General features: G+C 39.4%; 55 protein-coding genes (1 of these 55 running past the window's edge). 14 read left to right on the forward strand and 41 right to left on the reverse strand.

Annotation, left to right across the window (positions count from 1 at the left end; all coding sequences use genetic code 11):
- The 4 genes from ED622_RS10735 to fabB form a co-directional block, all read right to left on the reverse strand.
- The coding region (locus ED622_RS10735) for a FimV/HubP family polar landmark protein (protein ID WP_122033857.1) at positions 1-3,337 on the reverse strand (3,337 nt) is incomplete at its 3' end.
- A 191-nt stretch (positions 3,338-3,528) separates the two neighbouring features.
- Positions 3,529-4,542 (reverse strand): aspartate-semialdehyde dehydrogenase, encoded by a 1,014-nt coding sequence (locus tag ED622_RS10740; protein ID WP_122033858.1) that lies wholly within the window; start codon positions 4,540-4,542, stop codon positions 3,529-3,531.
- Positions 4,542-5,672 carry a 4-phosphoerythronate dehydrogenase gene (locus tag ED622_RS10745; RefSeq protein ID WP_122033859.1) on the reverse strand — a complete coding sequence of 377 codons (1,131 nt, stop codon included), beginning with the start codon at positions 5,670-5,672 and terminating at the stop codon, positions 4,542-4,544. Before ED622_RS10745 ends, ED622_RS10740 begins: the two co-directional genes overlap by 1 nt.
- A gap of 131 nt (positions 5,673-5,803) precedes the next feature.
- Complete coding sequence (fabB, locus tag ED622_RS10750) at positions 5,804-7,015, reverse strand: beta-ketoacyl-ACP synthase I (protein ID WP_105055090.1); 1,212 nt, start codon at positions 7,013-7,015, stop codon at positions 5,804-5,806.
- Positions 7,016-7,135: 120 nt separating this feature from the next.
- On the opposite strand from fabB, the gene mnmC reads away from it, so the two are divergent.
- On the forward strand, positions 7,136-9,178 hold the full coding sequence (gene mnmC, locus ED622_RS10755; protein WP_122033860.1) for a bifunctional tRNA (5-methylaminomethyl-2-thiouridine)(34)-methyltransferase MnmD/FAD-dependent 5-carboxymethylaminomethyl-2-thiouridine(34) oxidoreductase MnmC: 2,043 nt from the start codon (positions 7,136-7,138) through the stop codon (positions 9,176-9,178).
- 125 nt (positions 9,179-9,303) lie between these two features.
- Here mnmC and ED622_RS10760 read toward each other — a convergent pair whose 3' ends face one another.
- Both ED622_RS10760 and ED622_RS10765 read right to left on the reverse strand, forming a co-directional pair.
- Entirely contained in the window at positions 9,304-10,278 is a 975-nt protein-coding gene (locus ED622_RS10760; RefSeq protein WP_122033861.1) for a lytic transglycosylase domain-containing protein, read from the reverse strand.
- The gene (locus ED622_RS10765; protein ID WP_122033862.1) at positions 10,278-10,562 is read right to left on the reverse strand and encodes a YcgL domain-containing protein; all 285 of its coding nucleotides are present in this window, start codon (positions 10,560-10,562) and stop codon (positions 10,278-10,280) included. Before ED622_RS10765 ends, ED622_RS10760 begins: the two co-directional genes overlap by 1 nt.
- A gap of 183 nt (positions 10,563-10,745) precedes the next feature.
- Here ED622_RS10765 and minC point away from each other — a divergent pair, with 183 nt between their 5' ends.
- Genes minC through minE form a run of 3 tightly spaced genes read left to right on the forward strand, consistent with a single transcriptional unit; the run spans position 10,746 to position 12,511 of the window.
- Positions 10,746-11,411, forward strand: a complete 666-nt coding sequence (minC, locus tag ED622_RS10770; protein WP_122033863.1) for a septum site-determining protein MinC — start codon at positions 10,746-10,748, stop codon at positions 11,409-11,411.
- Positions 11,412-11,435: 24 nt separating this feature from the next.
- Positions 11,436-12,248, forward strand: a complete 813-nt coding sequence (minD, locus tag ED622_RS10775; RefSeq protein WP_122033864.1) for a septum site-determining protein MinD — start codon at positions 11,436-11,438, stop codon at positions 12,246-12,248.
- Between the two features lie 2 nt (positions 12,249-12,250).
- Entirely contained in the window at positions 12,251-12,511 is a 261-nt protein-coding gene (gene minE / locus ED622_RS10780; RefSeq protein WP_122033865.1) for a cell division topological specificity factor MinE, read from the forward strand.
- Positions 12,512-12,627: 116 nt separating this feature from the next.
- Here the strand turns inward: minE and rnd are convergent, their stop codons facing one another.
- The 8 genes from rnd to ED622_RS10820 form a co-directional block, all read right to left on the reverse strand.
- Positions 12,628-13,749, reverse strand: coding sequence for a ribonuclease D (gene rnd / locus ED622_RS10785; RefSeq protein ID WP_122033866.1), 1,122 nt, complete (start codon positions 13,747-13,749; stop codon positions 12,628-12,630).
- A 142-nt stretch (positions 13,750-13,891) separates the two neighbouring features.
- Entirely contained in the window at positions 13,892-15,574 is a 1,683-nt protein-coding gene (gene fadD / locus ED622_RS10790) for a long-chain-fatty-acid--CoA ligase FadD (protein ID WP_122033867.1), read from the reverse strand.
- 184 nt (positions 15,575-15,758) lie between these two features.
- Positions 15,759-16,628, reverse strand: a complete 870-nt coding sequence (locus ED622_RS10795) for an alpha/beta fold hydrolase (protein WP_122033868.1) — start codon at positions 16,626-16,628, stop codon at positions 15,759-15,761.
- Between the two features lie 5 nt (positions 16,629-16,633).
- Positions 16,634-17,182: a Slp family lipoprotein gene (locus ED622_RS10800; protein ID WP_122033869.1), complete on the reverse strand. Its 549-nt coding sequence runs from the start codon at positions 17,180-17,182 to the stop codon at positions 16,634-16,636.
- A gap of 23 nt (positions 17,183-17,205) precedes the next feature.
- Positions 17,206-17,520 (reverse strand): hypothetical protein, encoded by a 315-nt coding sequence (locus ED622_RS10805; protein WP_045102495.1) that lies wholly within the window; start codon positions 17,518-17,520, stop codon positions 17,206-17,208.
- 56 nt (positions 17,521-17,576) lie between these two features.
- The gene (tsaB, locus tag ED622_RS10810; protein WP_122033870.1) at positions 17,577-18,278 is read right to left on the reverse strand and encodes a tRNA (adenosine(37)-N6)-threonylcarbamoyltransferase complex dimerization subunit type 1 TsaB; all 702 of its coding nucleotides are present in this window, start codon (positions 18,276-18,278) and stop codon (positions 17,577-17,579) included.
- Positions 18,279-18,285: 7 nt separating this feature from the next.
- Entirely contained in the window at positions 18,286-20,247 is a 1,962-nt protein-coding gene (locus tag ED622_RS10815) for an ATP-dependent DNA helicase (protein ID WP_122033871.1), read from the reverse strand.
- An 85-nt stretch (positions 20,248-20,332) separates the two neighbouring features.
- Positions 20,333-20,521 (reverse strand): hypothetical protein, encoded by a 189-nt coding sequence (locus ED622_RS10820; protein ID WP_122033872.1) that lies wholly within the window; start codon positions 20,519-20,521, stop codon positions 20,333-20,335.
- A 165-nt stretch (positions 20,522-20,686) separates the two neighbouring features.
- Between ED622_RS10820 and purU the strand changes: the two genes are divergently transcribed.
- Positions 20,687-21,520, forward strand: coding sequence for a formyltetrahydrofolate deformylase (gene purU / locus ED622_RS10825; protein WP_122033873.1), 834 nt, complete (start codon positions 20,687-20,689; stop codon positions 21,518-21,520).
- Positions 21,521-21,597: 77 nt separating this feature from the next.
- Here purU and ED622_RS10830 read toward each other — a convergent pair whose 3' ends face one another.
- The 10 genes from ED622_RS10830 to ED622_RS10875 all read right to left on the reverse strand — a co-directional run bounded on the left by ED622_RS10830 (position 21,598) and on the right by ED622_RS10875 (position 30,396).
- Positions 21,598-22,395: an alpha/beta fold hydrolase gene (locus tag ED622_RS10830; RefSeq protein WP_045103337.1), complete on the reverse strand. Its 798-nt coding sequence runs from the start codon at positions 22,393-22,395 to the stop codon at positions 21,598-21,600.
- Between the two features lie 128 nt (positions 22,396-22,523).
- Positions 22,524-23,396, reverse strand: a complete 873-nt coding sequence (locus tag ED622_RS10835; protein ID WP_122033874.1) for a hypothetical protein — start codon at positions 23,394-23,396, stop codon at positions 22,524-22,526.
- On the reverse strand, positions 23,393-24,535 hold the full coding sequence (locus tag ED622_RS10840) for a beta-ketoacyl synthase N-terminal-like domain-containing protein (protein WP_122033875.1): 1,143 nt from the start codon (positions 24,533-24,535) through the stop codon (positions 23,393-23,395). The genes ED622_RS10835 and ED622_RS10840 overlap by 4 nt, the downstream gene beginning before the upstream one ends.
- A 5-nt stretch (positions 24,536-24,540) precedes the next feature.
- The gene (locus tag ED622_RS10845; RefSeq protein ID WP_122033876.1) at positions 24,541-24,810 is read right to left on the reverse strand and encodes an acyl carrier protein; all 270 of its coding nucleotides are present in this window, start codon (positions 24,808-24,810) and stop codon (positions 24,541-24,543) included.
- The gene (locus tag ED622_RS10850) at positions 24,807-25,973 is read right to left on the reverse strand and encodes an ABC transporter permease (protein ID WP_122033877.1); all 1,167 of its coding nucleotides are present in this window, start codon (positions 25,971-25,973) and stop codon (positions 24,807-24,809) included. The genes ED622_RS10845 and ED622_RS10850 overlap by 4 nt, the downstream gene beginning before the upstream one ends.
- Positions 25,966-26,889 carry an ABC transporter ATP-binding protein gene (locus tag ED622_RS10855; protein ID WP_122033878.1) on the reverse strand — a complete coding sequence of 308 codons (924 nt, stop codon included), beginning with the start codon at positions 26,887-26,889 and terminating at the stop codon, positions 25,966-25,968. The genes ED622_RS10850 and ED622_RS10855 overlap by 8 nt, the downstream gene beginning before the upstream one ends.
- Positions 26,889-27,905, reverse strand: coding sequence for a BtrH N-terminal domain-containing protein (locus ED622_RS10860; RefSeq protein WP_122033879.1), 1,017 nt, complete (start codon positions 27,903-27,905; stop codon positions 26,889-26,891). The genes ED622_RS10855 and ED622_RS10860 overlap by 1 nt, the downstream gene beginning before the upstream one ends.
- 13 nt (positions 27,906-27,918) lie before the next feature.
- Positions 27,919-28,332 (reverse strand): hypothetical protein, encoded by a 414-nt coding sequence (locus ED622_RS10865; protein ID WP_122033880.1) that lies wholly within the window; start codon positions 28,330-28,332, stop codon positions 27,919-27,921.
- Entirely contained in the window at positions 28,332-29,480 is a 1,149-nt protein-coding gene (locus ED622_RS10870; RefSeq protein WP_122033881.1) for a beta-ketoacyl-ACP synthase III, read from the reverse strand. Before ED622_RS10870 ends, ED622_RS10865 begins: the two co-directional genes overlap by 1 nt.
- Before the next feature lies 1 nt (position 29,481).
- The gene (locus ED622_RS10875) at positions 29,482-30,396 is read right to left on the reverse strand and encodes a hypothetical protein (protein WP_045102507.1); all 915 of its coding nucleotides are present in this window, start codon (positions 30,394-30,396) and stop codon (positions 29,482-29,484) included.
- Between the two features lie 199 nt (positions 30,397-30,595).
- On the opposite strand from ED622_RS10875, the gene ED622_RS10880 reads away from it, so the two are divergent.
- Complete coding sequence (locus tag ED622_RS10880) at positions 30,596-30,754, forward strand: YqaE/Pmp3 family membrane protein (protein WP_122033882.1); 159 nt, start codon at positions 30,596-30,598, stop codon at positions 30,752-30,754.
- Between the two features lie 119 nt (positions 30,755-30,873).
- Here ED622_RS10880 and metE read toward each other — a convergent pair whose 3' ends face one another.
- Entirely contained in the window at positions 30,874-33,207 is a 2,334-nt protein-coding gene (gene metE / locus ED622_RS10885) for a 5-methyltetrahydropteroyltriglutamate--homocysteine S-methyltransferase (protein ID WP_122033883.1), read from the reverse strand.
- A gap of 220 nt (positions 33,208-33,427) precedes the next feature.
- Here metE and ED622_RS10890 point away from each other — a divergent pair, with 220 nt between their 5' ends.
- Positions 33,428-34,339: a LysR substrate-binding domain-containing protein gene (locus ED622_RS10890; protein WP_122033884.1), complete on the forward strand. Its 912-nt coding sequence runs from the start codon at positions 33,428-33,430 to the stop codon at positions 34,337-34,339.
- Between the two features lie 47 nt (positions 34,340-34,386).
- On the opposite strand, the gene ED622_RS10895 is transcribed toward ED622_RS10890, so the two are convergent.
- Positions 34,387-34,581, reverse strand: a complete 195-nt coding sequence (locus ED622_RS10895; protein ID WP_122033885.1) for a DUF4250 domain-containing protein — start codon at positions 34,579-34,581, stop codon at positions 34,387-34,389.
- A 67-nt stretch (positions 34,582-34,648) separates the two neighbouring features.
- Positions 34,649-35,356 carry a hypothetical protein gene (locus ED622_RS10900; RefSeq protein WP_122033886.1) on the reverse strand — a complete coding sequence of 236 codons (708 nt, stop codon included), beginning with the start codon at positions 35,354-35,356 and terminating at the stop codon, positions 34,649-34,651.
- Positions 35,357-35,680: 324 nt separating this feature from the next.
- Between ED622_RS10900 and dcuC the strand changes: the two genes are divergently transcribed.
- Both dcuC and ED622_RS10910 read left to right on the forward strand, forming a co-directional pair.
- The gene (gene dcuC / locus ED622_RS10905; protein WP_122033887.1) at positions 35,681-37,048 is read left to right on the forward strand and encodes an anaerobic C4-dicarboxylate transporter DcuC; all 1,368 of its coding nucleotides are present in this window, start codon (positions 35,681-35,683) and stop codon (positions 37,046-37,048) included.
- Between the two features lie 394 nt (positions 37,049-37,442).
- Positions 37,443-39,839, forward strand: a complete 2,397-nt coding sequence (locus ED622_RS10910) for a YgiQ family radical SAM protein (RefSeq protein WP_122033888.1) — start codon at positions 37,443-37,445, stop codon at positions 39,837-39,839.
- 117 nt (positions 39,840-39,956) lie between these two features.
- On the opposite strand, the gene tyrS is transcribed toward ED622_RS10910, so the two are convergent.
- Positions 39,957-41,237 carry a tyrosine--tRNA ligase gene (tyrS, locus tag ED622_RS10915; protein WP_122033889.1) on the reverse strand — a complete coding sequence of 427 codons (1,281 nt, stop codon included), beginning with the start codon at positions 41,235-41,237 and terminating at the stop codon, positions 39,957-39,959.
- A gap of 358 nt (positions 41,238-41,595) precedes the next feature.
- On the opposite strand from tyrS, the gene ED622_RS10920 reads away from it, so the two are divergent.
- Positions 41,596-42,366, forward strand: a complete 771-nt coding sequence (locus ED622_RS10920; RefSeq protein ID WP_122033890.1) for a phosphoribosylglycinamide formyltransferase — start codon at positions 41,596-41,598, stop codon at positions 42,364-42,366.
- Positions 42,367-42,482: 116 nt separating this feature from the next.
- Here the strand turns inward: ED622_RS10920 and ED622_RS10925 are convergent, their stop codons facing one another.
- Positions 42,483-42,572, reverse strand: a complete 90-nt coding sequence (locus tag ED622_RS10925; RefSeq protein ID WP_099047735.1) for a YnhF family membrane protein — start codon at positions 42,570-42,572, stop codon at positions 42,483-42,485.
- 197 nt (positions 42,573-42,769) lie between these two features.
- On the opposite strand from ED622_RS10925, the gene ED622_RS10930 reads away from it, so the two are divergent.
- The 4 genes from ED622_RS10930 (at position 42,770) to ED622_RS10945 (ending at position 45,996) form a co-directional block, all read left to right on the forward strand.
- A complete protein-coding gene (locus ED622_RS10930) occupies positions 42,770-43,351 on the forward strand; it encodes a porin family protein (protein WP_122033892.1) in 582 nt (193 codons plus the stop codon).
- 362 nt (positions 43,352-43,713) lie between these two features.
- Positions 43,714-45,180: a sodium-dependent transporter gene (locus ED622_RS10935; protein ID WP_122033894.1), complete on the forward strand. Its 1,467-nt coding sequence runs from the start codon at positions 43,714-43,716 to the stop codon at positions 45,178-45,180.
- Position 45,181: 1 nt separating this feature from the next.
- Positions 45,182-45,277: a MetS family NSS transporter small subunit gene (locus tag ED622_RS10940; protein WP_099047736.1), complete on the forward strand. Its 96-nt coding sequence runs from the start codon at positions 45,182-45,184 to the stop codon at positions 45,275-45,277.
- 92 nt (positions 45,278-45,369) lie between these two features.
- Positions 45,370-45,996 carry a glutathione S-transferase gene (locus ED622_RS10945; RefSeq protein WP_122033896.1) on the forward strand — a complete coding sequence of 209 codons (627 nt, stop codon included), beginning with the start codon at positions 45,370-45,372 and terminating at the stop codon, positions 45,994-45,996.
- Between the two features lie 85 nt (positions 45,997-46,081).
- On the opposite strand, the gene ptsG is transcribed toward ED622_RS10945, so the two are convergent.
- The 12 genes from ptsG to plsX all read right to left on the reverse strand — a co-directional run.
- Positions 46,082-47,512 (reverse strand): PTS glucose transporter subunit IIBC, encoded by a 1,431-nt coding sequence (gene ptsG, locus ED622_RS10950; protein WP_122033898.1) that lies wholly within the window; start codon positions 47,510-47,512, stop codon positions 46,082-46,084.
- A gap of 450 nt (positions 47,513-47,962) precedes the next feature.
- Positions 47,963-48,733, reverse strand: a complete 771-nt coding sequence (locus ED622_RS10955) for a TatD family hydrolase (protein ID WP_122033900.1) — start codon at positions 48,731-48,733, stop codon at positions 47,963-47,965.
- A gap of 1 nt (position 48,734) precedes the next feature.
- Positions 48,735-49,706 carry a DNA polymerase III subunit delta' gene (gene holB, locus ED622_RS10960; protein ID WP_122033903.1) on the reverse strand — a complete coding sequence of 324 codons (972 nt, stop codon included), beginning with the start codon at positions 49,704-49,706 and terminating at the stop codon, positions 48,735-48,737.
- Positions 49,696-50,328, reverse strand: coding sequence for a dTMP kinase (gene tmk / locus ED622_RS10965; RefSeq protein ID WP_122033906.1), 633 nt, complete (start codon positions 50,326-50,328; stop codon positions 49,696-49,698). The genes holB and tmk overlap by 11 nt, the downstream gene beginning before the upstream one ends.
- A gap of 2 nt (positions 50,329-50,330) precedes the next feature.
- Complete coding sequence (mltG, locus tag ED622_RS10970; RefSeq protein WP_122033910.1) at positions 50,331-51,341, reverse strand: endolytic transglycosylase MltG; 1,011 nt, start codon at positions 51,339-51,341, stop codon at positions 50,331-50,333.
- Positions 51,335-52,144, reverse strand: a complete 810-nt coding sequence (gene pabC / locus ED622_RS10975) for an aminodeoxychorismate lyase (RefSeq protein ID WP_122033912.1) — start codon at positions 52,142-52,144, stop codon at positions 51,335-51,337. Before pabC ends, mltG begins: the two co-directional genes overlap by 7 nt.
- A 101-nt stretch (positions 52,145-52,245) precedes the next feature.
- Positions 52,246-53,490 (reverse strand): beta-ketoacyl-ACP synthase II, encoded by a 1,245-nt coding sequence (gene fabF / locus ED622_RS10980; RefSeq protein WP_122033915.1) that lies wholly within the window; start codon positions 53,488-53,490, stop codon positions 52,246-52,248.
- Positions 53,491-53,586: 96 nt separating this feature from the next.
- The gene (gene acpP, locus ED622_RS10985) at positions 53,587-53,820 is read right to left on the reverse strand and encodes an acyl carrier protein (RefSeq protein WP_122033917.1); all 234 of its coding nucleotides are present in this window, start codon (positions 53,818-53,820) and stop codon (positions 53,587-53,589) included.
- 169 nt (positions 53,821-53,989) lie between these two features.
- Entirely contained in the window at positions 53,990-54,724 is a 735-nt protein-coding gene (gene fabG / locus ED622_RS10990) for a 3-oxoacyl-ACP reductase FabG (protein ID WP_162922545.1), read from the reverse strand.
- A 19-nt stretch (positions 54,725-54,743) separates the two neighbouring features.
- Positions 54,744-55,667 (reverse strand): ACP S-malonyltransferase, encoded by a 924-nt coding sequence (gene fabD, locus ED622_RS10995; protein ID WP_122033923.1) that lies wholly within the window; start codon positions 55,665-55,667, stop codon positions 54,744-54,746.
- Between the two features lie 64 nt (positions 55,668-55,731).
- Positions 55,732-56,685, reverse strand: a complete 954-nt coding sequence (locus ED622_RS11000) for a beta-ketoacyl-ACP synthase III (RefSeq protein ID WP_122033926.1) — start codon at positions 56,683-56,685, stop codon at positions 55,732-55,734.
- Positions 56,686-56,690: 5 nt separating this feature from the next.
- Positions 56,691-57,671, reverse strand: partial view of a phosphate acyltransferase PlsX gene (plsX, locus tag ED622_RS11005; RefSeq protein WP_122033929.1) — the 3' portion only. Its footprint extends 45 nt past the window's final position; only the last 981 of its 1,026 coding nucleotides appear in the window; the start codon falls outside the window, past its right edge; it ends in the stop codon at positions 56,691-56,693.

Consider the following 57,671-nt stretch of genomic DNA (forward strand, 5'->3'; position numbering starts at 1 on the left):
CTATTGTTAGTCCTGCAAAGTCACTGTCATTATCATTATCATTATCATCTAGTAGATTTTCATTGCTTGGTTGTGAAAAATCAACAGCACTGTTTTCTAAGAAGTCATCTAAAGAAAAAGCATTTTCGTCGTCTTCATCTTCTACTTTATCTAAAGGCTCATCATTTTCAACGTCTAGCTCTTCAGTTTCAGCAAACAGATCATCTAACTCATCGTCAGTTTCTGACTCTAACTCTGACTCTTGAGCTTGTTCTGTCGTATCTGTACTTGGTATATCCAGTTCTACTGGCTCTTCAAGGTCAGACGACGCATCATCTTGCTCAGTTTCTAATTCAACTTCAGATTCAAGAAAATCATCAAGCTCATCGTCAACTTCTGACTCTTGAGCTTGTTCTGTCGCATCAATACTTTGTGTACCCAGTTCTACTGGCTCTTCAAGTTCAGACAATGCATCATCTTGCTCAGTTTCTAATTCAACTTCAGGTTCAAGAAGATCATCAAGCTCAAACGAAATTTCATCTTCTGCTTCCTCTTCTACCTCAGCTAAAGGCTCATCATTTTCAACGTCTAGCTCTTCAGTTTCAGCAAACAGATCATCTAACTCATCGTTAGTTTCTGGCTCTAACTCTGACTCTTGAGCTTGTTCTGTCGCATCAGCACTTGGTGTACCCAGTTCTACTGGCTCTTCAAGTTCAGACAATGCATCATCTTGCTCAGTTTCTAATTTAACTTCTGGCTCAAGAAGATCATCAAGCTCAAATGAGATGTCGTCTTCTGCTTCCTCTTCTACTTCAGCTAAAGGCTCATCATTTTCAACATCTAGCTCTTCAGTTTCAGCAAACAGATCATCTAACTCATCGTTAGTTTCTGACTCTGGTTCTTGAGCTTGTTCTATCGCATCTGTATTTGGTGTATCCAGTACTACTGGCTCTTCAAGTTCAGACAACGCATCATCTTGTTCAGTTTCTAATTCAACTTCTGGTTCAAGAAGATCATCAAGCTCAAATGAAGCATCTTCTTTTTCTGTATCAGATTCAAATAATGAAATATCATCATCTTCGTCTTCATCAGCTTCAACTAACCAATCTTCATCACGAGGTGTGTCTTCTGAAAGTGCCTCTGATACTGCTACACCTTCTACTTCAGTATCATCGCCACGCTTTCCCGGAGTAGTTTCTTCCTCTTCAACATCATCACCAAGTAACTCATCTAAAAGTACGGTGCTGTCTTCATCTAGCTCAATTGTATCGTCTTCGTCTTCATCATCTAAAAACTCATCCAGAAGGGCTGTGCTATCTTCATCGATTTCTACACTGTCGTCTTCTTCACTCAGCTCTTCGTCATCACCAAGTAATTCATCAAGTAATGCCGTACTGTCATCTTCGATATCTAAGTCAATGCTCTCTTCTTCATCATCAGACTCGCCCAATAACTCATCAAGTAGCGCCGTATTGTCATCTTCGATATCTAAATCAATACTCTCTTCATCATCAGATTCATTAAGCAACTCATCTAGTAACGCTGTACTCTCTTTATCAGATTCTAAATCAATACCCTCTTCATCAAGCTCTCCAAATAAAGCATCATCATTATCTAGTTCGATACTCTCTTCTTTATTAGAACCTTCAGTCGTTTCATTTGTATTTTCCATCTCTGATAATAAAGCATCAAAGTCCAATTCATCTTCTACTGAATTTGAAACCGACTCTGGAGCAAGTTTGGTTTCTTCTTTTTCGTCCAGATCCCAACCTTGGTCTAGCTCAGACTCTTCTGAGTCATCTTCCATATCCATTGATGAGAACAGATCATCTAGCATTGATTGATCAAGTTCTCCACCTTCAAGATCTTCGTTATCATCAAGTTCTGGCGCTGATTTATCTAACGCTGATAGATCTGAATCATCAATAAGTGATAGATCAAAGTCGTCATCTTCTTCTTCTAAATCGCTTGCTGAGAATAAATCACTGTCGAAATCATTCAGTGCTTTTTCCATCTCCTCAAGACCTAGTGCTTTTTCTTCCGCATCAACGGTTAGTGCACTTGAGGACATATCAATGTCATCATCTAAACCATCAAGGTCTAAATCAAGATCTCCATCAGACAACATTAAATCTAAATCATCGTTTTCTTCACCGTCTAATGAAGCAAATGGGTCATCATTATCTGAACTGTTATTTTCGGTTTCAAACTCAGCGAATAAATCATCATTTGAATCTGAATTATCGTCACCAAATAAGAATTCGTCATCATTTAGATCACCTAAAAGGTCATCATCGTCATCTAAACTAATTTCTGGAATGTCATCATCCATATTGAAATTATTTTCTGGCATAACTAGCGGTGAAGGCTGAGTTTCTGACGTATTTTCTGCGTCTTCCTCTTCCTCTTTCTTACGACGGAATAAGAAGAATGCAATTAAGCCTGCAATTAAGGCGCCTGGAATTAAAGCAAGTAATGCGATTAGACCTGGGCTTGATGCTAAATTATCCATTGCACTTGGTTCTGCTTTTTTCTCAGCAGCCGCAAGTTGTTTCTGTTCATTAATGAATTTTTCGACTTCATTACGAATTCGGTCTTCATCACCTAATGAATTTTTTAGATTGTCGACTTCATTTTGAACTTCTGCTAATCGAACACGCAGTTGGTGGTTATTTTCTTGTAATGCTGAAAATTCTTGTTCTGTGGTATCTAATTCAGATTTCAGCTCAATAACTGAAGCAGGAGCAACAGCTTTACTCACCTCTTTAGCTGGTGATTTATTAACAACCGATGCTTTTTCTTTACTTGGAGATAACGCTGTTTCTTTTGACGCTGGCGTTGATTTACGCTCTGATACAACTGTACTTGTCGTTTTGGTACTCACTGATTTTTGCGCGTTCTGTTTATTTTTATGGGCAATAAGCAGTTGTTTAGCATCATCAGTATTTTCACGACGAACTTGTTCTAACGTCGGTAATCGCAAACGGCTATTTGGCTCTAATCCATGAATATTATTATTTTCAAAGGCGTGTGGATTTAAGCGATAAATAGCAATTAAGGTTTGCTGTACCGAGGTCGTATTTGATGGGTTCACACGACTTGCAATTGACCACAGAGTTTCATCTTCTTTTGTTGGGCCATACATTTTTGTCGGTGTTTTTGCTTTTTGCACAACAGCAGTAGTCGAGGCTCTCTCTGGTTGTGATTGAACAACAGCTTGCGAACTGACAGTTTGATCCTTTCCCTCAGGCCCCACAATTTGAATTGTTCCTGCTGCGTTTGCAACGGAACATTGTGATGCAATGAATAGCGCCAAAGGAGTTAGCGTTTTTAACAATTTGTTGGATGCGTCAGACACTAGAGATGCCTCTTAAATAAATGAAAAAATGATATCTATGTAACTATATCGGATAATAATAAAAAAACTGTAGCGATTTAGCAAAAACTGTGGGGTTAATGGAAGAAAAAAGCCTTAGCTTTCACTAAGGCTTTCTTTTTTATGGCTAATATGCGTATTTGTTATAAACAATTCTGCATATATATTATCTATTAATAATAATCGCGAATTAATACTTCTGCGATTTGTACTGCGTTGGTTGCAGCACCCTTACGTACATTATCTGCAACAACCCACATATTTAGCCCCATTGAGTGACTAATATCCTCACGAATACGAGCAACCATTACATGGTCTTTACCTGTAGCATCACTCACTTGTGTTGGGTAATCATTACCGTGGAATACTTCAATTCCATCTGTCTCTTCAAGTAAACGAGTTGCTTCTGCTGCATCAATTGGAGCACGAGTTTCAATATGAACCGATTCAGCATGGCCATAAAAAACAGGGACACGCACACACGTTGCATTCACTGTGATGCTTTCATCTGCAAAGATTTTTTGCGTTTCCCACACCATTTTCATTTCTTCTTTGGTGTAGCCATTGTCCATGAACTCATCAATGTGAGGTAGGCAGTTAAATGCAATTTGCTTATCGTATGCTTTGTTCTCTGCTGGTAAGCCATTTAATAGCTTAGCCGTTTGACCTGCTAATTCATCAATACCCGCTTTACCAGAACCTGACACTGACTGGTACGTTGATACGTTAATACGATCAATACCTACAGCATCATGAATTGGTTTTAACGCAACTAACATTTGAATCGTTGAACAGTTAGGGTTCGCAATGATATTGCGGTTACGAAAATCAGCAAGGGCCTCAGGATTTACTTCTGGGATCACTAATGGAATATCCTGATCGTAACGGAAGTGCGAGGTATTATCGATAACAACAACACCAGACTCTGCTGCAATTGGAGCCCATTTAGCTGAAAGTTCACCACCCGCAGAAAATAGACCTATTTGCACTTGGCTCCAATCAAACTCTTCTACATTTTCAACAGTTAATGTCTTATTATTAAAACGAACTGTTTTACCTTCACTACGCTCGGAAGCTAAAAGGTATAAATTGCGAACAGGAAACTTACGCTCTTGCAATACTTCTATGATTGTTTCGCCAACGGCACCAGTTGCGCCAAGAATGGCAACATCAAATTCTTGAGTCATTAGACTTCCTCGATTGTAAATCCAAGTTGTTGTAACGGGGTAAGACCACAGTTTTTATCACCTGTGATTGTGATTGCACTGTATTCTCTTCTATCCCAATAATCTTTGCGCATTTTGTCAAATGCACCAACTGTTGAGATTTCGGTTCTGAATATGGCATCATCTTTTCGCACATCATAGACTAACTGAATCAAATTGTGCAGTGTTGAATGATCCCATTGCTGATTTAGTGTCACATTAGGGATTGGCGCGATAGGTAATAGAGCCTGAGGATCAGCTCGTTCTTCACGATTTAATAACTCACAATAAGAGTTAAAGATCATGGTTGTTCCACGTGCTTTGCCTTCTAGTCCATACCCTGCAATATGAGGAGTGGCGAAAGAGAGTAAAGGCAATAATTCCATATCAACTTCTGGCTCAAACTCAAACACATCTAATACCGCTTTAAAGCCATCTTGTTTTAATAAGCGTTGTTTTAATGCTTGATTATCAACCACAGGACCACGCGCAGCATTGATCACTATTTGGTCATTACGCAGCGCTGTTAATCTTTTTTCATTCATCAGATGATGAGTTGGAAATTCACCATTGCGGGTGATCGGCGTATGGAAACTAATAACATCTGATTTTTCTAACAATTCTTCTAGCGGCACGAATGCGCGTTGATCGCCTTCTTGCTCTTTGATTGGGTCATTAAGTAAGTATGGAATAGCTAACGCATCAAGACATTTAGCTAAATAAGAACCAACTTGACCTGCACCCACAATACCAAACGTTTTATCAAAGATAGAAAAACCGTGTTGTTGAGCCAATACCATGACACAACTTAATACGTATTCAGCAACACCCACTTTATTACAACCAGGAGCTGCCGTGAAAAATATCCCTTTTTCTTTCAATAAAGTTTGATCAACATGGTCCATACCTGCTGTTGCTGTGCCTACAAACTTAAGTTTATTGGCTTTTGAGATCAGCTCAGCATTCACTTTGGTTACAGATCGAATCATTAATGCATCAACATCAATTAAATCATCTGCTGTTAGTGTTCTTCCTGATTTAGCAACAACTTCGCCTAGCTCACTAAATAGTTCAGCAGCATAAGGCATATTTTCATCAATCAATATTTTCATTTTTTAATCAGTTATCCTTTTCGATTTATGAATTCAGTTTATCACTCACTTCCGTGATAGAAAACAGGCATAAAAAAACCCAGCCAATTTAAGTGACTGGGTTTTACTATCTTTTTTTAGTGGTTACGCGATTACGCTTCGTATTTCTTAATTACTAGCGTTGCGTTTGTACCACCAAAACCAAAGCTGTTAGACATAACTGTTGTTAGTTTTTGATCGCGTTTTTCAGTAACGATATCAAGACCTTCAGCTGCTGGATCTAGTGTTTCAACGTTGATACTTGGCGCGATAAAACCGTGCTCTAGCATTAGCGTTGAGTAGATAGCCTCATGAACACCGGCTGCACCTAGTGCGTGACCAGTCATTGCTTTAGTTGCAGAGATTGCAGGGCTGTTCGCACCAAATACTTCTTGGATAGCGCCTAACTCTTTTGCATCACCAACAGGTGTAGATGTACCGTGAGTGTTCACGTAATCTACGCTGTCTACGTTTTGCATTGCCATTTTCATACAACGAACTGCGCCTTCGCCTGATGGTGCTACCATGTCGTAGCCATCAGATGTTGCACCGTAACCTACGATTTCACCGTAAATTTTAGCGCCACGAGCAAGTGCATGTTCAAGTTCTTCGATAACAACCATACCGCCGCCACCAGAGATAACGAAACCGTCACGATCTGCATCGTAAGTACGAGATGCTTTTTCTGGTGTGTCATTGTATTTTGATGATAGTGCGCCCATCGCATCAAACATCATCGTTAGAGACCAATCTAGCTCTTCACCACCACCAGCAAACATTACGTCTTGTTTGCCAAGTTGAATAAGCTCTACCGCGTGACCAATACAGTGCGCAGAAGTTGCACATGCAGAACTCATTGAGTAGTTAACACCACGAATTTTAAACGGTGTTGCAAGACATGCAGAAACCGTTGACGCCATTGTACGTGGAACCATGTATGGACCAACACGCTTAACGCCTTTCTCACGCAAGATATCCACTGCATTTACTTGGTTTAGTGATGATGCACCACCAGAACCTGCAACAATACCTGTGCGGTCATTTGAAACTTGATCTTCTGTTAAGCCAGAATCTGCTACTGCTTGCTCCATTGAGATGTAAGCAAATGCAGCCGCATCACCCATGAAACGCATTTTTTTGCGATCGATGTGGTCAGCAGGGTTCATTTTCAAATCGCCCCAAACATTACTGCGCAGACCCTTTTCAGCGAACTGCTCAGAGAAGTTAATGCCTGATTTACCAGCTTTCAGAGACTCTAATACTTCTTCTGCATTGTTACCGATACTTGATACAATGCCCATGCCTGTAATTACGGCTCTTTTCATGATTCTTTCCTAATAAGTCATAAATCTTGGTAGATAATAGCGAAGATAGCACAACAAAGTGGTCAGCTTTCCTATAAGTCGTTAAAATCCGACGTAGATTATCTTTAATGGTTCTAATTTATGTCACGAAATCACATTTTACCACAAAACAGCATCACTAATGCAATCCTTGATTGGAATGAGTCTGGAACTCCTGTCTCAAATGACTTTGATGATGTCTATTTTTCTAATGATAATGGATTAGAAGAGACACGATACGTCTTCTTACAGCAAAATCATCTGCCTCAAAGATGGCAAGATTATGACCAACGTCGTTTTGTAATCGGTGAAACAGGATTTGGTACTGGGTTAAACTTCCTTGCTGTGTGGCAATGGTTTAAAACATTTAGAGAACAAAACCCAGATGCTGCACTTAAAGAGCTTCATTTTGTTAGTTTTGAAAAATTCCCTGTCACTAAGGCCGATCTCATTAAGGCCCACCAAGCATGGCCTGAATTAGCAGAGCTAGCTGAGCAACTGCAAGAACATTATCCTGCTGCCGTTCCAGATTGTCACCGACTGGTATTAGAAGATGGCATGATAACACTCGACCTTTGGTTCGGTGATATCAAAGACTGTATGCCACAAATTTGGATGGATGATTCAGGAGTTATCGACGCTTGGTTTTTAGATGGTTTTGCACCAAGTAAAAACCCTGAAATGTGGAATCAAAATCTATTTAATAATATGGCCAGCCTTGCTAAAAAAGGCTGTACTTGCGCTACTTTCACAGCAGCAGGTTTTGTTCGTCGAGGCTTGATTGAAGCAGGCTTTGATATGAAAAAAGTCAAAGGTTTCGCTCATAAAAGAGACATGATCGCTGGTACATTAACGGAACGTAAAACCAAGGCGAATCATGCGGTTTGGTATGCACGCTCGACACCAGAAAATATCACAGATGTGGCTATTATTGGTGGAGGTGTTGCCAGTGCATCATTGGCGACAACACTGCTTCGTCGCGGTGTAAATGTCACTGTTTACTGTAAAGATGATAAAGCCGCACAAGGCGCTTCTGGTAATCAGCAAGGCGCTGTATATCCTCTACTGAATGAGAAGTTTAACTCACTGTCACGATTCTTTGCTCCCGGCTTTATTTTTGCTCGTCAGTTCATCGACCAAGCAGCCAAAGACGTGGAATTTGATCACGATTGGTGCGGCGTAACCCAACTCAAATGGGATGATAAATCAGAAAATAAATTAAATAAAATGCTAACCGCTCAGTTTCCCAATGAACTCGTCACCGCATTTAGCAAAGAAGAAACAAACCACCATGTTGGCCTACCAATCAATATGGAGAGCGTTCATTACCCTCTTGGGGGCTGGTTATGTCCAAAACAGTTAACTCGTGGGATCTTTACTCATTTATCAGAAAACCCACTATTTACGTTGCATAATAACGCTGAAGTGACGCAATTAACTCAAACTGACGATAAGCAATGGAACGTTATTCTTGGTGAAAAAATAAATCGACATCAAGCCGTTGTGGTTGCTAATGGCCATAAATTTACTGATTTCGAACAGACCAAAGATATTCCAGCAACACCGGTTCGAGGCCAAGTGAGTCATATTCCTACCACGGAATCACTAAAAAAACTGAAAACAGTGTTGTGTTATGACGGTTATTTAACCCCTGAAAATACCAAGAATCAAAGCCATTGTATTGGCGCAAGTTACGATCGCCGTGATTTAGATTTAGCGTTTAAAGAATCAGATCAAATAGAAAATGGTGAACGATTACAGAAATGTATTCCTAATGAAGCTTGGGTGAAAGAGGCAGATACGTCTGACAATCACGCTCGTGTCGGCATTCGCTGCGCCAGTCGTGATCATCTGCCATTTCTTGGCAATGTGGTTCGTTTTGAGGATATGCAAGAAGAGTACAAGTATATCTATAAAAAACGCCACTGGTTACGTGAAGCAAAAGAGATTCCTGTCTATGAAGGTTTATTCTGTATGCTGACATTAGGTTCAAGAGGATTAAGCTCTGCACCACTATTGGCAGAAACCTTAGCATCACAGATCATGGGAGATCCAATTCCGCTACCAAATTCAGTACTTGAAGGATTGCACCCAGGAAGATTATGGGTGAGAAGGTTGTTGAAAGGAAAGCCGTTGGATATTTAAGAGCTAGAGCAGAGTTCAGATCGCTTCGCTTAAAGAATTCAGAGGTGTTCGTTGTAAGTATACAACTAACAACACTAACCTCTGAATTCTGCTAGGGAGCTTGCGACCGATCTGAACTCTATAATTTACTTAATCGAATCAGCCAAATGGCTCACCGCTAGCGCAAAGTAATGCGAACGGTTCCAATCCATTAAGACTTGGTAATTATTGTAAACAAGGTACGCACGACCATCGTTATCATCAGGTTGCACTAACCACGCTTCAATATCGACGTCAGGTAATGCTTTACCCGTTAAACGACGAACACCAAGGTCTTGCCATTGAGCTAGCGACTTATCTTTTTCTTCCGATAGCCCTTTTAGGCTTTCAGCATCTAATGATTCAGGTAATTGTACTTGACGTCCCCACGTATAAGTATCGTCCCAACCCACTTGCTTTAAGTAGTTTGCTGCTGATGCGAATACATCCGCGTGAGTGGTCCAAATATCTTTACGACCATCACCATTGCCATCAACGGCATAAGCTAAGAATGACGTTGGCATGAACTGACATTGTCCCATCGCCCCTGCCCATGAACCTTTCATGTTTTCTGGAGTAATGTGACCTTGCTGTAAAATGGTTAATGCAGCCATGGTTTGTTTTTTGAAGAATTCTTCACGACGGCCGTCATAAGCTAACGTCGTCAATGCTTCAATCACATTATAACCACCGGTCAGCTTACCAAAGTTACTTTCAACGCCCCATAACGCAACAATAAAACGAGGCTGAACCCCATATTCATTACCAATTCGGGTCAATTCTTTATAGTGTTTTTGGTATAAATCGTTTGCTTGTTTGATTTTCCATTTCGGCACTGCGCGTGGAATATACTCATCTAGCGTTAATTTTTTTTCTGGCTGGTTACGATCTGATTTGACCGCTTTTTCTTTAAAGGCAATATCTTTAAATGCACGCTCAAGAATAGGTTCTGAAATACCTATCTCTCTCGCTTCATTTTTTAATTCTACAATATAGTCCTGAAATTCCCCTTCAGGAGTATTTGCTGTAACAGATGTTGCCATGAGCAGACTGACTATCCCTAGCAGTAATTTTTTCTTCATTATTCACTCTCTTTTCTTGCTGCTTTATCTTTTTTATATTTTTCAAGCAAATTTTCTGGTGGTGGCGGAAGTTGTAAAAAGAAACCTTCATTTTTAATTGATGTCTTTACTGTTTCTACATCAACTGAAGCTAGCGTTCTTCCTGCTAAGTTTACTACCATTACCATGGTTGGCGTTCCAAACATCGCCATCAGTTCTTTAGGAACTGGTGTAAAGTCATCTTTTTTCTCTATATAAAGATAAGCACCTTGTTTTTTGGTACTTTTATAAACTGAACAGAACATTTTATAACCTATTTTGAAAAGGGTTGATCTTGCTCTCAACTTCTAACATGTAAACAATGTCTATTTGATGAGAGCCTTACTAAAAAGTACACTTAAGACAAGAAGATAACTTGCTGTGCAGTCAAACTGACTATAACATGGTATCAGATTTGTGGTATTAAATTTATCAAGATACAGAATAGTATGACAAAAACAGCCGATTTAAAGGGCAGTAATTTCACCCTTTCAGTATTACATTTACCTAATGATGACGTACATCAGGCATTAGCTATGCTTGAAGAAAAAGTGGCAAAAGCGCCTTCTTTTTTTGCTTCTGCGCCTGTTGTTGTAAACATTGAAAATGTATCAAATGAAATTAACTTTGTTGAGCTAAAATCTGGTGTCGAACGCACTGGTATGATCCCTGTCGGGATCACTGGCTGCAAAGATAAAGAAAAACAAGCTCAGGCCACTGCAGCAGGGTTTGCTGTTATGACCTCATTTACACCTCAACAAGTAACACAAAAAGCCAATATGCAACCAACGAAAGTGGTTAGAACCCCTATTCGTTCTGGTCAGCAAGTGTATGCAAAAGATGCCGACCTTGTGATATTAAATCACGTAAGCCCAGGCGCTGAGGTCATTGCTGATGGCAGTATACATATACATGGAACCTTGCGAGGCAGAGCAATTGCTGGTGCGAGTGGCCAAACAGAAGCAAAAGTTTTCTGTAAGAATTTACAAGCTGAACTGATTTCCATTGCGGGTAATTATTGGTTAAGCGACCAAATTGACAAAGAGTATTGGCATCAAAATGTCATGATCACTATGGTTGAAGACCGTATTCAGATCGATACCCTAACGTTATAGCACAACATAAAAGGAATAATAAAAATGGCACGTATTGTCGTTGTGACTTCAGGCAAGGGCGGTGTAGGTAAAACTACGTCGAGTTCTGCTATTGCATCAGGTCTTGCGCTGGCTGGCAAGAAAACAGCAGTTATCGATTTTGATATAGGCTTACGTAACCTTGATTTAATCATGGGTTGTGAACGTCGTGTAGTTTACGATTTTGTAAACGTGATTAATGGCGAAGCCACTCTAAATCAAGCACTAATCAAAGATAAGCGCGTAGGTAACTTGTTTATCCTACCGGCTTCTCAAACTCGCGATAAAGACGCACTAACCAAAGAAGGTGTACGCCGAGTTCTTGATGACCTTATTGAAATGAATTTTGACTTCATTATTTGTGACTCTCCTGCGGGTATCGAAGCTGGTGCATTAATGGCACTATACTTTGCTGATGAGGCAATTATTACGACGAACCCTGAAGTTTCTTCAGTTCGAGATTCAGACCGAATTCTAGGGATTTTAGATTCTAAATCACGTCGTTCAGAAGAGTCATTAGAACCAGTTAAGCAACATTTACTACTTACTCGTTATTGCCCTGCTCGTGTAAATCAAGGCGAAATGTTAAGCGTAGAAGATGTTGAAGAAATCTTGAATATTCCACTATTGGGAGTTATTCCAGAGAGTCAATCAGTACTAAATGCATCTAACAAAGGTGTTCCAGTAATTTTTGACGAAGAATCAAACGCAGGCTCTGCATACCAAGATGCAGTAGACCGTCTGTTAGGCAAGGAAGTTTCATTCCGCTTCTTAGAAGAAGAGAAGAAAGGTATCTTTAAACGACTATTTGGAGGTTAAGCATGGCATTGCTTGAGTTTTTTAGACCACAGAAAAAAGCCACTGCTAACATAGCTAAGGAAAGGCTACAGATCATCGTTGCAGAACGTCGCAATGGCGGTCCTGCTCCTTCATATTTACCACAGCTAAAAGAAGATATTCTTAAAGTGATCAGTAAATATGTAAACGTAAGTCCTGAAATGGTAACCGTGTCTCTTGAACAAAAAGAAGAAGACCTATCAGTTTTAGAACTAAACGTGACGCTTCCAGAAGACGACCATTAATCTTTAGGTTAAACACTGCGCTTATAATATTAAAAAAGGTGACTATTAATAGTCACCTTTTTAGTAAGCAAGCAATAATACCAATTCAAGTAATTACCTAATTAATTACATTGATATTACTTTTCAAGCACAGACATAAATCGAGCTTCTAATAAGTCACCACGCCAACCGTTTAATGTTTCCGGTTTGAATTCTGGCGCAGAATTTTTCTTCCACTTCCAAGAAAGTAACTGATTTAACTGCTTTTTAGACGACAGAAATTCAGGCATTAATCCAGACTGATCTGAAGCTAATTTCACTTCATCTTTCAACAGCTTAAAAATCTGCTTATAGCCTGGGTAATCCATTAATCGAGAGATCTCTTTTGGGTATTCTGCTGGATCTAAATCATCCGCTAAATAAGTAAAGCGTAACAGCTTACCACCATGACGTTGAACTTCTCTTGGGTCAAAACCCTCTTTTAGCATTTGCTCTTTGCTGCGCAAACCAAAACGCGCTAACTTCCATAAACTTAATTCATGAACAACAAAGTTAACCGCTAAATCACGCTTTCTAGCTTCTTCTAAACGCCATTTCGCGGCCATTTTCAATATTGCTAATTGCTTAGGGTTTAATTGCCATGCATTTTTAATATCTAAATACGCTTTCTCAGCATCTGGCTGCTTTTCACGTTTTTTTACCGCTAATTCAGATTCTTCATAGGCTGCTGCTTCCCACTGTGTTTCTGCTAATTCTGCTTTTAGCTTTTCAAACATAGGCAGTAAGTAATGCACATCTGCTGCGGCATAGTTAAGCTGTTTTTCAGACAATGGACGCGCCATCCAATCTGTTCGAGCCTCACCTTTATCTAGATCTACACCTAAATAATCCGACACCAATTTCGCAAAGCCCGTGGATAAACCATAACCCAAGAATGCAGCCATAATTTGAGTGTCTATCATCGGCGTAGGCATACAACCTGCGTAGTGTTGGAACACTTCTAAATCTTCACCACAAGCATGAAGTACCTTAGTGACTGATTCATTTTTTAATAAATCCCAAAGCGGAGTTAAATCATCTATTTCAACCGGATCAACCAATGCTAACGTTTCACCATCAAACATTTGAATCAAACCTAAACGTGCATATAACGTTCTTGTGCGTACAAATTCAGTATCTAACATTAGAAATGGTTTATGACTTGCTTGCTGACAGATCTCAGCTAAACGTTGACTCTGTTTAACGATTTCAAATTCCACAGTTCTTCCTTAAAAAATCGGTAAGGCAAGATAGCTTAACCTCAATAAAAACTAAGCTATCTTGTCTCTATTATTTATATTTATTATAAAAATAATGCCAGCGATTAAGCTGGCATTATCGTGTTTTTACATTGTAACCAAATTACGCGTTTTCTTCTGCTTTATATTCATCTCGCAGTTCACGACGCAAAATTTTACCTACGTTTGTTTTTGGAAGATCGTCTCTAAACTCAACAATACGTGGGATTTTATAACCAGTTAAATGCTTGCGGCAGTGAGCAATAAGTTCATCTTTAGTAAGGCTAGGATCGCGCTTAACAACACAAATACGAACCACTTCACCCGATGTTGGATGAGGTTTACCAACAGCTGCAACTTCTAACACTTTCCCATGAAGCGCAACTACATCTTCAATCTCATTTGGATACACGTTAAAACCTGAAACTAAGATCATGTCTTTTTTACGGTCAACAATGTGTAGGAAGCCTTCATCATCAAATTTAACGATATCACCAGTGCTTACCCAACCATCATCAGTGATCATATCTTTCGTTGCTTCAGCACGGTTCCAATAGCCTTTCATCACTTGAGGACCACGGACTTGAAGCTCACCAATTTGATCATTAGCAACGACATTGCCCTCTTCATCAACCATACGAACTTCAGTTGATGGGACAGGTAAACCAATAGACCCATTGTATGAGGTTAGGTTATGTGGATAAGCTGCAACCAATGGAGAACACTCTGTTAAGCCATAGCCTTCCAGTAAGTAACAACCTGTATGTTGCTGCCATTTTTCAGCAACTGCACGTTGCACAGCCATACCACCACCTACAGATAAGCGAAGATTGCTAAAATCTAACTCATGGAAATCTTCATTGTTTACTAACGCATTAAAGAGTGTATTAACCCCTGTAATTGCCGTAAATGGATATTTTTGCAGTTCTTTTATAAAACCAGGAATATCACGGGGGTTAGTAATAAGTAAGTTGCGACCACCCATTTCAACAAATAGTAAGCAGTTTACGGTTAATGCAAAGACATGATACAGAGGCAATGCGGTAACAATAAGCTCGCGACCTTCTGTCAACACAGGACCGTAAGCCCCTTTTGCCTGCATTACGTTAGCAATCATATTACGATGAGTCAGCATTGCGCCTTTTGCTACGCCTGTAGTACCACCAGTGTATTGTAGGAAGGCTAAGTCCTGACTATCAATAAATGGCTTGATATATTGCATTCTACGGCCTTTACGCAATGCATTACGCATAGAAGTCGCATGAGGAAGATCGTACTTTGGTACCATTTTCTTCACGTACTTAACAACGAAGTTTACAATAGTGCCTTTCGCACGAGGTAATTGCTCACCTAGATTCGTTAAGATCACGTGTTTAACTGGCGTATTATCTACCACTTCTTCTAGCGTACTAGCAAAGTTTGAAACAATCACGATTGCCGCCGCACCAGAATCATTCAACTGATGCTCTAATTCACGTGGTGTATAAAGTGGATTAACGTTTACCGCTACCATACCTGCACGTAATACACCAAACAACGCAATAGGATATTGCAATAAGTTCGGCATCATTAAAGCAACTCGGTCGCCTTTTTTCAGTTTAAGTTCATTTTGTAAGTAAGCAGCGAAAGCACGACTGCGCTCTTCTAACTTACGAAATGTCATTACTGAACCCATATTGATAAATGCAGGCTGATCGGCATATTTATGAACCGATTGCTCAAACATATCAACCAATGAACTGTATTGGTCTGGGTTTATTTCTGCTGGTACGTCTTCTGGGTAACGTGAAAGCCAAACTTTATCCACGCTTTTCTCCTATTCTATATACGATTCATTGCTCTTTTAGCAATAACTCAATAACAGTGATCAGTATCACTTTTGATGAGTAGACTATTTACTCTACAATTATAGTCAACTATTTTTATTATCAATTATTTATTCGTTGCTTATTTGACCATAAACATGGCTTTTTTTTAAATATGTGAAGCAGTTATGTGGTTATTTTGTTAACCAGAACACCAATATAATAGCTCACTTGATCTGGGTGCTCTAAATGGCAGTGGTGACCACCCTCTATTTTAAAACATTCAAAATTGGAAATATGACGATATCGATGGGTTTTCTGCTTTAAATGCCCATAACCTTCACTGCCAATAACAGCAACAACTGGGCATTCAATCTTCGAAAGTAACGATAAAGCATGAGCTTCACTCATTCGATAGAGAGAATCACATTTCACTTTCGCATCAGTTGTCCATTGCACATGTTCAGATGATGTTGTTAATGAACGAGTGACCATTGGTTCTATTAGTAACTCAGGTAATTGATTCACTTTTGATCGCAACTCAATCGCCGCTTGCTTATCTTTTAATGTTCGTTGAGGCTTATTCCGATAGCGTTGGCGACTTAGGATCCCTTGGCGTAACCGTTCAGTGATCTTATCTTCTTCTTCACTCAATGGGCCTAATGCTTCAATCATCATAAGTGCGGACACTTTTTCAGGAAAAACAGCACAATAAGCACTCGCAATTAAAGCGCCTAGTGAATGCCCAACTAATACTACATTTTCTAATTTTGTTTGAAGTATTATCTGATGAAGATCGTCAATATAGTCAAAGAAGTGATAAAAATTATCATCCCCTTTATGGCTTGATAACCCGTGACCAAACCAATCTATCGCAATTAAATGATGAAATGGGTGATGCTTTTTGTAAGCTTCCATCGTTGTTTTAAACGTGGCCGCATTATCTTGCCAACCATGTAAAAATAATATCGTTTGATGGATCTCTTTTGGTTTAATTTCCATCACGGCTACTGTGCCATGGTGAAGGTCAATACTTAATTGTTGAAATAAACTCATACTGGTTATTTTACTTCCTGTACGACTTTCCCACGTCGGCTTTCAATACTGCGCTGATGTAAACATCGACTGCCAGTACACGGCATATAGCTCATATTGAAATCATTGGTCACGACGTATTCTTGCACTTGCCATAAATGAATAGCAGTACCCGTTATAACAGGAAAAGAGTAAAGAAAATCACCGACATTGGCCTTTTCAATTCCATTTGATTGCCCTAAGACCGTAATTAATCGACCTTTTGCATAAGTCACCGGATCGATAAACCCATCAAAATATACCACAAATCGGCCATTAGGCTCTTGAGCTATATCTGGTTTTCCAGCAGAAGAAATAGGTAGGTTAACCACTTCAATGCGAGTGGTCGTTTTTAAGTTATCAATACGAGCAACAACCCCACCTAAACGTACTTCGCTTGGTCGGCTATGTTCAGCAGCTGCTGAAAAAGCACTGTATTCAGTAATCACTGCCGCTTGAGATGATTCTAATTCTGTAGGAAGTGAGCTACAACCTGCAAGTAATAACGCAAATAGAAAGCACAATGTCTGTTTCATATTAATCCTTTTCATAACTGAAGCTAGATATAGAGATCGACACCGACGAGCTGAGCAAGTTCCTCTCTACGCTTTTGCAGCATAATATCCATATACTCTTCCATTGCTTTACGATTCCCCCCTTCAGGCAAATCGTATTGCAATCGAGAGTTAGCATACTCTGAAGCATTAAGCTGCTTTACTTGATTAGTAACTGCTGTAGCCACTTTGGACGGCTGAGCAACCATGGCTTTACTGCCATTAGCTTTCTTAACCTGATTATTCTTTCCAACGGCTTGCTGCTTTTGTACTTTCTGATTCTGTACTAATGCAGGCGGTAGCCCATGAATTGATACCATAGTGACCTTTCTTAATTGATTAATAAACGGAACTCATCACTCCGCTAATTTAAAAATTATTCACGACCTGGTAGCTTTTTCCAAGTAACCGTATCACGAACATAAACAGGGGCAGATTCTTCTGCTGGCAACGCCAATCCTTGCTCAAATTTTTGTTGCGCTAAAAACGCGATATCTTCCGCATCAGGATAAAGTACTTCTGATGCTTTGCGCTCTAATGGTAATTCCACTAACGCTTCCGTATACGCATCCCAGCCGGTACCTACGGTTAACCACTCACCTGATTGTTCTGGTAAATACGTTAACAAGGCTTCTGGCTTAAACACAGATTCAGCAACGTTATAAGTCCAGGTTGCATCATCATTACGTTGATACATACCAAAGTAGACTTCCCCCATGCGAGCATCAATCGCTGCGGCTACTTGCGTCGCCCCATGAACTCGGTAGCCCGCTTGCGCCATTGCTTCTAATGTTGAAATACCTATCATAGGTAAATCGGCACCAAATGCTAAACCTTGAGCAATACCAATACCGATACGAACACCAGTAAAGCTACCTGGCCCTTGACCAAATGCAAGAGCATCTAAATCTTGTAAGCGCACACCCGCTTCTTTTAATACTTCATCGACAAATGGAAGTACTTTAATCGTGTGTTCACGCGGTGCCACTGCACGTCGAGAATAGACTTTTCCGTCAGCAATCAGTGTGACAGAACAGTTTTCAGTGGCGGTATCTACCGCTAAAATATTTGCGCTCATTAATGCCTCAATTTTCTAAAATGGCTTCTTGTTTTTCTGATTCATTTTCATTGGTCTGATTGGCTTTTGCCAAAAATTCAGACACATTACGTAAATCTCGTGTGCGCGGTATCGGTGGTAAACTTTGCAAGAACGTAGAACCATAAGGTCGAGTGACCAAACGATTATCACAAATAACCAATACCCCTTTATCTTTAGTATCTCGAATAAGACGACCAACACCTTGCTTTAAGGTGATCACAGCATCTGGTATTTGTACTTGCGAGAATCCATCACCACCACTCAATTGACAATCTTCAATTCGAGCTTTTAGCAATGGATCATCAGGTGCTGTAAAAGGAAGTTTGTCTATGATAACACAGCTTAGCGCGTCACCTCTAACATCGATACCTTCCCAAAAAGCCCCTGTCGCAACCAATAATGCATTACCCAGTTCCATAAACTCAGACAATAATTTCTGCTTTGTCGTTTCACCTTGAACTAACACTGGTAAATCGAGAGTTTGTCTAAATTGCTCCGCCAGATCTCGCATCATTTGGTGCGAAGTACACAAGAAAAAACAACGGCCATTATTTTGTTTAATCACGGGTTGTAATAATTCAACTAACTTATCCGCAATGCCATAACTGTTTGGTTCAGGCAAAAAGCGAGGAACACACAGTAATGCTTGGGTTTGATAATCAAACGGGCTCGGCAGAGAAAATTGTTTTGTCGGCTCTAACCCTAAGCGTTGTGTAAAATGAGAGAAATCATCATTTACCGCTAACGTTGCAGACGTAAAAATCCAAGCACCTTCTTTATCTGCCACTTGCTCTTTAAATTTATCAGCCACAGATAATGGCGTAATATTCAAACTAAAATGACGTGGCGTACATTCATACCAATAGGAATAACCACCAATAGTGGTATCACAAACACGCTCAAGACGGTTCTTCAATAAAGCACAACGATCAAAAGCCGCATCCAATAATTGACTGCGTCCTAGTGCTAGCTTTAATACATCATGAGCTAATTCAAACGCATCATTGATTCGAACTATTTCGCGCTGAACCGCTTGTGATTTAATCGCTTCTCGCCAGTTACCCCTAAAATTGGTATCACCTAGAATAATACGAAGATCCATCGCGGCACCCGCTAGACGCTCTGCTACTTTTTGTAACTGACGCATGTCTTTCGCTTCAGTGCGATAACCGATCTCTATATCTTTTGCTAATTCAGTTAACTGGCGACTAGATAGATTTTGACCAAAATATTGACTCGCAATATCTGGTAACTGATGCGCTTCATCAAAAATAAAAATGTCAGCTTCTGGGATTAATTCACCAAACCCTGTTTCTTTAATCGCTAAGTCTGCAAGAAATAGATGATGGTTAACGACCACGACATCTGCATCCATCGCTTTTTTACGTGCTTTAACCACAAAACACTCATCAAAGCTTGGGCAATCCTTACCTAAACAGTTGTCATTAGTAGAGGTTATTGAAGGAATAATTGGGCTATCTTCTGCAATCGCTGTGCAATCGCCTAGATCACCCGTTTTGGTTTCAGATGACCAAGCCCGTACTTTAACCAATTGGGTTAATAATTCAGGATCAGCTTGCGGAGTATGGCTTTCTACCAGTTGTTGATTTAACCGTTCAGGGCATAAATAATTTGAACGCCCTTTTAATAACGCAACTTGGCCATAAAAGCCCAACGACGACGTCATCAAAGGCAGATCACGATGAAATAACTGCTCTTGTAAGTTTTTAGAGCCAGTGCTGATAATGGTTTTTTTACCACTCACAAGAGCAGGAGCAAGATAAGCAAAGGTTTTTCCTGTCCCTGTCCCTGCTTCTACTACAAGTTGTGTACCATTTTTAATAGCATCATGGACCGCATGAGCCATATCAAGCTGAGGTTGACGAGGTTGGAAACCAGGAATGGCCTTACCTAACGCGCCTGAAGAAGAAAAAATCTTGGCAATCATATCAACCTACATTCATCGTGATTATAAAATAGGAAGTGATTATGCCAAGATTTTCGAAGAAACTAAACGTTAAGTTTCTTGAGAATTATTTATTAAGGTATCGATTTAACCAAGGACTTTGAATAGGGGAACTCAGTTCTTTTGCTGCTGTCATTGGGGATGTATGATTTTCGAATAGTCCCAATAACTTACCATCATCAATATCATCTAAAGATGTTTTCATAATTGATGCTACACGTTCTTTATAAAGTTTACTTGCTAACATTTTATCCATAACGGTCGCCTTTAAAAGAGAGCACGTATTCCTGTGCTATTTATAATTTAATTTTATTTCTGAATGAAAAACGCTTTACGATTCATTCAATTGTAGGTACAAACAAGAGGTACGCTTTATATATATCAAATTTAAATAGAACACTTTGTGATCACGAGAGATAAAATGGAAAAGAAAATACTACTAACGGATTGCCCTGATTCTCGTGGGCTAATAGCGAAAATAACCAACATTTGTTACAAGCATCAATTGAACATAGTTCACAATAATGAGTATGTTGATAATGTCACTGGTCAATTCTTTATGAGAACGGAGCTAGAAGGTATTTTCAATGACGAAACCTTCTTACTAGACATTGATCAAGCTTTACCAGCAGGTAGTCACCGTAAATTAGTCACTGAGCCGTGCAAAAAAGTGGTAATTCTAGTCACTAAAGAAGCACACTGCATTGGTGATATTCTGATCAAAGCTTATTCAGGTGCCATGAATATTGAGATTGCGGCAGTCATTGGCAACCACGATACCTTAGGTGGACTAATCGAAAAATTCGACATTCCATTCCATCATGTTTGTCATCAAGGCTTATCACGTGAAGAGCATGAAGAAAAAATGCTGGATGTGATTCACTCATACCAACCTGAATATGTTGTGCTAGCAAAGTACATGCGTGTATTAACCGCTAACTTTGTTGCCCAGTTCCCCAAAAAAATCATCAATATTCACCACAGCTTCTTACCGGCGTTTATTGGTGCAAAACCTTACCAACAAGCTTACGATCGTGGCGTCAAAATCATTGGTGCAACCGCGCATTTTGTAACGAATGATTTAGATGAAGGTCCAATTATTAAGCAAGATGTTATCCCTGTAGATCATAACTTCAGTGCAGAAGACATGGCGATGGCCGGTCGTGATGTGGAGAAATCAGTATTAAGTAAGGCGTTAACTAAAGTCTTAAATGATCACGTATTTGTATATGGTAACAAAACCGTCATTCTTTAATTCAGAACATGAGTTAACGGATATAAAAACGGCGATCGTGATGATCGCCGTTTTCTATTCAATTCTTATGTTGGTTTCTATTGAGCTGCAATAAACTCTATCGCGTACTTATTGAATTCTTTTGGTCTATCAATATTACACACATGACCGCATTCGGGGATTTGCAATAACTGACTGTGTTCATGTACCGCTACCATCTCTTCTACTGGCTTCATAAATAAATAATCATTTGCTCCCATCACATACAGTGTAGGAATTGCTAATTCTTTATCTTTGAAATAACGCATCAGTGGATTCACATCAGCGGCTAACTTAAACCAACGTTTAAACTCTTTCTGGCACAGTTTTTTAGCTTCACGGGTAAAGATATGACGTGATTCTTTTTGGCTTTTCTGTGGCATAACGACGTAAGAGAAAAGTTTATATAACCACATATAAGGCATGATATTTTTCGTCATATCTCCCATCTTAATTAAAAATTGAGATCGAAAATTAAAACGCGTAATTGCCCCTGCCAACACCATAGAACTTACTCTATCTTGTGCTAACTCGGCTAAATTACGAATAATAATAGTGCCTAAAGACATACCCACAAAATGTGCAGATTTAATATTAAGATGATCAAGTACATCAATAATATCTTGGCTTACCACTTTAAAAGAGTATTGCTTGTTCATGAATTCTTTAATTTTCGAGAAATTATTCGAACGTCCATGACCACGTAGATCAATTAGCAGAACATTAAAATTCTTCCTAAAAGCAGCTACTTGCTTAAACCATGTTGTCGAACTTCCACCCGCACCATGAACAAAAACAACCCACTTAGAGCTTGATTCATGTTCATAAGCTCTGTGGAATAATAAAGAATCAGACATCCATTCAACTTTCATAAAAAATATACATTGCGATGACTATATCACTTCAAGACAGTAATGAATATACATCACCTCATTTCCTGTCGTTGAGCTAACAAGATAAAATAAAGACATCCTAACCCATTGATTTATAGATCTAAGGTTAGGGTTATTACTCTATATCTCTCCTCAAAGCCATCAATGAACAGTAAGCGGCCTTGTTGTTCTTCTATAAATAGATTCAAAGCATACAATTGATTGGTTTCGTAGAAATCACAAACAGGTTGGCAATCAAATAAATCACTAGGCACAACGTCCATAACACAAGTTATTAGATCATTTGAAACTCGTTGACCAAATGCGACATGCGTTGCGAAAAAGGCTTGAGTCGTTAATAAGGAAGTCAGATATGCCAGTAACGATTGTTGGTTAAACTGTTGAGCTAATACATCAATTTTTGCTTTAGCGCCATTCTTACTTGCACTTAATAACATCCAATTTGATCCCTCGCCTATCACCGCATCTTCTGAAAGATCTAAATAACCATGAGGATCATTAGATTGATCTACTCGCTCATCCACCCCACCCAGCAATATATTCTGCTCTTGTTGTTTTTTTAGACTCGCATCGGCTAGTAGTAATGCATTTTCAACCACAAATCCTTGCTGAGCTAAGTTTAGGTTTTTACTCTCAAGACCTAAAAACTTCGCAATATAAAACCCAGCCGTATTACTTAATGAGTTAATAAAATCGACGGGTTTAGGAGGCATATTTTCCACATAACGCTGCTGACACAATCGATTAAATACCGATAAGTTCCCCTGACCAGAGACCATAAACAATGCGGTATTTTTATCTAATTCCTGTTGCTCTTTAATACCAGAGACACCTAACAAACTAAGTTGAATAAAACGATCAGTTCGACGAACAAAACCAGACGCCACTTTTTTGCATTCTGATTTTACATCAACATCTTGGTCTTGTTTAATATTCACACTAGCAACGCAATGCACATACATCATACGACGTCCTTCTTCACAACAAGTGCATTATTGTTACCACCAAAACCAAAACAGTTCAGTAAAAATACCCCAGAGTCACACGGGATACTTTCTTGTGTTGGAGTCCAGTTAATCTCATCATCTTGAATTTCAAAGTTTGGCGTTTTAGGTATGAACCCGTTGTTAATGGCCTGCATCATGATCACTAACTCACTCACACCGCAACTGCCTAGCGTGTGACCAATATACGGCTTTAATGAAAATAACGAGGGCGTTTGAGAAAACACTTGTTTCATGCCATTTATCTCTGCTAAATCACTTAGATTACTTGCGGTGCCGTGTGCCTTTACAGCGGTGATATCTTCTTCGCTCACATTACTGGCTTGCAGTGCATTCTTAATTACTTGAGCTATACCAGAACCATCCGGGTTTACGCCTGTCACACTGTGAGTCTCACACTGACTACTGCCACCACAAAACTGCCAAGGTGATAGTTTGACATCATCACGACTCATTAACAGTGCACCTAAGGCTTCTCCCAATAGCAATCCATCTCTGTTTGCATCAAAAGGCTTAGTTTGCTGCTGAGCCAATAATTGCATGGATACGAATCCCTCAAAAGAGTGAGAGGCGAACATTTCCATCCCGATGACCAGTGCATAATCGATGACACCCGCCTCCAGCATCGTTGCCGCATCTAAAATGGCATTAGAGCTCGAAGTACAAGCGGTGTTGTAAGTTAAACTAAATGGATTTAAACCAAACTTAATCGTTAATCTATCGGCATACACACCATTTCCGACTCGACTACCTGAAAACTGAGGTGGATTATTTTCTTTAATACTCGAGCCAAGTGGGTGCATTAACGACATATCATTGGCGGCACAACCTAAAAACAGGCCACAACGTTGGCGATCTTGCTCTGATATATTGTGCAGTTCAAACAAGTTGCTGATCAATGTGTCCAAATAAGGAATAGGATCAAACAGTTCCTCAAAATTACCATTATTCTGAATCGCGTAATAAGGCAACGTTTTGATCTGTTCAAATACATTCACTGATTTATCAACAGTAAGGTATTTGCCCGCTTTCATTAAATCCAATTGCTGTGTTTTATTGCCAAGTGCGCTTAACACGTCGCCACCAAGTATCGTAATCATCGTTATTATTCTGGTTGTAGGTGATCAGCAAGGTGATTAATCGTCGTTACAATACGGCGAAACTCTTTTGGGTCTACCAAACGTAAATTAAAGTGACGCTGCAATAACATCGAAATTTGCAATCCATCTACTGAATCTAACTCTAAACCACTCTCATCAGAAAATAGCTCTACATCATCTGCCAATTCATCTGCTGCGATTTCTTCTCTGTCACACTCTTCAAGGATCATATTTTTAAGTTTTATTTTGAATTCTGTATCTGACGACCCTTTCATGAACTTTTCCTTTGTTTATAAGTAAATACAATACTGGCAATCAATAGTGAAACCACGCCAAATAACGTCAATGCCATGGCTTCATTAAGCACATCCATTACGCTTCCTCGACGTAAGAAAATATCTAAAAAACCTTCTAAGCCCCACGACATCGGAGAAATATTGGAGAAGGTTTGCATCGCTTCTGGCATCACAAATTTAGGCACCATGACGCCACCAATCGCCCCTAATAAAATATTAATAATGCCGCCAATCGTCGTTGCTTGTTCAATGCTATCAACCACGGTTGCAATCAAAATAGACAAACCAATTGCCGATAAACTGAGTGATAATGAAACCAATATCAAACCAAAAACCGAACCACCAATCGTTAATGGAGCCGCACCAAATAGAGGAACGATATACATGCCAACGCCTATCATTAACCAGACTTGCACTTGATTTATCAGCATATAAGGTAATATTTTCCCACCAAACAAGGCCGCTAAGCTGAGATTCATAGTGCTTAATCTCATTAAGGTATTTTGTTTTCGCTCACTAATAAAAATAGTCGACATCGGAATAATGACAAAGAACAAACCAAACACGATCCATGAAGGCACGCTTTGTTGAGTCGAGGTCGGTTTTTCATCTTGGGATAACTTGGCGTATTGAATCTCCATTAATGACGATTCATCAAAAGAATTATCAGCACTGTCATCATCCAAAAAATCAAAATTATCTTGATTGGCAGAGTTCACTTCATCAAGTTTATTTCCCATCCAACTCAAAGCTATTTGGTTCTTGAAAATGGTCAGTAAAGAGGGAGAGGTATCTGCAGCTACACTAATTTTCAGTGGTCGCTCATCTTGATAAAAACCATCAGGAATATCGATAATAAACTGCACCCCCTCTTCTTCAGGTGAGAGGTAGTCATTCGAACTCAAAGGATACTGAGTTAATGTTTTAATAGTAGATAATTTAGTCGTTAACGCTTCACTAGCAGCGGTTGAATCTTGATCAATCACTACATAAGTCATTAATGATTTATCTTCGTTCATCACATCTTTAAGTGCCAATGACATGATCAAGATAAACACCGCAGGCATAATAAACAATGCAGCTAACGCGTGTTTATCTCGGCCTACCAATAAGAATTCTTTTATCAACATGGCTTTAAACATCGGTTCTTCCTTTTGATGTTAGATTGATAAATAGAGATTCAAGTGTGGTTGCACCATAGCGGATTTGTTTCACTTTGATGTGCTGTTGTTCTAATTCACTGATCACTTGAGCAACCAATGTGCTGCTTGAATGATCTAATAGTAAGGTCGTCGTATCAACTACGCTCACGGCCTCCATATTCATAATAGACAGAGATAGCGGTACCGATGAATGAGGATAAAGCTCTACAATCACTTGCTGACTCTCTTGATTATTAATCAATGAGGATATTGAACCTTGCTTAACGATTTGACCCGCATTCATGATTGCCACGTCATCACAGATTTTTTCAATCTCTGGCATATAGTGAGATGTGTAAATCACGGTTTTATTGTCTGATTTATACGCCTTAATTGTATCCAAAATTTCATTGCGCGATTCAGGATCAATCCCCACTGTCGGCTCATCAAAAAATAGAACATCAGGGTTATTTAACAAACCAATCGCTATATTTAAACGGCGCTTTTGACCGCCAGATAAGGTTGATGATTTTTGATCCATCATGGCTGCAAGGCGATTCGTTTCTACCGCATACGCTAAATTATCTTTTAAGATTTTGCCTTTTATTTTTTGCACACCAGCAAAGAAGTTTAAGTTCTCTTTTACACTTAAATTCTCATAAAAAGCCAAGCGTTGAGGGATCAAAGAGCAGCGCTGACGAATAACCTTTAGATTATTTTTTAGCGATAAATCAAAAAAAGAGACCTCCCCAGAATCAAACGACACTAAGCCATTTAAAATGGAGATCAGCGTGGTTTTTCCTGCTCCGTTAGGACCGAGTAAACCATAAATACTATTTGAGGGAATGGAGAGCGTTAAGTTATCTAACGCTTTCTTGTTACCATAGGATTTATTTAAGCCACTAATTTTGATCATTAAAACGCTCGCATTAATGATAAGTACAATTGCTTTTCTTGCTCAGCAACTGATTCTAATTTTGCTGCAATAATATCAAATTCAATGGCTTTTTTATTTCGAGGGCGGATCGCTTTGGCTATTAATAATGCAAACTCACGCCACTCATCACCAATCGCCGTCATCTCAATAGAAGCGGTTTTTAGCTTTTCGTTATGAATCAACTCTGACGCTTCTTGTAAAAAAGAAGCGTAGATATAACGGAAACCGGCACCGCCAGTGCCAATCTCTTCTTGCATACGAATGATGTGACCTAAAAACAGTTTTGCGTAATGCTCGTCTTTATTTTCTAATTGGCGAATATGCTTGGCTAAAAAATGCATCCCTTTTAAGCCTGCAATAGGCACAGGGGTTTTCAGCATCGTTTTAGCGGTTTTCTTAATGCTCTTTTCAATCACACTAGGGTAATCAATCGAACTTGGAATATGCGTTGGATAATACAATGACCCTTTTGGGGCCATAACACCTTTAACAAAACGGGCTTTTTGTAGCGCTTTCTCTTCGGCTTCAACTAAGTGCTCAAAGACTGGGTCACTGATTTGATAGGTTTGATTTTTTTTATCAACAACAATGAGGTTATGTGCATTAAAATGAAAACGCATCTCTTCTGGAAAATACGGCAACCAGAATACAGACGTTTGTGCGCCGACGATTTTACCTTGTTCAAGTAACTCATCTAATCGCTTGGTGCCTTGCTCTGGCTTTGAAAACTTCTCTAATTTCATTTTCAAACCGATGCTTTTTTGCAATCCTTTCATTATGGATTTTGGCATCGATCGATAGGCAATCAATGGCATGCCGCTGAGTTTCACAAACGGAAGATAAGCAAACACTAACGCGCTTGATAAACCAAACACCATTGGCTCTGATAATGGCAAACCATGATGAGTAAGCATCGAAGACATGACACCACTCTCACAGTGTGCATAGTGTTTGTGTTGAAACTGAGTATTATTTTTTTTCAAGGTAGTGGTCATGAACACGCTTTATTTATTTTTTATTCGAAAGGTTAGGTAATTTAGTTAATTGCTTAACTGAAATACCTAATGCATCACTGTAGGCCGAAAGCTTAGCTGGCGATAACTTAGCAAACACCGATGGTGAAAAATGACGTTTAACTCGCCATTGAAACCAACCAACAGATTGCGCTAACACCATTAGATCCATACGTTGAGCAAACATATGATAATACAAAGAGGACTTTTCCCCTGTTCTTACCAGGTCATACGCTACTTGTGCTTGTCGTTCAAATTCATTTAAGGCTTGCTTTGTGACTTCTTCTTCGACTTCCCAACCTGTAGACGCGACCACTGAGTACTCGCCATTTTCATCGGTGGCATACACGGCTTTCGCATTATTAGCGTAGGTTGAAATATTATCTTGTGGGACTTTTTTAACTTCCATTAGACCACCTTCAATTGCATAAAGGCGGTAGAGAATCGCCCACTCTCTGGTACGTAACACAATAATGTATCACCCACTTTTAACTCACCAGAATGGAACAGCTCTTCTAACATGATATAAATCGAAGCTGAGCCTGTATTTCCTTTGCTTGGTAAATTAGTAAACCAGCGTTCTTGTGGAATATCACAGCCAGCTTCTAGCATGCCTTGATACAGACGATCACGGAAGTAACCTGATGAGTAATGAGGAACAAAATAGGTCACTTCATCCGCGTTTACTTTACCTTGCTCAACTAACTCTTTTAGCGGCTTGGTTACTGTGTATTCAACAATATTATCGTTCAGTTGTTTTACGTCTTGCTTAACTGAAAATATAGATTGATCTAACCACTCTTGAGATCCATATTCACGCCAGCCTTTTAAGCTGCCATCTGCTTGTTTTTCAGCACCTGCATACATACAAGCATTAAGCTCGTTAGCGTATGATTTTTGCATCATCCATTCAATTTCAAGGGAGATTGAATCCGTATTAGGTTGAGACGTTAATAGTGCAGCACCCGCCCCATCACTTAACATCCAACGTAAAAAGTCTTTTTCAAAAGCAATCTCAGGTTGACGCTCTAGTTCATCCACCACATTTTCAATTTCAGCTTCAAACTTATTGGCTCTCATCATCGCTGATGCATTTTCAGAACCTGTGACCACGGCATTATTACTTTGGCCACTTAGAATCGACATATAGCCATATTTTAATGACATGGTCCCCGACAAACAGATCCCAGAGGTTGCCATCACTTCACAGCTAGGGATCCCTAGTTCACCGTGCACCATTAGGGCATGATTTGGTAAAATTTGATCCGCAATCGTCGTACCACAAGCTAACAACTCGGTAGTATTAATATCAAAGGAAGGTGACGATAATTTTCTAATCGCTTCTGCTGTAAGCTCAGTATTCGTATGCGTCGTTTCGCCGGTTGCAGGATTAATTGCATAATAGCGCTTCTTAATTTTATTGGATCGCAAAATGAGATTTTTTGCACGAGAGGGACGCGAACCAACTTGTCCAAGAACGTTTTCGATTTCTTTATTACCAACGGCATCATTAGGCAAAAAAGCCTGAATGTCATTGATATATACTTTTTTATTCATTCTAACGTCCTGACGGTTTTTCGTAATAGGTAATGCTTTCTTCTACTGCTTTCTTTCTAAAAGGTGAAATAAGTTTCTTTACTAATAAGTTTATCGGTACCAAAGTTAATACCATTAGTGCTAAAAATACGGCGTATATAGTAATCACTATTTTACGAGGAAAAGAACCTGGCTTACCTGACTTTTGAATTAGCTTGCCCCACACCATAAATGAGCGTGTGGCGATTTTTTCAGAACCGATCAGTTTTCCATTTACTGTCACTGCATTCAGATTTTTAAGTAATGGTTCTTTTTTCTTTTCTAAATCATTTTCTAATGCACTAACAAGGCGATGACCAAAGCGCTCACTTTCTTGAAGATCTTGTTCAGATACCCCTGCGGCAGGGAAAATCCAAAATGGATCTTTTTTGCCAGTTAACAACCAACGAGGAGTAGTAATAAATGCATAAATAGAACCCCCTTGATCGGTTAATACCGCATTATCAATCAATGTACCGCCTAACTCTGCAATAACCGCTTTCATCTTCTCTTGCGCCATTACCCACATATCACGACAAGCAATAAAAGTAATCACTGGCTTATCTTTAATTAAACGCTTTGCTTGCGCTGTTTTAAGAAATCCAGTCATTGGAATCGAAGGAGATAAAAACCATACCGTATAACCGATAATAACTAGGTCATACTCTTCTTCTAAATTTTCTGCAGGCTTCACTTCACAGCCATTCATATAAATCGCTTCAGGAAAAGCATCAAAGAATGGGTAAAACGACCATGGATAAGGGTATTTATTGACAGGCTCAACACAGTGATAATCAACCTTTACTTCATCACTTTGACGTAAAGGTGCAGTTGCGAGCTCAACAAATTTTGCAAGCTGCCCACTTTGAGAGTGAGAAACGACTAAAACTTTTTTCATAGGCGAAGTAATTTCATTATTAATATGATTATTTTCAAACTATTTTATAGCATCCATAATTATTATAAATAGCTAATCAATATATTTAACAACTTCAAGCTTAAATAGATAACCTCCTCGTTTAATTAATAAACTATTTGATATTAACTCCATAATAAATTAGCGTGAGCTCATAACTTCATTTTATTAAGGATAATATATGAACAAGCTTGTTTTAATTATTTTATGTGTATTGCTTCCACCACTAGGTGTTTTCTTTGCAAAAGGGGTAGGAAAAGATCTCTTAATCAACATTGTACTGACTCTTTTCTTCTGGGTACCAGGAATGATCCACGCCCTTTGGGTAACGACTCGTTAAGAAAGTAACTCATTAAAAAAACGTAAAATAAAAAAGCGAAACCCTAAATGAAGGTGTTTCGCTTTTATTTGGTTCCACGTAAATGAACGTTATTAACCAGTAATATTAGTTACTCTTATCTAAGCTGCGTTAACTTGCCATTTCTTACGCAGTGTTTTCGCCGCTTTTACCATGTTTTCAAGCGCCGCCTCTGTTTCTTTCCAGTTACGCGTTTTCAAACCACAATCTGGATTCACCCATAAACGCTCAACAGGCACTTTTGCTGCTGCGGTTTCAATTAAATCAACAATCCACTCTTCGTTTGGAATATTTGGTGAGTGAATATCATAAACACCCGGTCCAATCTCATTTGGATAATTAAAGTCTTCAAACGCTTTCAATAATTCCATGTTTGAACGAGACGTTTCTATCGTGATCACATCTGCATCTAACGCTGCCACTGATTCGATAATCTCATTGAACTCGCTGTAACACATGTGAGTATGAATTTGAGTTTCTGATTTCGCACTTGCTGCTGAGATCTTAAACGCTTCTACTGCCCACTCTAAATACGATTTTTGCTCGCTCTTTTTGATCGGCAATCCTTCACGAATAGCTGGCTCATCAATTTGAATAATATTAATGCCCACTTGTTGAAGATCAGAAACTTCATCTCGTAAAACTAACGCTAACTGTTGTGCGATTTCTTTACGACTAATGTCTTCACGTGGGAACGTCCATCCAAGAATCGTTACTGGTCCGGTGAGCATCCCTTTCATTTGTTTAGTCGTTAACGATTGAGCATATTGCGTCCAATCAACCGTGATTGGAGCTTCACGCTCAATATCTGCCACCACGATAGCCGGTTTAACACAACGTGAGCCATAGCTTTGAACCCAACCAAATCGCGTTGCTTGAAATCCATTTAGATTCTCCGCAAAGTATTCAACCATGTCATTTCGTTCTGCTTCACCATGCACTAATACATCCAAATCTAAACGCTCTTGACGCTCAACTGCATCAGCAATATGACCTTTCATTGCCGCAACATAATCTTGTTCGTTTAATTTACCTGCACGATACGCGCTGCGCTGTTGACGAATATCAGAGGTTTGTGGGAATGAACCAATCGTTGTTGTTGGCAATAATGGTAAACCCAATTTTTCAGCTTGGTGTTGTGCTCGAACTGAATATCCATCTGCTCGCTCTGCTAACGCAGGGGTAATTGCCGCTAAACGTTGCTGTACTGCAGGCTTATTAATGTGCTCTGCCGTCTCACGCTCACGCAGTGGCTGACTGTATTGATGGCAGGCTAAGATTGCGTTTTGGTTACCATCTAGTGCACCACCTAACAAAGTCACTTCTTTTAACTTTTGTTTTGCAAACGCAAACCATTGAGTAGTTTCTTGTGATAATTCCGTTTCTTGTTCTAAATCTACAGGGCTATGCAACAATGAACATGAGCTTGCAATCCATAACTTATCACCCAGCTTTTCTTTCACTGGTTGCAGTCTTTCATGCAAACGTTCTAAATCTGCTCGCCATACATTACGACCATTAATCGCACCAACAGACAATACCCACTCTTTTGGCAATGCAGCTACAATCGTGTCTAATTGTTTAGGATCTGCTGATATATCAATATGTAAGCCATTTACCGCTAATTCAGTGATCTTATCTAAATGGTGTTCGACGCCATCAAAGTATGTTGTTAATAGTAACTTCACATCACTTTGGATTACTTGATAAGCCAATTTAAATGAATTTGCCCATGCTTTGGGTAACTCAAGCGCTAAAATTGGCTCATCAATTTGTACCCATTCAACACCAAGCGCAGATAACTTCGAAAAAATTGCCTGATAAGCGGTAAGTAAGCGAGGAAGAAGCGCTAAACGATCAAACCCTTGCTCTACTTCTTCATCATTCACTTCTTTGCCTAACCACAAATAACTTAATGGGCCAAGAAGTACTGGTTTAACGGTATGCCCTTGTTTTTGCGCTTCTGCAATTTCATCAAATAGCTGTGACCAACTAACGTTAAATTTATCGTCTTTAGAAAATTCCGGCACAATATAGTGGTAATTAGTATTAAACCACTTAGTCATGTCTGAGGCCGCTTCACCACAACCACAGCTGTTTTGAGATTGACCACGACCCACTTTAAATAAGGTATCTAAATCTGGAAAACCGTTATTGTGACGAGCTGGTACATGACCTAATAGAAGACTCGTCGTTAATACATGATCGTACCAAGCAAAATCACCCGCGGTAACAAAATCAAGTCCCGATGTGGTTTGATCTTTCCAATGACGTTGACGTAATTCACTGCCAACTGCTAATAATTCTTTTTTCTCTATCTCACCACGCCAATATTTTTCTTGTGCAAATTTCAACTCTCGTTGAGCACCTACTCGTGGGTAGCCTAAAATATGAGTGACTGTTTTTCCTACTGTATTGTTTAATTCTGTTGTCATTGACTTAATTCCCTTAGCCGTTTGGATGGCCAAACAATGACGTTTTTTATCACTATCTACAACGTCGAATACTTCACTTTGATTATGAATTTATTTCAACAACGCTTCTATATTATAAATTTCTTTATTTGGTTTTAGCCGTCTAGATGTTTACTTTTCTGCATTTTCATTTTACTGTGAAGAGAATTAAACAAACTCAAACGGAACTTGAGGATTTATAATGATTGAATTAAAACATCTAAAAACATTAACTACATTGCGGGATACTGGCTCATTAACAGCAACGGCTAATGCGCTCCATTTAACCCAGTCAGCCCTTTCTCACCAACTGAAAGATTTTGAAGCACGCCTTGGTAATCATGTTTTTTTACGTAAAACACGCCCGGTAAAATTCACCTCAGAAGGTGAGATCTTATTAAAACTGGCAGATGAAGTTTTGCCGAAAATGGCCAGAGCTGAATATGATATTGCCAGCCTAAAAGAAGATTTACATGGTCGACTGCATATGGCTATAGAGTGTCACTCTTGCTTCCAATGGTTAATGCCTGCAATTAAAGAATATCAAGTTGGTTGGCCTGAAGTGGAATTGGATTTTTCATCAGGCTTTGGTTTTGAGCCTTTACCTGCATTAGTGAATGGCGATCTAGATTTAGTGATCACATCTGACATTCAACCTCGTGGAGAGATACATTACGAGCCATTGTTTGATTTTGAAATGCGCCTTGTCATGGCAACAAACCATCCTCTCGCGAATAAAGAATGTATTGAACCTGAGGATTTGCTCGATCAAACCATGCTAACTTATCCAGTCCAAAAACAGCGCTTAGATGTCGTAAAACATTTCCTATCGCCAAATCATGTTGAACCAGCCAAATGGAAACAAGCAGAAAATACATTAATGTTGATACAAATGGTGTCGGCAGGTTTAGGAGTTGCAGCGCTACCTAATTGGGCAATCAGTGAATTTTCAAGACAAGGATTAATTGAGAGTAAACCATTAGGGAAAGGATTATGGAGAAGATTGTTCGCTGCCGTTAGGGACAGCGAACATGATAAAAGATATGTACAAGCATTTTTCTCTACTGCGAAACAGCAGAGCCAGAGTCATTTAGATGGAATTAAAATGACTTAAATCGAGGTATCTTCTATTGCTTTATTTCTATTGCGTTAATTTAAAACTTAGCTATTTTTAAATTGATTCGTTAATGGGTCATATTGATAACCCAATCCACTGAGCTTGTCTTGAACTCCTTGTGTATCAAGCTCATACACGCTGGACAATTCTTCTAGACTGTGACATTCCAATCGCAATTTTTCATTAATGATGCCGAGTAGAATTCCACTTTCTAGTCCGTGAGCATTACTTAAATCCAATCTTCACCCTCCATGTTGCTTAAGAGACACACTTAGATTAGATCAGTTTTGAAAAGTAATGCGTGGCCTACATCACAAAAAACAACTGAAATTGATAATAACCAGAAATAGCCATAATAACGCTTGAAACAAGCAATACTTGCCACTTCACAGCCTGTTGTTTAAATAAGTGAAAGCTCCACAGACCAATACTTAATAGCATCAAGCCTAATGCAATACCCAATTTAACGGCCATCTTATCCAAGAATATTTCATGAATACTTAGCGTTTGACACAACAAAATAACAGCCATAACAATCCCACTCACTACCCCACTGATTGGTAATAGTTTATGGAATGTTTGTAAACGAGTTCGTGCCAAGGTTAATAGTAAATGAGTTAACAAGGCACCAAATAAGAACGGACCTGTCACTGCAAAAAATAACTGGGTAAATGAACCTGAACCCAAGGCTAAATTAACAAAGCTTGCCGCAGCAAAACCATTCGCTAATGCCATCACAATTAACGGCCCTTTATCACGAGTTTTGCCTGTTTTTACACTCAGATAAAAACCAGCAATGGCAATCGCAGGGACAAAATTAATTGCAAAAATAGAAGCATAAGTCATACCGATACCAGCAATGACACACCAACCAAGGATCAAGACAGGTAGCCATTTATGAATACGGCCACGTTGACCAGGGCAAATATCCCCTTTGTGTAGAATGATCGTTAATAGTATTTGTGCACCTAAGAGTGCAGGAATAAGAATATATTGTAAGGTTTGAAAAAACATAACTACGCCACCTAATTAGAATGACGCTAGTATAAACCCTAATTTCACTTCGTCTAGTAACGGTTGAAAAACAATCAATTTCTATTAAGTTCTCAAAAATACAGGTAGCAAGTTTCAACTCATTAGCCTTTTACAGCAACAAGAACAACAGTTGCGCATCATCTTATTAACAGAACTGTTTTTTATTTGTTTTAGATCATGATGAGGTTAAGTAGCAGATGTGCTACAGGTGAAAATTAGGTAAGTTTCTATTACGAAATGTGTAAGAATATGTATATAAGTTACACAATTTTTGTATTTTTGAAATCTTAAGGGGAAAATTCCATGTTGGAGTTAATGATTGGTTTGGTGATCACCGTGTTGGTGGGTTACTTTATCGTAAAAGGATATAAGGCGGCAGGTGTACTACTGACCGCTGGTTTAGCATTACTTATTATTGCAGGCTTATTAGGGCACACCGTTTTACCTGCAAAAGTTACCGCTACAGGTAACTTATTAACAGATGCACTAGAATACGTGAAATACATGCTGCAATATCGTGGGGGCGGCCTAGGTATGCAAATCATGCTACTTTGTGGTTTTGCTTCTTACATGACTCACATTGGTGCAAACAATGTTGTTGTAAAGCAGTTCTCTAAACCATTAGCATTTATTAAATCACCTTACGTTTTACTTGTTGCGGCTTATATCGTAGCGTGTTTAATGTCTCTTGCAGTAAGTTCTGCAACAGGTCTTGGTGTGCTATTGATGGCGACACTTTTCCCAATGATGACAGCGATGGGTATCTCTCGTCCTGCAGCCGTTGCCGTTTGTGCCTCTCCAGCAGCCATCATTCTTTCACCAACTTCTGGTGACGTTATCGTTGCTGCAGAAAAATCAGGCCTTCCTCTACATACGTTCGCGGTTGAGACGGTATTACCTGTTTCTATCTGTGCAATCATCGTTATGGCAGCAGCGGCTTTCTTCTGGAATAAATACCTAGATAAGAAAGAAAATACGCCAATGGAAAAAGTTGATATTTCAGCAATGGAAGTTAACGCACCTTCTTACTACGCGATTTTACCTTTCTTACCAATCGTTGGTGTCTTTGTCTTCAATGGCGAAACTATCCCTGGTTTATCTCTAGATATTTATACTATCGTTGTTGGTTCAATCTTCATTGGTGCGGTCATTAACTTTATTACTAATAAACTAGACGGCAGAGCTACGCTAGAAGATTTAGAATCTTGCTACGCAGGTATGGCTGACGCGTTTAAAGGTGTTGTAATGCTATTAGTTGCAGCCGGTGTATTTGCACAAGGCTTAATGTCTGTTGGTGCAATTGATAACCTACTGCACCTTGCAGATTCTGCTGGTGCAGGTGGTATCGCATTAATGCTTCTTCTAACTGGCTTAACCGTAGCTGCAGCGATTGCAACAGGTTCTGGTAATGCTCCTTTCTATGCATTCGTAGAATTAGCACCACAACTGGCTGGTAAAATGGGTCTTAGCCCTGCATTCCTTATCATTCCTATGCTGCAAGCATCTAACCTTGGTCGTACTATTTCACCAGTATCTGGCGTTATCGTTGCGACATCTGGTATGGCAAAAATCAGTCCATTTGAAGTGGTAAAACGTACATCTGTGCCTGTTATTTGTGGCTTAATCACGGTAATTGCAGGAACGATGGTACTTGTTCCAATGTATGCATAATATGCTAAATAGATAACAATATTAACGCCAGTGGTTTAATTCGACTGGCGTTTTTTTTAATCTATAACCTATTTTCTATTAAATTTTGTGATACCCCATCAAATCAGCTCTTTCCTTACAAACAATTTACCTAATGCTCACGTAAAACTAATTAATTGAAGATACATTTGTCCTATTCAATATTTCAATCAATACGAGCACATTCCCCATGATTAAAGACACGGCTATCATTTTTACCCTCTCTTTTTTAGCCATCTCTGTTACCTATTTATGCCGTTTATACATCTAGTTCCATCTTGCTATCAGACGCCCCTACTTATATTGAGGGCTTTATTTTCTGGTTAAATCACTCGCAAATCGGTATAATTCGGCCTCCAAATTCTGAGGTGAACTAATGCACAACGTAACTCCAATAAACGAATACCCGAAATTCTGGGCAGAATGCTATGGAACAGCCCCTTTCTTTCCTACTTCTCGTAAAGAAATGGACCAACTTGGTTGGGATAGCTGCGACATTATCATTGTAACTGGGGATGCGTACGTGGATCACCCAAGTTTTGGTATGGCGATCATCGGACGTTTGCTAGAAGCACAAGGCTTCCGCGTTGGTATCATTGCTCAACCAAAATGGGACAACAAAGACGAGTTCATGGCTCTTGGTCAACCAAATTTATTCTTTGGTATCACTGCTGGTAACATGGATTCAATGATCAACCGTTATACCTCAGATAGAAAACTTCGTCATGATGATGCCTATACCCCAAACAATGAAGGTGGTAAGCGCCCTGACCGTGCTGTACTGGTATATTCTCAACGTTGTCGTGAAGCGTTTAAAGATACGCCTATTGTTTTAGGTGGCATTGAAGCAAGTCTACGCCGTTTAGCGCATTACGATTACTGGTCTGATAAAGTTCGTCGCTCAGTACTGTTTGATGCTAAAGGTGACATACTTCTTTTTGGTAATGCTGAGCGTGCTTTAGTTGAAGTTGCCCATCGCCTTGCTAGTGGCGAAGATGTTAAAACAATGACCAATATTCGTGGTACTGCGGTGAATCTACCTGCAGAACCTGAAGGCTTTAAAATCATTGACTCTTCTCGTATTGAAAAGCCAGGTAAAGCTGCTTTTGTTCCAATCAACCCATACGCAACGGAAGAGCAATGTGAAACCAACAAAGCTGAAGTAAAAGAAGAGCAGCCACAAGTTATTACGGTAACGGCCTCTCGCCATGATTCAAAAACAACAGCGATTCGTATTCCACCGTATGAAAAACTAAACGGTGACCGTATTCTTTATGCTCACGCTAGTCGTATTATGCATTTAGAAACCAATCCATACTCTGGTCGTGCATTAATCCAGCGTCATGGTGATCGCGAATTATGGGTAAACCAAGCACCAATTCCTCTGACAACAGAAGAAATGGATTTTGTGTTTGACTTGCCTTATGCGCGTGTTCCACACCCTATGTATGGCAAAGCTAAGATCCCTGCGTATGACATGATTAAAACATCAGTCAACATTATGCGTGGTTGTTTTGGTGGTTGTTCATTCTGTAGTATTACCGAACACGAAGGTCGTATTATTCAGAACCGCTCTAAAGAATCGATCATCAATGAACTAGAAGAAATTCGTGACAAAGTTCCTGGATTTACCGGCACGATCTCAGATCTTGGTGGTCCAACAGCGAACATGTATCGTTTAGGCTGTTCAATACCGAAAGCAGAAGCAACCTGTCGTCGTCCTTCTTGTGTTTTCCCTAAGATCTGTGACAAGCTAAATACTGATCACGTACATACGATTGATTTGTACCGTGAAGCTCGTAAAGTTAAAGGCGTTAAGAAAGTATTAATTGCTTCTGGTGTTCGTTACGATTTAGCAATTGAATCTCCAGAATACGTGCGTGAGTTAGTCACCCACCACGTTGGCGGTTATTTGAAAATTGCACCTGAACATACCGAAAAAGGCCCATTAGATTTAATGATGAAGCCAGGTATGGGAACGTACGATCGCTTCAAGTCTATGTTTGAAAAATACAGCCAAGAAGCTGGTAAGAAGCAATATCTTATCCCTTACTTTATCTCTGCTCATCCGGGTACAGAAGATGAAGACATGCTGAACCTAGCGATGTGGCTGAAGAAAAACAACCTTGAGTGTGATCAGGTTCAGAACTTCTATCCATCACCAATGTGTAATGCAACCTCAATGTATTACTCAGAAACAAACCCACTGAAACGCGTGAAATATAAAAAACGTGAAGATGTGACGGTAGCTAAAGGTGAGCGTCAACGTCGACTACATAAAGGCTTATTGCGTTATCACGATCCTAAAAACTGGAAAATGATCCGTGAAGCATTAACAGAAATGGGCAAAAAACACCTTATTGGTGATAAGCCACACTGTTTAGTGCCTGAAGACGATATCGATACACAAACACCTGCTGAACGTCGCCAAACAGGACGTCACGGTGCGAAACGTTTTGCAACTAAGCATACTCAAGCACAGTTTGATGGTGATCCACGTAATAGTAATAATCGTGGTGGTCAAAATAAGAGTAATCGCAACGGTAAGCCTAGCTCTCAAGGTCAAGGTCAAAACCGTAATGGTAACGGTGGAAAACCAACAGGACACGCAAGTTCGGATAAGCCTGCATCAAGCGGACAGAAGAATGGCGTTCGTAATGGTTATTCAAACAGTAAACCAAGTGGCAATGGTAAACCTAAAGCCACTGGTAATAAACCAACCGCCAATAAGCCAAGCGGTACAGGTGCTAAACGTAAACCAAAGCACCGTTAAGTAAATAGAAAAAATTAACAAGTATAAAAAAAGCGAACCAATGCGGTTCGCTTTTTTATTGCCCGAATATAAAGTAATGAAACAGAGTTATCTACTCCACTCCATTACTAATTTATTCTATTTCCAAACGTATAAGTTAAACAGTTTTTTACCACGTTTGATTACGCTGTATTTACCGAATAATGCGTCTTCTTTCTTAAGAACCACTTCAGAATCAGCTACTTTTTCGCCGTTTACTGAAACCGCACCATTACCAATAAATTCACGCGCCATCTTATTCGATTTTGCTAGTTCAGATTGAGTCAGTACTTCAACAATAGTTTGCTCTGAAGCTTCAAGCTCAGTCGTTGGTAGACCATCTTGTGCTAGTTGTGCTAAATCAGTTTCAGTTAGCGATGCTAGATCACCAGAGAACAATGCTTCTGTAATACGGATAGAAGAAGCTAAGCCTTCCTCACCGTGAACCAAACGAGTCACTTCTTTAGCAAGTACGCCTTGACCAGCAGGACGGCCTTGAACACTCTTGTCACTTTCTTCAATTGCAGCAATTTCGTCTACAGATAGGAAAGTGAAGAAACGTAGGAAGTTATATACGTCAGCATCCGCAGTACCCAACCAGAATTGGTAGAAAGCGTATGGTGATGTTTTGCTTGGGTCTAACCAAATTGTACCTGATTCCGTCTTACCAAATTTAGTACCATCTGATTTAGTTACTAGCGGTAGCGTTAAACCAAATACTTTATTACGGTTCATACGACGAGTTAGATCGATACCACCAGTGATGTTACCCCACTGATCAGAACCACCAATTTGCAGCGTACATTCTTTTGCTTTGTTTAGCGCAGCAAAGTCATACGATTGAAGTAGCATGTAGCTGAACTCAGTAAATGAGATACCAGAACCTTCACGGTCGATACGTTGTTTTACTGATTCTTTTTGAATCATTGCATTTACGCTGAAATGCTTACCGATATCACGCATGAATTCGATTACATTGATTTCACCAATCCAATCTAGGTTATTCACGACTTCTGCGCCATTTTTCTCTTCTGTAAACTCAACAAAAGCAGAAACTTGAGCACGGATTTTATTAACCCAATCACCAACAACATCAGAGGTGTTCAATTGACGCTCTGCCGCTTTAAAGCTTGGATCACCAATTAAACCAGTAGCGCCACCAACAAGTGCTAATGGCTTATGGCCCGCTTGTTGAAAACGCTTAAGAACTAACAAAGGTACTAGGCTACCAATATGTAGGCTGTCTGCTGTCGGATCGAAACCACAATAGAGAGTACGACAGTCAGTTGAAAGGTGCTCAGCTAATTCTTCGTCTGCTGTGCACTGTGCAATAAGCCCACGAGCTTTTAAATCCTGCAATAATTCATTTGTTGCTGTCATAGATAACCTACTTGTACTCTAAATTTCGGTATAAAAAAGAAGATTCGATTTTACACATTTACCCGCTAAATAACAGACTTTGTGAGTAAAAAGCCACTTTGAACTAATATCTATTTTATCTCCCCATTTGATTAACCATTTTCTAGTTACAATTGCTTTCAATTTCAAGAAGAAAAAGTTCAAAAATTGACCTTAATTTAACGTCAAGAATTGTAATTCTGTGATGCTTAACTCAAACCAAAACAATGATAATTTTCACCTCTTGAATCTGCTAAGTGTGCCCATATTTATTTAGTAGGTGTTGCTAAGATGCTGTCTACTTAGTTGCTATTTCTTTCTGTCTTGCTAAGGAAAAAGAATGAAAAAGTTTGCCCGTGCCGCAGTCCTAATGGTTTTAGTATTTGGACGTCCTCAAGCACAAGCTTCCTCATTAATTGAGTTTATTGAACCTGATTATCAAGAAGCAAACCAATCAGAGATCGATCATCAACATGTCCTTCACAGCCTAAATGGTCTACTTTCGATTCAAAGTTGGAACCATTTCTCACATCAACCTTATGATGATTTTAATATTTTAAATTCTAAGGCTCATCAAGCTCAGAGAGAATTAGAAAATATCTGTAAAGAGACCGCATTAATGTCAAATGCCCAATCTCAATTTGCAGGTGTAAAAAGTACCGAACGAGCTTTATTAAAGATTGAACAAGAATTAAATGGTCAGGTAAATAAATTAACCGACATGGCAAGAGCTACGGTAGTTGCCGATTCAATACCTGATTTAGTAACCGCTTATGAATCAATAAATAGAGAAACAACTGTACTGAGTGTCACTAACCGTTTTGCAGAGCCAGCTAAATCAGGCTATCGAGATATTAAGTTGTTGGTAGAGCTACCAAAAACAAAATTAGTTGCGGAAATACAGCTGCACTTAAAAGAGATTGCAACGGTAAAAAATGGAGCAGAACATAAACTGTACGAAGAAATTCAAAATATCGAGCGTTTAACACTGATTGAAAATAGAGAGTTCACTGAATTTGAGCAAGCTCGTGTTGCTAAATTAAGAGCGTTATCTCAATCGCTATACGCTAATGCTTGGCAGGCCTATTTACCGACCCAAGCGCTAGCGTAAATAACCTCTTTCTTTTAATCTATTGATTCTAGTCTACGGCATCAGAAACTAAAAAGAGCAACCAATAACCTATTGATTGCTCTTTTCTTTTTATCTGCTTTTGCTTGTTTCGTATTTCATGCCATCAAAACCAAACTTCCAAAAAAAGCTAATCCTGAAAAAACAGCTACAGTTGTAATAAGTGCAAATTTAAAATCACTGTCCATAACGACTCCTTGTTATTGTGATGTAACAAAAAATTAACACTACTTCGAGCTATCTTCAAGTAATCAAAAGAAGTAGACCACCAAGTTGGTATTGGTATCACAATGTCAGCATAATAAATCTAACATCAGCATAAAATTAACCGTTTTGTGACTAAATACAAGTTAATAAAATTACGAAACACTTTTGGGAGGAATAAATGAAACGGACATCATTACTAGGGTCACTCACGATTGTACCTCTACCACTATTTGCTCAAGTGTACATAACCCCTTCTATTGGTATTGCCTCGGGTGGTGAAGTAGAAAATAGCGCAGGTGAAACCTTCAATATTAAAGGCGATAACGCACTCTCCCTCGCTATTGAAACAGATTTTGATACTGGTCGTATTGGATTATTTTATAGCACTCAAAGCAGTGAGGTAAAATCACTGGGCAACAAAACACGATTTGATTATTTACACTTTCAAAGTGCATTAGATTACCCTCTCACCTCTCATTTAAGCTCTTTCTTTGGTTTAAGTCTTGGTGCTACTTATACCGATGTCGACTGGAGTGACGAAAGCCTACACTTCTCTGCCGGCGCTTTTACTGGGTTGCAGTACCACTTTACTGATAATCTCGCATTACAACTCGAAGCGCGTTGGTTAGGGACCTCTGTTGATAGTAGTTTCGACAGTGCTTGTGTTTCTGGATCCACACAGAGCGGGTGTATCATTCGTTATGAAGGAAGCTGGATGAATCAATTTCAAGGTAACCTTGGCTTAAGATTCAGTTTTTAACCCCTACATGATCCTACTTATCATTTTCTAAATTCCAATTGATATGGTTGTTTTCTCATCAATTGGAATTTTTTTATAAAAACACAATTAATCATTTAACCTTTAATTAACAACAATAGACTCTGCATAAGAAATTATCTTTAACACTACCTGCCATAATATCAATCAAATTAAGAACAATTCACTACTAACGCTATATTTTGCTACCTTTATGTCATATTGCCTTAACAATCATAAATAGGTAATCTGCCTGTAATGCTTAGCTAATACCTCTAGTTTGAGCAAATTGATTTCAACTTAAATAGAGAATGATACTGAACAAGCTTCAGTTCTCAGGGAAAAGTTTTTTAAAGGAGTGTTTTATGAAGCGTGAACAATGGGGTTCTCGTGCAGGATTTATTCTTGCAGCAGTAGGATCTGCTATCGGTCTAGGTAATATTTGGCGTTTTCCATACATGGCGTATGAGAATGGCGGCGGTGCTTTCTTCATCCCTTATCTATTTGCAATGCTAACTGCTGGTATTCCATTTATGATCATGGAATTTGGTATGGGCCATAAATTCAGAGGCTCTGCACCACGAACATTTGCAAAACTAAACAAAAAATACGAATGGCTTGGTTGGTTCCAAGTATTAATAGCTGCTGTAATTGCAGTGTACTATGTTGCTGTTATTGGCTGGGCTATCTCTTACTTCAGTATGTCTTTTTCTCAAAGCTGGGGACAAGATACTAACGCGTATTTCTTTAGCGAGTACCTAAAGTTAGGTGACAACTCACCAACAAAACTTGGTAGTATTCAATGGCACATCGCTATTCCAATAGTTATTGCTTGGGCAATCACTTTTGCGGCTATTTTTGGTGGCGTAAAAAGTGGGATAGAACGTGCAAGTAAGATCATGATGCCGTTACTGTTTATTATGGTTATTGCTCTTATTGGTCGAATGATTTTCTTACCTGGTGCACTCGATGGGCTTAACTACCTATTCCAACCAGATTTTAGCAAGATCACAGATCCAAAAGTATGGTCAGCCGCTTATGGTCAAATCTTCTTTACCCTAAGTGTCGGCTTTGCCATCATGCTGGCTTATTCAAGTTACTTACCTGAAAAATCAGATGTGAATAATAACGCCTTTATGACGGTACTGATTAACTGTGGTTTCTCTATTATCGCCGGTATTCTTATCTTTTCTATTTTAGGTAACATGGCACATGAGCAGAGTAAACCATTAACAGAAGTGGTTAGCGCTGGTGTTGGGCTTGCTTTTGTTACTATTCCGGCAGCAATTAACTTACTACCGGCGCCTTATATTCTTGGACCTCTATTCTTCTTTGCTTTAGTTGTGGCTGGGTTAAGTTCTCACATTTCAATCATTGAAGCGGTAACGTCTGCTTTCATTGACAAATTAAACTGGTCTCGTAAAAAAGCAGCGTCTGTTGTATGTAGTGTTGGTTTAGTGGTTTCAATGGCATTCGCAACTAATGGCGGTCTATTACTGCTTGATTTGGTTGACTACTTCATCAATAACATTGCGCTATTAACTAGTTGTTTAATCGAACTGTTTATTATGGGTTGGTTAGTGAAACTGGCTGATATCCGCTCGCACGTTAATAAAATATCTGAGTTTACGATTGGTAAATGGTTTGAGATCTGCTTACGCTTTGTCAGCCCTGCTTTCCTAGTGGTTATCTTAGGAACAAATATCGTTAATACGTTAACTGATGGTTATGGCGGTTATGCTCAATTCGATTTACTGCTACTTGGTTGGGGTCTTATTGCCGCAATGCTAGTGGTTGGTATCGTAATTAATAAATCAAGCAAGGAGGCTTAATATGACAACTGGTGCAATCATTATGATGGTTCTTGGCCTTGGGATCACTTGGGGAGGCGCAGCCTTCTGTATCCGTAAGGCGATGAACAGTAACTAGAAACTACTTTCTAGAAAATGTTAGTCTTAAAGCAGATCTTCGGATCTGCTTTTTTTTCGCTGTTTCATTTTAAATTAATTTAGAAGGTAAAAATGATCATTCTCTATTCATTTCGCCGCTGCCCTTATGCTATGCGTGCACGGCTTGGGCTTGCTCTCTCTGAAAAATCGGTACAGCTTCGTGAAATCATATTGAAACATAAACCAGAAGCAATGATACAGGCATCCCCTAAAGGCACTGTTCCTGTCTTAATTGAAAAAGATGGGCATGTGATAGATGAAAGCTTAGATATCATGAAATGGGCTTTAGAAGGCTCTCAACTGTTAAATTCAGCAACGAATACCATGCATTTATTAATAAAAGAAAATGATGAGGTATTTAAAGGCTGGTTAGATAAATACAAATACGCAGATCGCTACCCTGAACATTCAGAAGTTTACTACCGTGAGCAAGGTGAGATATTTTTAGAGAAACTAGAACGACAGTTAACTAATTCAAATAGATTATTTAGTGATGAATACAGTTTTGCTGATTTGGCCATTCTTCCTTTTATTCGCCAGTTTGCGTTTGTGGACATTGATTGGTTTAACCAAAGTAAATATCAACACGTACGTGATTGGCTTACGAATTTCATTGATTCAGCGCTGTTTCTCAAAATCATGAAGAAATATCCGACTTGGTTAGAATCACATCAAGAAATCTCGTTCCCTGAAAAATAACCCTTTGTTTCTCTTCTTCTCAAACCAGAAAACAAAAAAGGAGACTCGAAAGTCTCCTTTTATTAATCATCGATAAAACCGATAATTAGTTATGAGTAATCCACTCATTCATGTCTGTTTTCAAGTTATCCGATTTAGTACCGAAGATAGCTTGAACACCAGAACCTGCAACAACAACACCTGCAGCGCCAAGTTGTTTCAGTTTGTCTTGATTTACCGCTTCAACACTTGCTACAGAAACACGTAGACGAGTAATACAAGCATCAAGGTTTGTGATGTTCTCTTTACCACCAAATGCAGCAACTAACTCACCAGCTAACTCAGAACCAGTTACAGCAGGACCTGCATTTTCATCTTCATCTTCACGACCTGGAGTCTTAAGGTTCATCGCTTTAATTACAAAGCGGAATACGATGTAGTAAACAACGGCATAAACAAGACCAAGACCAACAAGAAGAAGCATGTTCTCTGCACGTGGAGATTGAACTACAAAGTCAATGAAACCATTCGAGAATGTGTGACCGTGAACAATACCTAATGCGTTAGTTAGCATGTATGCAACACCAGCAAGTACTGCGTGGATAGCATAAAGAACTGGAGCAACAAATAGGAATGCGAATTCAATCGGTTCTGTGATACCAGTAAGGAATGAAGTTAACGCAGCAGATGCCATGATACCCATTACTTTAGCGCGGTTTTCAGGTTTTGCTGAATGTGCAATTGCGATTGCAGCAGCAGGAAGACCGAACATTTTGAATAAGTAACCACCAGCAAGTTGACCGAAACCGTTACCTGCAGCGCGAGATGCGTCATCAGCAGTAAGGAAACAAGTCATGATACCATTTACTTGCTCACCAGCGTTGTTCACACAAGAACCCGCTTCGTAGAAGAATGGTACGTTCCAGATATGGTGAAGACCAAAAGGAATAAGAGAACGTTCAACAACACCGTAAATACCAAATGCCATTACTGGGTTTTGGTTTGCTGCCCAATCAGAGAATGCCGCAATTGCGCCACCGATTGGAGGCCAAATTACTGAAAGAACTAGACCTAGAGCGATAGATACAAAACCAGTAACGATTGGCACTGCACGCTTACCAGCGAAGAAGCCTAAGTATTCTGGAAGTTGAATACGGTAGAACTTGTTGAAAGCCCAACCAGCAACACCACCAGCAAGGATACCACCAAGAACACCAGTCTCGATACCATCAACACCCATTACTGTTGCCATCACTTTAAGTGTAGCAACCATGATGCCGTAACCAACAACAGCTGCTAGACCAGCAACACCATCATTGTTTGTAAAACCAAGTGCAGTACCTACAGCAAATAGCAGAGCCATTTGACCGAATACTGAACCACCAGCTTGTTCCATTAAGTGAGAAACCACTTCAGGAAGGAAACTAAAGTTGGCTGCACCAACCCCTAAAAGAATACCAGCTACTGGAAGAACTGATACAGGCAACATAAGTGCCTTACCAACTTTCTGTAGATTGGCAAAAAGGTGTTTAAACATGTTTTGCTCCTAATAATTATAAATACAATTGAAACACTCAAGGCCTACTAGTGAATTACGGCAATATCCCCCTTGCCTATATGTAATTAACATAATTGTAAGTAATCGTGTCTCTAATCAAACTGTCGCTAAATATAGACCTATGTAAAAACAGTTTCTAGCATGTTTTCATTTATTGTTTTAAAACCCTGCAGCGATCACAAAAGTAAGGCGTAGCAAAAGTAATACAAAAAATACACCTTAAAGATAAGGTTATGATTTATATAAAAAATAATTAAAAACAGTCGAAAATAAAATGTTATTTTTAGCAACAAAAATAGATAGGGCAAATAAACGGCTACTGCAATCGATTACTTATAAAATAAGTAACGAAAACCTGCAAAAAATCAATTTAATAAAAAAAAGAGAGACTAATGCCTCTCTTTTGATTGTTTTATCAACAAATTCAAATTATTTGTTCAAAAAAAGTTTCTTGAAATTATTGGTGGTTACTTGAGCAACCTCTTCAAATGATTTTCCTTTTAATAAACCAATATACTCAGCAACATCCCTTACATAAGCAGGTTGGTTCTCTTTTCCTCGAAATGGTACTGGAGCTAAATAAGGAGAATCAGTCTCGACTAATAGACGATCTAAAGGTAAACGGCGAACCACATCTTTCAATTCAACGGCTTTATTAAACGTTACAATTCCTGATATAGAAATGTAAAAACCTAAATCCATCGCTGCTTCTGCAAATTCCCAATCTTCAGTAAAACAGTGTATTACACCACCACATTTATCTGCTTGACCATTTTTTAGAATAGCTAAGGTATCTTCTCGAGCTTGTCTTGTATGAATAATTAATGGTTTATTATACTCAACCGCAACTTCTACTTGCTGCTCAAATAAATCACGCTGACGAGGAGCACTTTCTGGTTGGTAAAAATAATCTAACCCCGTTTCACCTATCGCAATAACACGCTCATTTGCTGCATATTGACGAAAAATAGACAAATCAAACTCAGAATCAACATCTAAAGGGTGGATCCCACAAGAGGCATGAACTTCAGGGTGATCCTTAATCATTTCCATCATATTTGGAAAAGCATCCAAGGTTACCCCTACAGTAAGAAACTGCTCTACTCCACGCTGTTTGGCTTTTTCAAGCACATCTTCAACACTAGTATGTAGATCACTGTAATTTAATTTGTCTAAGTGACAGTGTGAATCAATTAACACATTACTCTCCAATAAACTCAAATAACCATTGAGTTAATAATAATTCTTTATTTAGCCCTGGATGAGCATTCAACTGTTGTCGTAATTCATTCAAGCTTAAATATTGTTTATAAACTATATTGGTTGGGATACTTTTTGCTAAACGCTCAATACTCTCTTGCTCATCACAGTGAACCCAACCTGTAACAACGCCTAATTGTCGCTTTTGAATATCGGACAGTAAGTAGCTTAACCAACAAAGACCTTCATCTTCTAGCTTAATTAAGCTTTTAACGACATCTGATGTCGCACAAAAAGACGATCCCACACAAGCGCTAAAATGAGAAAGAAGCTGTTGGTGACTCGCTTGTTTCTTATCTTGATAAAAGCTTTTAACAGCTAATGGTAAATAATTATTCAATCCTATTGATTGTGGACTAACTGTCAGTTTTTCTGTCTCAGCTAACCATTCAGTAATTACTTCTGCACTAATCTCTGGTTGCAACCAAACTTGGCAACGACTGCGAATTGTTGGTAATAAATGGTGCGCAGAATTGGCTAACAGTACAAATTGACAGTTCTTAGGTGGCGCTTCTAATGTCTTAAGCAATGCATTGGCTGCAGACTCTGTCATTTTCTCAGCAGGCTCAATAATGATCATTCGTTTAGCATTAAACTGTGATGACTCTAATGCCCACGAATTACACTGCCGGATCTGGTCAACCGAAATAGATTTCCCTTCAACTTCGGGTCTAATCCAATGCAGATCAGGATGGTTTCCCGACTCAACCAAACCACAACTATGACAAAAGCCACAAGGCTCGGTTCCTTGTGTTAAACACAGTAAGGTATCAGAAAAATACTGAACGAGAGCATCTCTACCTGTTCCATCTGGCATCGCACACAAGATGGCATGGGGCAATCGATCTGTCGCTATCAATTGCTGCCATTGCTGCCAAACACCTTGCTGCCAAGGATATAATTTAGTTGCCATTAGCCGCTAACCACGTTTCTAATGCACTAATAATTGACTGTGTTACTGTTTCTAAATCTTGTCCTGCATCAATAGTAATAATAGTTTCATCGCTATTGGCAAACTCTAAGTAACGTTCACGACTGCGCTCAAAGAAATCCAGCTTCATCTGCTCAATTCGATCCAATTCTCCACGGGCTGATGCACGTTGAAGACCTAATTTAGGATCAATGTCCATATAGATAGTGAAGTCTGGTTTGAAATCACCAAGAACAGTATTTCTCATTGTCGCCATTAAATCACGATCAAAACCACGACCACCACCTTGATAGGCTTGTGAAGATAGGTCATGTCGATCACCAACAACCCACTCGCCTCTCGCTAATGCCGGCTTAATCACATTACCAACTAGCTGTGCTCGTGCTGCATACAGTAGTAATAACTCGGCCATATCCGTTAATGGCTCATCAGGATGACCTTGTTTAACCAACTCACGCATTTTTTCAGCTAATGGCGTACCGCCTGGCTCTCTTGTCGTCACAGGACTATCAATACCATGCTTAGCAAGGGTCGCTAATACATTTTTAATTGCGGTGCTTTTTCCTGCGCCTTCTAGGCCTTCAATTACAATAAATTTAGACATAATTAATTTCTTAAGGTTCTTAGATAAGCTCTAACTGCTTTGTTATGCTCAACTAGTGATTTAGTGAATTTATGACCGCCTGTACCATCTGCAACAAAATAAAGATAACGACTAGTTTCTGGGTGCAGAGCTGCTTTTATCGATGCAGGGCCCGCCATTGCAATCGGTGTTGGCGGTAGACCATTTATTGTGTACGTATTATAAGCTGTTGGCGTACGTAGATCTTTTTTACGAATATTACCATCGTATTTATCTCCCATTCCGTAAATTACGGTTGGATCTGTTTGTAAACGCATCCCACGCTTTAAACGGTTAACAAATACAGAAGATACTCGTTCTCTTTCTGAATCAATCGCTGTTTCTTTTTCAATAATAGAGGCTAAGATCAACGCTTCATAAGATGATTTTAAAGGTAGGTTTGCTGATTTAGTTTTCCACTCTGCATCCAGTAATGCCACTAATGCATTATGAGAGCGCTCTAGAATATCAAAGTCACTCATACCTGCCGTATAATGGTATGTTTCAGCTAAGAACAACCCTTCTAATTTAGAACGATCAACCCCTAATTTCTCCGCAATTTCTTTTTCTGAAAGATTGCTTAGTTCGTGATCTAAGTAAGGTGCTTGCTCTAATTGTTGCTGCCATTCAGAAAAACGACTTCCTTCAACAAAGGTAATCGAAAATTGATGCTCTTTACCTGTTTTTAATTGAGTTAATACTGTCGCTAAAGATTGGTTAGGTTCAACCCAATATGTGCCTGCTTTAATTTCAGTAAGCTCTGGAAACAATCGATGAGTAAAACGCGCCCATTTAGTCTCTGAGATCCATTGCTTCTGTTCAAATTGACGAACCAGTTTTCGATAACTAGTACCTGGTTTTACCTCAATTAGCTGAGCATCCTTTAATAAAACAGGCTGTTCTGTAAATTGAGTCGCTTGTTGATAGCCCCAAAAGCCAACACCAACCGCGCCTATCGCGATGAGTAAAATAAGGAATAACAATTTCTTTAGCACGAGTACAATTTCTCCTGAAATCTGTGTGTAAATTTATGTTGAGTGAATTTTGTATTAACAATTGCATTGATTGGTACAATTTCAAATAAAGAATTAGTAATAAAAACTTCATCAGCATTTTCTAGCTCACACAGTTCTACACTAACTTCATTTAACTCTAATTGAGATTCTTCTATCAACTGTTGCAGGTGCTTTTTCATCACACCTTCTATACCTGAAAAAGATAAATCAGGAGTAAAGATTCTACCATCCTTAATCCAAAAGATATTACCTATCGAGGTTTCTATAACTTTGTTATTAAGATCAAGAACCACAACATCTGTTGTTTCTGTTTTTTCTATTTCATCTTTGATTAATACTTGCTCTAATCGATTTAAATGCTTCATTCCAGCAAGCTGTGGAGATGATAAACCAAGCTTAATCGTAGAGACACCTAATTCAATGCCATTTTTTTGCCATTGCTTATAATGGCTTGGATATTGAAAATCAGACACAATGACCTGAGTAGTCACACACCCTTCAGGTGAATAACCTCTGCCACCAGCACCCCGACTAATTAATATTTTAATGCCACCAAGCGCCAGACTCTTCGCAACACTGCAAACCTGCGTTTCTAAATCATGCCAATTAGGAGGTATCATCATTAAACGTTTTGCAGAGGTTTTAAGACGTTCTAAATGAAAAGGCCATAAACATACCTCACCATTTTCAACTTTCATGGTGGTAAAGAAGCCATCTCCATATTGGGTACTTCGATCATTAATCGGCAATGTTTCGGATTCAACACCATTAACCCAGTACATAGAAACTCCAGATAATAAAAAAAGGCGATTTGATATAATATCAAACCGCCTTCAAAATATAACTAACTGAATGAAACTAATTAAGCTTCATAAACAAGTTATTACATTTTCTTAAAGATTAGTGAACCGTTAGTACCACCGAAGCCGAACGAATTACAAATAGCGTATTCCATGTTCGTTACTTTACGAGCAGTATGAGGAACTAGATCGATATCTAGGCCTTCTTCAGGATCATCAAGATTGATCGTTGGTGGAACAATTTGATCAACCAAAGACAGTGCTGTGATAATTGCTTCAACAGAACCGGCAGCACCTAATAAGTGACCTGTCATTGATTTTGTTGATGATACTAATACTTGCTTAGTACCCGCTTCACCAAGTGCACGTTTAATGCCCTTAACTTCAGCAACATCACCCGCAGGTGTTGAAGTACCATGAGCATTAACATAACCGATTTGTTCACCCGTTACGCCTGCATCACGCATTGCTGCTTCCATCGCTAGCGCACCACCAGAACCGTCTGGTGTTGGTGAAGTCATGTGATAAGCATCACCGCTCATACCAAAGCCAACTAGTTCACAGTAGATTTTTGCACCGCGAGCTTTTGCGTGTTCATATTCTTCAAGAACCATCATACCGGCACCATCACCTAGAACAAAACCATCACGGTTTTTATCCCAAGGACGTGAAGCACCTTGTGGGTTCTCATTGTTTGTTGATAGTGCTTTAGCTGCACCAAAACCGCCCATACCTAGCTCAGTAGATGCTTTTTCAGCACCACCCGCTAGCATTGCATCAGCGTCACCATAAGCGATCATACGTGCAGCATGACCAATATTATGAAGACCTGTAGTACAAGCCGTTGAAATTGCGATATTTGGACCACGTAGACCGCGCATAATCGACATATGACCAGCGATCATATTTACGATAGTTGAAGGCACGAAAAACGGACTGATCTTACGAGGGCCTTTTTCTTTAAATGCTTTGTAGCCAGCTTCGATTAAGCCAAGACCACCAATGCCTGAACCAATTGCAGCACCGATACGGTGAGCATTTTCTTCAGTAACTTTAAAACCCGAGTCATCTAATGCCTGGATGCCAGCAGCTACGCCGTATTGGATAAATAAATCCATTTTACGAGCGTCTTTCTTAGACATATACTCTTCAGCATTAAAGTCTTTAACTAGACCTGCAAAACGAGTAGTAAACTCAGTGGTATCAAAGTGTTCGATATTAACGATACCACTTTGGCCTGCTAGCAGCGCTTTCCAAGATGCTTCAACAGTGTTACCCACCGGTGTTAGCATACCCATGCCTGTAACAACTACACGACGTTTGGACACGATATATTTCTCCGGAATTAATTGATATTAGATAGGGATTGTAGCGTACTAAAAACTCAGGCGGTCAAGATGACCGCCTGGAAGGTATTTCTTTTATTACTGTGCGCTAGTTACGTAGTCGATAGCAGCTTGAACAGTAGTGATTTTCTCAGCTTCTTCATCTGGAATCTCAGTGTCAAACTCTTCTTCTAGAGCCATAACTAGTTCAACTGTATCTAGTGAATCTGCACCTAGGTCATCAACGAATGATGCTTCGTTTTTAACTTCAGCTTCACCAACACCTAGTTGCTCAATGATGATTTTCTTTACGCGTTCTTCAAGATTGCTCATTTTAATTTTCCTAATTACAGATTTCGCTGATTTGCGATACTTGCTGTATTTTATTCATTAATAAGAAAGTTGCAAGGCCAAGATTGCTGGTCAAACCACGAAAATCGTGATTTTTAGTGCAATTTTGACCCAAAATTGACTTAAGTCACCCTTAAGTCAATTTTATAAATTAAACCATGTACATGCCGCCATTCACATGCAAAGTTTCGCCTGTGATGTAAGCTGCTTCTGGAGATGCTAAAAAGACAACTGCAGCAGCAATTTCTTTAGGATCACCTAAACGACCAGCAGGTACAGATGATAGTGTTGCAGCTCGCTGCTCATCATTCAAGGCTTTTGTCATATCAGTTTCAATAAAACCTGGAGCAACTGTATTTACAGTTATGCCACGAGAAGCAACTTCACGAGCCATTGATTTAGTAAAACCGATAACACCAGCTTTCGCCGCTGCATAGTTTGTTTGTCCTGCATTACCCATAGTGCCAACTACTGAACCTACGTTGATAATACGACCATTGCGTTTTTTCATCATGCCACGAAGTACCGCTTTAGATAAGCGGAAAATAGACGTTAGGTTGGTATCAATGATATCCATCCATTCATCATCTTTCATACGCATAAGTAAGTTATCACGAGTAATACCTGCATTGTTTACAAGAATATCTAATGCACCAAACTCATCATTGATGGTTTTTAATACTTCGGCAACAGACTCTGCATCCGTTACGTTCAGAGCAAGACCTTTACCGTTCTCGCCTAGGTACTCACTGATTGCAGCAGCGCCATTTTCAGAAGTAGCTGTACCAATAACCGTTGCTCCGCGCGACACTAATTGCTCAGCAATTGCACGACCAATACCACGGCTAGCGCCAGTAACTAAGGCAATTTTGCCTTCTAAATTCATCATTTACTATTCCCTTTAATTACTTAGCAGCTTCAAGAGAAGCAGCATCATTTACTGCTGCTGCGCTAAGTGATTTAACGATTCGTTTAGTTAAACCAGTAAGAACTTTACCTGGACCAACTTCATATAAGGTTTCAACACCTTGTTCAGCCATTGTTTCAACAACTTCCGTCCAACGTACTGGGCAGTATAATTGACGAACAAGTGCATCTTTAATTTTTGCAGGATCAGTTTCAGCAATAACATCAACGTTATTAATAACTGGCAATGTTGGAGCAGAAAACTCAAGGCTCTCTAATGCTACCGCAAGCTTATCAGCCGCAGGTTTCATTAATGCACAATGCGATGGAACCGATACTGGTAAAGGAAGCGCACGTTTTGCACCCGCTTCTTTACATAATACACCAGCACGCTCAACAGCATCTTTATTACCAGCAATAACCACTTGGCCTGGTGAGTTAAAGTTTACAGGAGAAACAACTTCACCTTGTGCAGCTTCTTCACATGCTTTAGCAATCGAGTCGTTATCCAAACCAATAATGGCATACATTGCGCCAACACCAGCTGGAACGGCTTCTTGCATTAATTGACCACGAAGCTCAACTAATTTAATCGCATCTTTAAAGTCCACTACTCCTGCACATACAAGCGCAGAATATTCACCAAGACTATGACCAGCTAAAACAGATGGTTGTGCTAAACCTTGCTCTTGCCATACACGCCATAATGCAACAGAGGTTGCTAATAATGCTGGCTGAGTACGAAAAGTTTGGTTTAAATCTTCTGCTGGGCCATTTTGAACAAGTGACCACAAGTCATAACCTAACGCTTCAGATGCTTCTGAAAAAGTTTGCGTTACAACTTCGTGTTGCTCACCTAACTCAGCAAGCATGCCAACAGCTTGAGAGCCTTGACCTGGAAAAACGATAGCAAAATTGCTCATGAATATTATTTCCTTTAAATAAGCATATAAAGAAATTAGATCGCTACGATGATCTATTTCTCACTTAAAACTTAACGAGTGCAGAACCCCAAGTAAAACCCCCACCAAATGCTTCAAGCAATAAAGTTTGGCCTCGTTGGATTCTGCCATCACGTACTGCTTCATCTAATGCCGTAGGCACCGTTGCTGCAGAAGTATTACCGTGACGATCGAGAGTAACAACAACTTGATCCATCGACATCGACAGTTTCTTCGCTGTTGCTTTAATAATTCGTAAATTTGCCTGATGAGGTACTAACCAGTCTAACTCTGATTTATCCATTTGGTTTTTATGAAGTGTTTCTTTCACCAAATTCGATAACTGAGTCACGGCAACTTTAAAGACTTCATTCCCAGCCATGTGTAGCCACTTATCTGCTTCTTCATTTTTACGAGAAGGAACAGGTAAAGAAAGTAATTCACCAAATTTACCATCAGCATGCAAATGCGTTGAGATAATACCTGGTTCTTCACTTTGACCAATAATCACAGCGCCAGCACCATCACCAAATAAGATAACAGTAGAGCGATCTTCTGGGTTACAGGTATGAGATACAGCATCAGATCCAATCACAAGCACATTTTTTGCCATGCCTGTCTTGATGTGCTGATCAGCCACACTCAATGCATAAACGAAACCAGAACAAGCTGCTGATAGATCAAACGCTGGACAGCCTTGGATTTCTAATAATCCTTGGACTTCACATGCAGCAGAAGGAAATGAGTACGTAGGTGTACTTGTTGCCAAGATAATCAGATCAATATCATGCTTATCTATTCCAGCCATTTCGATTGCATTTACAGAAGCCAAGTGCGCCATAGTAGCCACTGACTCATCTTTGCCAGCAATGCGACGTTCACTAATACCAGTACGAGCTAGGATCCACTCATCACTTGTATCGACCATTTTTTCTAAATCCGCGTTAGAGCGAATTTGTGCTGGTAAATAGCTACCAGTACCTAAAATTTTGCTATACATGAAGACTAATAATGCCTCTCGAGTAAAACTGCCTCCAAGCGATCACTAATACGATTAGGTATTTGACGCTTGACCTCATGAACCGCTTCCTTGATGGCATTGTTAAAGGCAGATATATCTGCACTTCCATGACTTTTTACAACAATGCCGCGCAATCCTATCAGACTTGCGCCGTTATACTGGTCGGGGTTCAACTCTTTTAAGCTAGAAATGACATCACCAAAGAGCCATTTCGCTAAAATTTGTTTAAATTTTGATGTTACTAGATGTGATTTTAGTTGATCTAGAAATAAATGCGCAACGCCTTCGCTTGTTTTCAAGCAAACATTACCAACAAACCCATCACACACTACTACATCAGCAATGCCTTGATAAAGCTTATCACCTTCAATATAGCCAATATATTGAATATCTTGGCATTGATGTAACATTTCAGAGCAACGTTTTATTTGATCATTACCTTTTATTTCTTCTTCACCAATATTCAATAGAGCGACTTTTGCCTTACGCCCTAATGATTGTTCTGCTAATTCAGCACCCATTACAGCAAATTGAAATAAGGTTTCAGCATCGCATGATACATTAGCGCCGAGATCTAGCATCCAAGTACGTTGGTTATTTTTCGTTGGTAATGGACTGATCAATGCAGGGCGTTCTACGCCAGGAAGAAGCTTTAAAGTAAAACGAGATAATCCCATTAATGCCCCAGTATTGCCTGCGCTAATACACGCTTGAGCATCTGAACTGGAAACTAAATCAAGGGCGACTCTCATTGAGCTACCACGACTATGTCGGAGAGCTTTTGAAGGCGGTGTGTTATTACCAATTACGCTGTCGCTATGGACAATTGATAATCTTGAGTTGGGGGTATAATTTAGGTGTGTTAATTGTGTAGAAATCGCATCACGATCTCCAACAATAGTTATTTTTAGCTCTGGGAATTGCGACAATGCCTGCACGGCGGCAGGCACTGTAACTTGGGGACC

The organism is Aliivibrio sp. EL58, from assembly GCF_900312675.1.
In the GTDB taxonomy this organism is placed as follows: domain Bacteria; phylum Pseudomonadota; class Gammaproteobacteria; order Enterobacterales; family Vibrionaceae; genus Aliivibrio.

Bases quoted from the DNA above. Each gene is read 5' to 3' on its own strand.
- ED622_RS10925 (WP_099047735.1), bottom strand. From the start codon at position 42,572: ATGGACAGTGATTTTAAATTTGCACTTATTACAACTGTAGCTGTTTTT.
- ED622_RS10760 (WP_122033861.1), bottom strand. From the start codon at position 10,278: ATGAAGAAAAAATTACTGCTAGGGATAGTCAGTCTGCTCATGGCAACA.
- purU (WP_122033873.1), top strand. From the start codon at position 20,687: ATGGAAAAGAAAATACTACTAACGGATTGCCCTGATTCTCGTGGGCTA.
- ED622_RS10930 (WP_122033892.1), top strand. From the start codon at position 42,770: ATGAAACGGACATCATTACTAGGGTCACTCACGATTGTACCTCTACCA.
- mnmC (WP_122033860.1), top strand. From the start codon at position 7,136: ATGTCACGAAATCACATTTTACCACAAAACAGCATCACTAATGCAATC.
- ED622_RS10880 (WP_122033882.1), top strand. From the start codon at position 30,596: ATGAACAAGCTTGTTTTAATTATTTTATGTGTATTGCTTCCACCACTA.
- dcuC (WP_122033887.1), top strand. From the start codon at position 35,681: ATGTTGGAGTTAATGATTGGTTTGGTGATCACCGTGTTGGTGGGTTAC.
- acpP (WP_122033917.1), bottom strand. From the start codon at position 53,820: ATGAGCAATCTTGAAGAACGCGTAAAGAAAATCATCATTGAGCAACTA.
- ED622_RS10860 (WP_122033879.1), bottom strand. From the start codon at position 27,905: ATGACCACTACCTTGAAAAAAAATAATACTCAGTTTCAACACAAACAC.
- ED622_RS10815 (WP_122033871.1), bottom strand. From the start codon at position 20,247: ATGATTGCCAAGATTTTTTCTTCTTCAGGCGCGTTAGGTAAGGCCATT.
- ED622_RS10740 (WP_122033858.1), bottom strand. From the start codon at position 4,542: ATGACTCAAGAATTTGATGTTGCCATTCTTGGCGCAACTGGTGCCGTT.
- fabB (WP_105055090.1), bottom strand. From the start codon at position 7,015: ATGAAAAGAGCCGTAATTACAGGCATGGGCATTGTATCAAGTATCGGT.
- ED622_RS10835 (WP_122033874.1), bottom strand. From the start codon at position 23,396: ATGATGTATGTGCATTGCGTTGCTAGTGTGAATATTAAACAAGACCAA.
- ED622_RS10945 (WP_122033896.1), top strand. From the start codon at position 45,370: ATGATCATTCTCTATTCATTTCGCCGCTGCCCTTATGCTATGCGTGCA.
- ED622_RS10830 (WP_045103337.1), bottom strand. From the start codon at position 22,395: ATGTCTGATTCTTTATTATTCCACAGAGCTTATGAACATGAATCAAGC.
- holB (WP_122033903.1), bottom strand. From the start codon at position 49,706: ATGGCAACTAAATTATATCCTTGGCAGCAAGGTGTTTGGCAGCAATGG.
- tsaB (WP_122033870.1), bottom strand. From the start codon at position 18,278: ATGAGCGCAAATATTTTAGCGGTAGATACCGCCACTGAAAACTGTTCT.
- ED622_RS10890 (WP_122033884.1), top strand. From the start codon at position 33,428: ATGATTGAATTAAAACATCTAAAAACATTAACTACATTGCGGGATACT.
- fabD (WP_122033923.1), bottom strand. From the start codon at position 55,667: ATGAGCAATTTTGCTATCGTTTTTCCAGGTCAAGGCTCTCAAGCTGTT.
- minD (WP_122033864.1), top strand. From the start codon at position 11,436: ATGGCACGTATTGTCGTTGTGACTTCAGGCAAGGGCGGTGTAGGTAAA.
- ED622_RS10875 (WP_045102507.1), bottom strand. From the start codon at position 30,396: ATGAAAAAAGTTTTAGTCGTTTCTCACTCTCAAAGTGGGCAGCTTGCA.
- ED622_RS10865 (WP_122033880.1), bottom strand. From the start codon at position 28,332: ATGGAAGTTAAAAAAGTCCCACAAGATAATATTTCAACCTACGCTAAT.
- ptsG (WP_122033898.1), bottom strand. From the start codon at position 47,512: ATGTTTAAACACCTTTTTGCCAATCTACAGAAAGTTGGTAAGGCACTT.
- fabG (WP_162922545.1), bottom strand. From the start codon at position 54,724: ATGAATTTAGAAGGCAAAATTGCCTTAGTTACTGGCGCTAGCCGTGGT.
- ED622_RS10800 (WP_122033869.1), bottom strand. From the start codon at position 17,182: ATGAAACAGACATTGTGCTTTCTATTTGCGTTATTACTTGCAGGTTGT.
- ED622_RS10840 (WP_122033875.1), bottom strand. From the start codon at position 24,535: ATGATTACGATACTTGGTGGCGACGTGTTAAGCGCACTTGGCAATAAA.
- ED622_RS10900 (WP_122033886.1), bottom strand. From the start codon at position 35,356: ATGTTTTTTCAAACCTTACAATATATTCTTATTCCTGCACTCTTAGGT.
- ED622_RS10745 (WP_122033859.1), bottom strand. From the start codon at position 5,672: ATGAAAATATTGATTGATGAAAATATGCCTTATGCTGCTGAACTATTT.
- ED622_RS10935 (WP_122033894.1), top strand. From the start codon at position 43,714: ATGAAGCGTGAACAATGGGGTTCTCGTGCAGGATTTATTCTTGCAGCA.
- pabC (WP_122033912.1), bottom strand. From the start codon at position 52,144: ATGTACTGGGTTAATGGTGTTGAATCCGAAACATTGCCGATTAATGAT.
- ED622_RS10910 (WP_122033888.1), top strand. From the start codon at position 37,443: ATGCACAACGTAACTCCAATAAACGAATACCCGAAATTCTGGGCAGAA.
- ED622_RS11000 (WP_122033926.1), bottom strand. From the start codon at position 56,685: ATGTATAGCAAAATTTTAGGTACTGGTAGCTATTTACCAGCACAAATT.
- minC (WP_122033863.1), top strand. From the start codon at position 10,746: ATGACAAAAACAGCCGATTTAAAGGGCAGTAATTTCACCCTTTCAGTA.
- minE (WP_122033865.1), top strand. From the start codon at position 12,251: ATGGCATTGCTTGAGTTTTTTAGACCACAGAAAAAAGCCACTGCTAAC.
- ED622_RS10920 (WP_122033890.1), top strand. From the start codon at position 41,596: ATGAAAAAGTTTGCCCGTGCCGCAGTCCTAATGGTTTTAGTATTTGGA.
- ED622_RS10845 (WP_122033876.1), bottom strand. From the start codon at position 24,810: ATGAAAGGGTCGTCAGATACAGAATTCAAAATAAAACTTAAAAATATG.
- tmk (WP_122033906.1), bottom strand. From the start codon at position 50,328: ATGTCTAAATTTATTGTAATTGAAGGCCTAGAAGGCGCAGGAAAAAGC.
- ED622_RS10820 (WP_122033872.1), bottom strand. From the start codon at position 20,521: ATGGATAAAATGTTAGCAAGTAAACTTTATAAAGAACGTGTAGCATCA.
- ED622_RS10940 (WP_099047736.1), top strand. From the start codon at position 45,182: ATGACAACTGGTGCAATCATTATGATGGTTCTTGGCCTTGGGATCACT.
- ED622_RS10795 (WP_122033868.1), bottom strand. From the start codon at position 16,628: ATGAGTTTATTTCAACAATTAAGTATTGACCTTCACCATGGCACAGTA.
- ED622_RS10805 (WP_045102495.1), bottom strand. From the start codon at position 17,520: ATGGTATCAATTCATGGGCTACCGCCTGCATTAGTACAGAATCAGAAA.
- ED622_RS10765 (WP_122033862.1), bottom strand. From the start codon at position 10,562: ATGTTCTGTTCAGTTTATAAAAGTACCAAAAAACAAGGTGCTTATCTT.
- tyrS (WP_122033889.1), bottom strand. From the start codon at position 41,237: ATGACAGCAACAAATGAATTATTGCAGGATTTAAAAGCTCGTGGGCTT.
- ED622_RS10850 (WP_122033877.1), bottom strand. From the start codon at position 25,973: ATGTTTAAAGCCATGTTGATAAAAGAATTCTTATTGGTAGGCCGAGAT.
- metE (WP_122033883.1), bottom strand. From the start codon at position 33,207: ATGACAACAGAATTAAACAATACAGTAGGAAAAACAGTCACTCATATT.
- ED622_RS10870 (WP_122033881.1), bottom strand. From the start codon at position 29,480: ATGAATAAAAAAGTATATATCAATGACATTCAGGCTTTTTTGCCTAAT.
- ED622_RS10855 (WP_122033878.1), bottom strand. From the start codon at position 26,889: ATGATCAAAATTAGTGGCTTAAATAAATCCTATGGTAACAAGAAAGCG.